Below are 57,113 nucleotides of genomic sequence, written 5' to 3'. Positions count from 1 at the left end.
GACGGTTGCCGGATCGGAGGCGGAACCGGGATGCGCCACCTATCGCGCCACGGTCGCGCTGGATGATCCGCTGAAATTCCACATCCTGGAATTGTGGGAGAGCGAAAGCGCCTATCTGGCACATTGCAAAGGCGCGCCCCTTGCCCGGTTCCTGGAGCAATTGCCGGGATGCGGGACAATCGTGTCGATCAACCGGAGAGTAGGTCCTTTCCAACTCTATGAGAAAAAGCCATGACGATGGACAGCGCGGTCAATCAATCGGTTCGACAAGCGTTGCACCGCGCCATTGCCGAAAAAGGCGAAATCGGCATTCAAGTGGCCGCCTATCTGGGCGAGGAACTGGTGATCGATTGCTGGGCCGGGGTAGCCGATCGGGAAAGCGGTCGTCCTGTCGATGCCGATACCTTGTTCAACGTGTTTTCCGTGTCCAAGGCCGTCGTGTCGACGGCGGTCCATGTGCAGGCAGAAAAGGGGCTGGTGGAATATGACCGGCCCATCGCGGACTATTGGCCGGAATTCGCACAGAACGGCAAGGAAACCATCACCGTCCGCGACGCTCTCAACCACCATACGGGCACGCCGCAGATGCCGCCCGGAACGACGCCGGAATCCATGTGCGACTGGGATTTCATGGCGCGCGGCATCGCCGGCCTGACTCCCATATTACCGCGCGACAAGCCGGCCTACCAGGCGATGTCCTTTGGCTGGGTATTGGGCGAGGTGGTGCGGCGAACCGATCCGCAATGCCGGGACTTCGGGCGCTTCGTCCAGGAAGAGATATGCGAACCCTATGGCATCACCGATCTGTGGATCGGCATGCCCGACGAGGCCGAACGGCGCGTCGCCACGCTGGTGGATGAAGGATCGTCGGCCAGCTTTCCCGACGACAGCTATTTTGCGATGGCGCTGCCCAATAATGTGCGCCTGATCCCCGACGTGTTCGAACGGCCTGCGGTGCGCCGCGCGGCGGTGGCGGCGGTCGGCGGCATCTTCAATGCGCGTAGCGAGGCGCGCTTCTGGGCAATCTGGGCCAATGGCGGCGCTCTGGACGGGAAGCGGCTATTGTCGAAGGAGAGGGTCGATGCGGCCTGCCTGCCGCGCGCCAACAGTGAGGCGCCGGATCCGGTTTACTTCAACGCGCCAATGCCACTCAGCCAGGGTGGCTTCTGGATGTATTCGCCCACCACGCCGCTGACTTGTCCTGCAAAGGGCGAGCGCACGATCTGCGTCCCCGGCGCGGGTGGCTCGCTGGGCTGGGCCGATCCTGATACGGGTCTTGCCGTTGCCTTCTGCCATAACCGGATGATGCGCCCGCGCAGTTGCGAGGACCATCCTCTGTACGAAATCGCCGACGTCATACGCTCCAGCCTGGGCGTCTGAATGCATGGAGGTTTTCGATCATGTGATCGTCGGCGGCGGGACGGCCGCGGGCATATTGGCGTGGCGGCTGACCGGGGCGGGGCGCAGCATATGCGTGCTGGAAGCGGGGCCGCCCGATAGTAAATTCTATCATCGCGTGCCCGCCGGGTTCATCAAGACGTTGTTCGATCCCGACGTCACCTGGCAGCTCGCGAGCACGCCCAATCCCCACAGCGGCGATCGGCCGATCCAATATACGCAGGGCAAGGTTCTGGGCGGATCGAGCAGCGTCAACGGCATGGTCTATAATCGCGGTCAGCGCGCCGACTTCGATCATTGGGCGCAGCTGGGCAATCGTGGCTGGGGTTATGATGACATATTGCCCTATTTCCGCCGGACCGAGCGACGGGAAGGGGAGGGCGACGATGCCTATCGCGGGCGCGAGGGGCGCTTGGGCGTGAGCACATCGCCTTGGCCGAGCGCGGTGGTCGATGCTTTCATCGATTCCGCAGCCGAGCGGGGGCATCCCTATAATCCCGATTATAATGGCGCCCGGCAGGAAGGCGTGGGCCGCTATCAAAGCGCAATCGCAGGGGGGCGGCGCGCCAGCACAGCTACCGCCTTTCTGCATCCTGCAAGGCGGATGGGCGCCGTGGTGCGAACTCATGCACTGGCAACGCGCATCCTGATGGAAGGAAAACGCGCGAGCGGCGTCGCTTATCGGCAGCATGGCGAGACGAAGGAGGTGACGGCGCGGCGGAGCGTTATTCTGGCCGCTGGAACGACCAATACGCCCAAGCTGCTCCAATTGTCAGGCATCGGTCCTGCGGCGTTGTTGCAGCGCCATGGTATTCCGGTGCTGCACGCCCTGCCCGGTGTGGGTGAGAATTTCCATGATCATTACAGTCCACGCCTTGTGGTCCGGCTGCGCGAGGGCGTGGACAGCCTGAACGCTCACGTGCGGGGTCTGCCTCTGGTCGGCCAGGTGCTGCGCTGGATGAGCGGTCGGCCGAGTATACTCGCGCTGTCGCCCGCGCTGGTGCATGTGTTTGGGCGCAGCGACCCGGCCTTCGACATGACCGACTACAGCCTGGTTTTCACGCCAGGCAGCTACAAACAGGGCTTTATCGGACGGCTTGACGATTTTCCCGGCATGACCTGCGGGGCGTGGCAGATGCGCCCCGAAAGCCGGGGCCATGTACGGATAGCATCGGCGGACCCGATGGATGTGCCGCTGCTCGATCCCGATTATCTGGGGGTGGAGAAGGATCGCGCTGTCCTGATCGCGGCGTTGCGGGAAGCGCGCGCGATCCTGTCTGCCGCGCCGCTGGCGCCGATGGTTGAAGGTGAACTTTTCCCCGGGCCGGATGTCCAGAGTGACGACGAATGGCTGGATTTCGCCCGCCAATATGGCAACAGCAGCTATCATCTGGTCGGAACCGCCAAAATGGGACCGGCTAGCGATCCGATGACGGTGGTGGATGATCGGTTGCGGGTTCATGGGTTGGACGGGCTGCGGGTGGTGGATGCCTCCATCATCCCGGTTATCCCGTCAGCCAACACCTATGCCGCTACGATGATGATCGCCGAAAAGGCATCGGACATGATTCTGTCCGACGCCTAAAAGGCTTGCGTCTATTCCCGCTTGGGCAGGGCGTAGGCGACCAGTTCGTCGCTTGCGCCCGACAGCATTGCGCCGTGTCCGCCTGCCGCGATCACCACGAACTGGCGGCCGCTGGCATCGGACCAGTAGGTGGAAGGGGAGGCGTTGCCGCCAGCAGGCAGTCGCGCCTTCCAGAGCAGGCGGCCCGTTGCCGTCTCATAGGCGCGGAACATATGTTCCTGTGTCGCGCCGATGAAGGTGAGGCCGCTCGCCGTTGCGACCGATCCACCAATATTGGGCACGCCCATGGGAATGGGCACGAAAGTCGGCAGGGCCAGCGGGCCGCTGTCGCGTGAGGTGCCGAATATCCTGCTCCAGACCAGTTTGCCGGTTTTGAGATCGACGGCGTTGATGCGCCCATAAGGTGGTTGTTGGCAGGGAATGGCCAGCGGCGAGAGGAAAGGTGCGATATGGGCGGCGTAGGGCACGCCCATCTGCGCGACCGGACCGCCGACATCGCTCATATGCTCGGCGTTCATCGGTTTGATGCCCTGCCGGTCGGCATCGGCCCTTGGTATCAGGCGATTATAGTTGGCGACCTGATTGTTGTTCACGATCATCAAGCCGCGCCGGGGGTCGACCGATACGCCGCCCCAGTCGATCCCGCCCAGATAACCGGGCCAGGTGACGGTCGGATGATCGGTCGACAGAGGCGTCATGTCGCCATCGAAGCGTGCCTGCCGAAAACGGATGCGGCACATCGCCTGATCGATGGGGGTGAGGCCCCACATGCCCCTTTCGGTAGGGCGAGGGCCGCCGAAGCTGGGGATGGCGACCGAATAGGGCTGGGTCTTCGACAGCCGTTCGCCGGGGACGGCGCCCTGAGGGACGGGGCGTTCCTCAACCGGCAATATGGGCTTGCCGGTTGCGCGGTCGAGGAAGAAGATTTCCCCGCGCTTGGTCGGCTGGAGCAGACCGCGCACGCCGCCGGGAAGATCGACCAGGGTGGGCTGGGCAGGAACATCATAGTCCCACAGGTCATGATGCGTTGTCTGGAACGACCAGCGTACCGCGCCGCTTTCCGCGTCCAGCGCCAGCACGGCACTGGAATAACGGTCATCATTGGCCGTGCGATGCCCCCCGAAATAATCCGGCGTGGCATTGCCTGTGGGTACATAGACAAGCCCCAGTGCTTCGTCCGAACTCATCGGTGCCCAGCTATTGGGCGTGCCAGGCGTAAAGATAGCGCCGGATGGCGGCAGGCCGTGCTCGTCGGGTCGACCAATGTCGAAAGCCCAGGAAAAATCGCCCGTGACGGCATCGAATGCCCGGACGACGCCTGAAGGTTCCTTGATTTTCTGGCCATCCATCACCCAACCGCCCAGCACGAGGCGGCCCCGCACCAGCGCGGGGGGCGAGGTAACGAAATAATAGCCCTTGTCGACGTTGCCCAATCCGACCTTCAGATCCACCTGGCCGCCCCGTCCGAAGCCGGGGCAGAGGCTGCCGGTCGCGGCGTCGAGTGCGATCAGCCGGGCGTCAAGCGTCGCGGTATAGATGCGCTCGGCGCAAACCCCCGTTGCCTGCGGGACGCGATAATAAGTGACGCCGCGGCAGACGAGACCATAGACGCCCGCAAGATCGGTATTCGGATGATGCCGCCACAATTGCCGACCCGTTTCCGGATCGAGCGCGATCACATCATTATTACCAGCGCAGAGGAACAGGCGATTGCCCACCTTGAGCGGGTTGGCCTGAAAGGCGGAGCCCTGCTTGCCGTCGCTCAGCTTTCCGGTGTGAAAGGTCCAGGCCTTTTCCAGATTGCCCACATTGGCAGGTGTGATCTGAGCCAGCGGCGAAAAGCGCGATCCGCCGCGATCGTTCCCATAGGCGATCCAATCGCCATCGGCCGGTTGCGAAGGCCCGGCTCCCCAGATGTCGCTGCCGGCCATCGGCGACCGATCGATCCAGAAGGCGGTGCCGACTGCGCCGACCAACAGCAGCAAAAGGCCGGGCCACATGATGCGCGCGCCGACGAATCGTCCGGCAAGCCCGACGTGCCGCCGATAGAAGGGGGTGAGCATATAAAGGCCCATGGCGACAGGCATGGCGAGCCGGGGGGCAAGCGCCCAGCCATCCAATCCGACCTCCCAAAGCGCCCAGCACAGATTGGCTGCCAGAAAGGCCCAATAGACGGTAACGGACAGAGCCGACCTGCGGCAGCCAAGATAGGCCGTAACGACCATGACAAGGCCAGAGAAAACATACCAGATCGATCCGCCGAGCAACGCCAGACGTCCTCCCAGCCATAATAGAGACAGGCCGACGAGGCACATCAACAGAAGGAAAAGAACATTCAGAAAGCGTTGCATCGGCCCCCCCGGAATCTGGCTAAACTATGGCAGGATCAGGCGGGCAATTGCGCCGCGAGCCAGTCCGGCACGTTCAGCCGATAGCATTTCTGTTCATAGAGTCGGCTGATCTTCCAGCCTTGCCCGGTGCGAACGAATTCATGATGATACCAGAGGCCAAAGACCAGCGTATCGGTCGTTTCGCCGTCACTGACGGTCATCGGATTGTAGCAGGCCGTCTTGGTCTTTGCCCGGTCGCCCTCAATCTGATACTGGGTGGTCGAAACCGCGTGTTGGAAGGCAGGAATCGGTGCCAGACTCTCCGCAAGGAACGTCTTGATTTCCGCCAGTCCGCCGACGATGCCCACCATTTCCGAATAGTCGATCACCGCATCTTCGGTGAAATAGCGGTCCAGCGCGTTCCAATCGCGTGTATCGACAGCGTAGCAATAGCCGACGATCAGGTCCTGAATTTCGAACCGATCAGACATTTCCTGCAGGGTCAGTGTCATAGCCTCTCCTTTATTCTATAGAATTGTTGCTGACACAGTGCGGGACGCACGCCGCCTTCCATTAGGTAGGTGTAGAGGGGGGTGGCTATGGGGATGAAACGGCACCCCCGGGGCGATCCCGCGGACCATTTTATCAAGGAGATTATTATGGGCCTTGCCCCGTTCACGGAAGCCGATTTCGTCCTGTCCAAGGATAAGCGGGCAGAAATCACCGCCGGGCTGACCGAGCGGCAGGCGTTCATGGTCAATCACTGGATGGACCTGCACGAGGTCATCAACCGCGGCGATTGGGACGGCATGGACCGGTTCTTCAACACCGACACCATGACCTATGACAATCCCAACCGGCCTGACCTGGGCACCTATCATGTCTGGAAGACCTCGCCGCAGGGCCTTTACAAGACTTTCCCGCCCAGCCTCTATCGCACGCTGAAGGCATGGGGCCGCGGCGAGGACGAGATCTGCGTCCTGTGCCACCACCATGGCAAGCACACCGGCGGTCCTTACATGGGCGTCCAGCCGACCGGGAATGACCTCAATGTCCTGTGGTTCTCCTGGCTGCGTTTCCGCGGCGACAAGATCGACCATATCTATTCGATCTCCGACGTGTTGACCATGCTGAAGGATCTGGAAGTCATCAACGTTCCGCAGCCGGTCGATCCTTACAAATAATCGACATGCCGGCCCGGCGCGCATCGATAGCGCGCCGGGCCAGCAAGCTTTTGGATAGGGATCGATCAACCGTCTACGCCTCTATTAAGGCTCTGCGCGATCTGAAAGCGTACTATTCGCCTGCTGGCGGGCGTATGCGCTAGGGAGATACCCAAAACGCTTCAGGCGGCAGCGCAACCATGTAGCGTAAGCTGGCCCGAACTGAATTCCCGAACTTGCGATAATGTCACGGCAATGCCGGCTTTTAGAGGCTGAAGCCTCCATCGACGATCAAGGTTTGACCGGTCACATATTTCGCCTTGTCGGAAGCCAGGAAAGCCACGGATTCAGCGATATCTTCACCACTACCGAAACATTGCAAGGCTATGCGCTTGCGCTGCGTTTCCCATATTTCAGGTGAATAAAGCGACTTGAGGAAATCGGCGCCCAAACCGGCATCGATGATCCCCGGCGCGACCATATTGGCCCGAATGCCATAGCGGCCTTCCTCCTTGGCGACCGCGCGGCCCAATGCTTCCATCCCTGCCTTGGGAACGGAGGAAAGGGCATCACCGGGCGGGAAACAGTAATTGGCGACCGAAACGACCGCGACGAAATTGCCGAAACCCTGGGTACGGAAATGGGGAAGGGTTGCAGACACGATGCGGGTAAAGCCGATCAGTTCGATCTCGATCACTTCGCGCCATTGCTCTTCGCTGATCTTGCTGACGAAAGGCTGGGGTATCTCGACCCCGCTGGCAAAGATCATGGTGCCGATGGTGCCGAACCGATCGACGGTCGCGCGAATGCCCGCTTCTATGGAGTCGCGGTTGGATAGATCGCAGGAAACGGGAAGCGCCTGACCGATGCCATTCTGCAAGGATGCCGCGACCGCCAGCGCTTTCTCGCGGCTGGAACGATAGCCGATGGCGATATTGTCCCATTCGGTTGACAGGCGGCGGCAGATGGCGCTGCCAAGGCCACCCGTCCCACCAACCACAAAGGCCGCGCCCTTGTTCATAGTGGCATGTGGATAGCAAGGTGGTGCAGCAGGCGCTCGGCAAAAGCGTCGTTGCGGTCCCCGGTGAACATGTGGCCCACGCCACGGGCGATCTCGACGTGCAATTGCGGGGTGAGCGCATGGAAGCGCTTGACGCTTTCGTCCGAAACGATGTCGCTCAGTTCCGCCTTCACGAGAATCAGCGGCGATTTGACGCGGCGAGCTGCCGCAATAAGCGTCTCTCCTTCCGAGGGAGGATGGAGAAATTCCGGCGCAGTCGTGCGCGGATCCCAGTGCCAGAACAGGCGACCATCTTCCTCGCGCATCGATTTGGCAAGGCCGGAGACGTTGGGAAGCCGGGGCTGGCCAAGATGGACGTGCAGCGCGTCGGCGGCATCCTCAAGCGATGCGAAGCCGGAATCGCTTGCGCGGAAGAAGCCGCGAATTTCGTCCACTCCCGTATCGACCATATAGGGCGCGACGTCGGCCAGCATGATGAGGCGAACCCGGTCGGGACGGTGCGAGCCACCCACCAGGGCCGATTGACCACCGCGTGATGCGCCCACCAGGGCAAGCGGTCCTTCGATGGCCTGGATGATGGCTTCGACATCGCGGCCATAGGCTTCCAGCAGATAGTCGCCATCGCTGGCCCAGCCGCTGTCGCCATGGCCGCGCAGATCGAATGTCAGGCCATAATAGCCCGCTTGTGCAACGTGCCGGGCCGAGCCTGCCCATGACCGGCGACTTTGCCCCCCCCCGTGGAAAAAGCAGACGGCCGGAGCGGCCGGGTCGCCATAGGCGTCCGCAACCATCTCCAGTCCGTCACCCGGCAGGCTTATCCGCTTTGGCGTTATCATGCCGGAACCGTGCACTTACTCAGCAGCGACTGGCGGCACCATTTCGGCGAACGAGGGATGTTCACCGGGGCCTTTATAGGCGAATTTCCCGGGTGCATGGTGCCATTTGCCGTCGTTGCGGCTTTCATAGGGCGAAGCAACCTCGATCAGGCAGCCATGAGTGCTCTTGTGGCCGACCCAGCTCCACTTCTGCCAGGTCATGTCCGGATCATTATAGGTCTGGCCACCGCCGGGCAGGTGCAATCCTTCCGCCTTCAGCTTTTCCATCGAGCCCGGCACATCGTCGGTCGCATAACAGAGGTGATGAACATGCTCACCGACCTTCTCCAGGCGGTCGCCCATGGGCGTGCCGGGGGCGGGCTGGATGAACTGGATTTCCGTGCCGCCATTGTTGACGAACGTAGCCCATTTCATGCCCGCGTCATCGCCGCTGGAGAACTCGTCATATTTCACGATGCGTTCTTCCAGCGATGCGGGATCAAGCACGCGCAGGATCTTGGTCCAGTCTTCAATCGCCTTATCCAGGTCTCGGACGACCATGCAAACATGGGCAAAAGGTCCGCTAGGCATTTACTTTCTCCTCGTATCTCTCAGATTTCCACGATCGCCGTGCCGGAATTGACCGTGCCCCGGCCATCGACATCCAACGTAAATTCGCAGGTCACGACATTGCCGTCGATGGCCGCGACCTTGCCTGTCACCACCGCGCGGTCGCCGCCATAGACATTGTCCAGAAAGCGCGAATCCATCGTTTTGATCCGGCCGCCGGGAAAGGCGCGCATCAGCATGTTCATCATATAGGCGACGTTGATCGGCCCTTGATTGATGACCCGGTCGCCCAGCCCCTTCGCCTTCACCACCTCGACATCGAGATGAATGGGGTTTGGATCGGCAAGGAACACGGCCCATTGCTTCATGGCCTCGGGGCTGACGCTTTCGATCGTGAAGGGCGGCAGTGCGTCTCCGATAGCGTAGCTCATGCGGCGAACTCCTTGCGGGGCAGGACCCACACATTGTCGGTTTCAAGCACTCTGGTCCCATCGAGCAAGTGCAGGCGCAGGCGATAGGTGAGCACGTCCATGACACCAAGCTTGCGGCTGCGCTTGCGGACGAGACTGAGGATTTCGCCTGTCACCTTATAGCTTTCCCCCACCTTAAGGGGAGCGTCGAAGCGCACGCCGCTGCTACCCATCATCGGGCCGTCCTCGACATCGAATTCGCACGCCTCGCACACGCCGGCAACCGTCTTGCCCATCGCGACCTGCGTTGCGATGTAATAATAAATCGGGTGCGCGGTTCCATCGGTGGCGGGCTCTATCCCGGTCGAACGGCACAAGGCGGCGTTTTCCTCGGCCGTGATGACAAAGACCTTTGTGCCATCCAGCGAAGTGCCAGCGGCGTCCGGGGCAGGAGGAAGATCGTCAAGATCGCTCATGGCAGTTCCTTAGAAGGAGCGCGGCAGGCCGAGGCTCTCGGCGATTGTATTGCGCACCATTTCGTTGCTGATCGGCGTCATTCGCAGAATTCGGTGATCGCGCCAGTAACGCTGCATGTCGGTTTCCGCCGAATAGCCCATGCCGCCCAGAATCTGAATGCCCAGATCCGCGGCCTTCACGGCATTTTCGGTAGCGACCATCTTGAGCATGTTCGCTTCGATGCCGCAGGGCATGCCGTTGCTCTGCATCCATGCAACATTGTAAAGCAGCAGTTCGGTGAGCTTCTGCCAGGTCGCGATGTCCGCCACATAATGTTGCAGAATCTGGAAGCGACCGATGATGCCGCCGAACGCCTTGCGTTGCAGCATATACTCCACCGCATCTTCCAGTACGCCGTCGATCGCGCCCAGGCACTGCGCCCCGACCATGATCCGTTCATTGTTGAGCGTAGGCAGCATCGCATACCAGGCCTGGCCGGGCTCGCCCAGAACATCTTCGTCGGGGACGAAGACATCCTCATAATGAACCTCGCACGAACCCATGGCTCGCATGCCCAGCTTGGGAAGAAGCGAGGCGGTGATGCCGGGCGCCTTCGCATCGACGAAGAACATGGTAAGGCCATGATGCTTCTTCTCGACATTTTTGTCGGTGCGCGCGAGGACGAGCAGGCGATCGGCGGCCTTGGCGCCTGTCGTCCACATCTTGGCGCCGTTGAGTTTCCAGCCGCCATCGACCTTTTCTGCGTGGGTCTTCATCGCGCCCAGAACGTCGGTGCCGCCATCGGGCTCGGTCATCGACAGCGCGACGCGGAGCTTGCCCTGCGCCATGGGGCGCAGCCAGCGATTTTTCTGCTCTTCCGTGCCGACCGCGCCGATCGTCTTCGCGCCGCCGAATGAGGTAAGGCCCCAGACCCACAGCAGACCGCCCGCCGTTCGCGCAAATTCGCGGGCGAAGATCATCTGCATCATGACGTCGCCACCCAGCCCGTCATATTCCTCAGGAATGCCTATGCCGAAAAATCCCTGCTCCGCGATCTTGTCCCACAGTGCATAGGGATAGTTTTCTTCGTCGGCTTCCAGCGTCCGCATCCAGTCCTTGGGCGCTTCCGCATCGACCCAGCGGCGAACGATGTCCCTGAATGCCTGCTGTTCTTCGGTGAGTGAAAAATCCATTGTCATTCCCGTTAATAGCGCTTCGACTAAGCCCCTGTCGGTCGCATTGCGAACCTATCGGACTATAGGGCAGGCCGTTGGTAGAAGCCAAGCATCCGGTCCATCATCATTCCCCACTGATCGGGAACCGGTACATGCATCGCGCCACTGATGCTACGCAATGAAGCTGTTTAATGTCAGATCGACAATCCACCCTCTACGGGGATGACCGATCCGGTGACATAGGCGCCTGCGCGCGACGCCAGATAGATGGCCGTGCCTGCCAGATCCTCCGGCGTACCAACGCGGCCGCGTGGGACCATGGATACCACCATCTTGCGCATTTCATCGGATGAGATGACCGTCATTTCGGATTCGAAGAAGCCAGGGGCGATCACATTGGCGGTGATGTTGTCGCGGCCAAGCCGCTTGGCGAGCGACTTCGCCATCCAGTGAATGGCGCTTTTCGAGGCCTGATAGGCGTAGTTTTCCTTCGGCCCCACCTTCAGGGCACCAACTGATCCGATATTGATGATCGATGCGGGCCGTTCCGCCGTTCCGCCCGCGCGAAGCAACGGCAGGAATTTCTGGAGCGTGAAGAAAGGCGCCTTGAGGTTCAGGTCGATGACCGGATCCCATTCGCTCTCGCCATATTCGTCGATGGATGCGTCCGCCATGGTCCCGGCATTGTTCACAAGGACGTGGACGGCGCTTTCCCGCGCGGAGACGGCCGTGATCAGTGCGTCGATCCCGGCAAGGGTCGACAAGTCGGCAACAAGGCCGGTGCAATTGCCGCCCGTAGTCGCAGAAATCTCTGCCGCTGCCGACATCACCTTGGCTTCCGTCCGGGCGCAGATATAGACTTTTGCACCTGCGGCAGCGAAGCCAGTGGCGATGTGCCGGCCGATTCCAGTCGAGCCGCCGGTGATGATGGCGACGCGATCCTTTACCGAGAACAGTTCCGCCGCGTTCATGCCTTGGCTCCCGCGCCGGCGATCTTCAGGATGAGGTCGACCGTGCCTTCGGGATCTCCAACCAGCAGGGCATGGTCGCCCGGATGGTCATGGACGGTCCAGCCAAGTTCCCGCGCCCGGTCGTGCATGGCGGTCATGACGGTGACGGCCGCCGCGATGTAATCGACAGGCTTCGCGATCGTTTCGGCGCCCACGGAGATGACGCAGGCCGTCGCCTTCATCGGCTGGTCCGACAGATTGTCGAGCAGCCATTTTTCGCGCGCCGGGTCCATGAGGTGCGGGTGATCCTTGGCGGCGGCGCGCTGCATTTCGTGCACGCCTGAACCGATTGGACCTTCGCCCGCTTCCAGCATCGCGTCCAGTGCGGCGAGTTGGTCTTCAGGAACGTAGCCCATGAGGGAGGCGATACGTTCGCCCGACCGGGGTATGATGGCGTCGAGATAAATGACCTTGGCGATGCGGTCGCCCACCTCGGCGATGACGCCGGGCGCGACGGTGCCGGCATAGCTGTGCGCTACCAGCACGACGTCGTGCAGATCCTCATATTTGAAGACATTCACGATGTCGCGCACATGAGTCGCATTGCCCACATCACGGCCGATAAGATGCTCACGCTCGCCAAAGCCGGTGAATGTCGGCGTATAGACCTTGTGCCCCTTGGCTTCCAGCAGTTCACGGACATATTTCCATGTCCAGCCGCCCATGCCGCCGCCGTGAAGAAGAACGAATGTGGTCATGAAAATCAGGCCTCCGCCGGTTCGGTGTTCTGGATGAATTCGGGAAACGGATCAGGCCCCCACAGGAACATGCTGTCTTCGGGCGCATGATTGGCTGACGGCCAGTCGACGTCAGACGGAATGAAGTCGATATCGGCCGAATATTCGCTGAAGCTGCCCCATGGGTCGCGCACATAGTAGAAATAATTGGCGCCCAGCACATGCTGGCCCAAGCCCCAATTAGGGCCATAGCCTGCCCGCGCCATGGTCGCGCCGCCCAAGCCCACTTCCATCACGGAGCCGACATCCCAACTGTTGTGATGCATACCTCGCCGGTCCGACAGGACGAGGGCAAGCAAATGGTGGTCGCTGCCATGCACACCATGCAGGAACGCGACGGCCGGCTCGCTTTTGTCGGAAAGGCGCAATCCCAGCGTCTTTTCATAATAATCGATTGCAGCGTTCACGTCAGTTGTGAAGATGGCGAAATGCGAAAGGCGGCGAGGGTGAACCTTCGGAGCCTTGCTGTTGGGAATGGCGCCGGATTCGCCGGGTGCCGAGCTGATGAAAGTGAAATGGCTTTTTTCCGATGGCGTCGCCTTGTCGGCAACGCGCACATTGATTGGCAGGCCATCGAAACCCGCGAACCAGATGCCGTTGGATTCAACTCCTTCGGGCGCATCGATTTTGCTGACCCCGCAGCTGTCGAGATGGGCTGAAAACGCTTCCATCTCATCCGCATAAATGCCGAAGCTCAAATAACGTAGTCGCTTGGCGCCGCCCTGACTCAGCACGCCCCAACGATGTGGATTGCCGACCGTATAAAGTTCGAGCGCGCCATTCTTGTCCCGCACGTCGAGACCGAAGAGCGTATAGAATTTCCGCGCTTCCTCCAGATCGGGCACTTCAAGCGCGAAATGGTCGATGGAATGGACGCCCAAAACATTGGCGCGGCGTCCTGAAGAGCTTTTCTGGTTCATCCTTCCCTCCTTCGTTGGCCGGGCGCCTATCGAATGGTGCCCGGCCTTTCGGTCATGCCGCCTTGATGGGGTTCACCAGCAGGCCGATCTTCTCGATTTCCACTTCACACACATCGCCGTCTTTCATGAACAGCGGAGGCTTGCGGGCAAGGCCGATGCCGGACGGGGTTCCCATCACCAGAACGTCGCCCGCCTCCAGGGTGAAGCAGGTGGACAGGAGAGCGACAGTGTCGGCCACATCGAAAACCATGTCCGACGTGTTGGCGCTTTGTACGACCTGCCCATTCAGGCGGGTTTCGATCTTGAGGCCTGCGCCACCCGCGGGCAGTTCGTCCGGGGTGACCAGCCACGGGCCGAAGGCGCCGGTATCGTCGAAATTCTTGCCGACGGTCCATTGCGGCGTCTTGAGCTGATAGTCGCGAACCGATCCGTCATTGAACACCGAATAGGCCGCGATGTGCGACAGCGCATCTTCCTTGCTGATATCTTTCCCGCCCTTGCCGACGACAGCGACCATTTCGCCTTCATAATCAAGCTGGTCGGAGGAGGCCGGTTTGATGATCGGAGCGCCATGCCCGATCAGGCTCGAATTGAAGCGGCCGAATACCGTAGGAAATTCCGGCACCTGGAAACCGCCCTCGGCCGCGTGATCCTTGTAGTTGAGGCCAAGGCAGATAATCTTGGGCGCCTTGACCAAGGGCGGCAGGAAGGTCAGGTCTTCCACCTTCACATCTTCACCCGTGGCGCTGACCTTGGCGCCGGCGTCCGTCAGGGCGTTGCCGCCGCTGGCGATCAGGGCGTCCAGATCATAAAGCGCAGCGTCACCGAACAGCGCCTTGACGCCCGCACCCGTGTCCACTGCCAGACCGACCGTCCCACCCTTTGTCACCTTTGCCAACCGCATGTTCTATCCTCCTGAAAATTTTCGAAACCGCTTGGTGAGCGGCATGTGATATCACCAAATATATTTCAAGTTATAAAATAGATCCAAGTGAATTGCCACGGTCTGCGAAGCTGATATAGCTGTTCCGATGACAAAAAAGCTGAGCCTGACCGAACGCGCCTATCGGCAGTTGCGGGACGATCTTTTGACTTGCCGGCTGGTGCCCGGAGCGAAGATCAATATCAAGGATATCACCGAAACTCAGGGCTTTAGCCTTGGTGCTGTTCGAGAAGCATTGTCTCGGCTCACGTCCGAAGGTTTTGTAATTCAGGACGAAGCGCGGGGATTTCGGGTAGCGCCCATTTCGATTGGTGACCTCACCGATCTGGTCGCCGTCCGCAGCGACATTGAAGGGCAATGTCTCAGGCGAGCCCTTGAGAAAGGGGGGCTGGACTGGGAGGCGTCCATCGTCAGCGCGGCGCATCGGCTGAGCAAGACCCCAACGCGCGATCCGCAGGAGGCGTCCCGCCTGAGCGAGGAGTATGCCGGTGCACATGCGGCCTTTCACCATGCTCTGGTGGCGGCGTGCGACAGTCCCTGGCTGCTTAGAATGCGTGATTGGCTTTATGCCCAGTCGGAGCGTTACCGTTATCTTACCGTGCCGATGGCTGATGGCGACCGGGATCTGGTTCACGAACATGCGGAGATTGTTGAGGCAGCGTTGGCGAGAGACGCGGATCGCGCCACTGCGCTCCTGGCGAACCATCTCATGGCCACGGCCAGGCTGCTGATCGACCGGCAGGAGGCCAAGGGCGGTCCCCCTCCCGAAATGGCTCTGGTTGCGGGTGGGGGCGTTTGACCGCATCTCAGCTTTGCTTGTTCTGACCAGTACCGCCGCCGCTCGCAGGCATCAGCATATTGCTCATGCCGCCATCGACCAACAGATCGACGCCGCTGATATGGCCGGCATGAGGGCTGATGAGGAACAGTATCGCATTGGCCACATCCTCCGCCAAACCCAGCTTACGCAGAGGAATGTTGGCCTCTCGCTGGTCGCGCCGCGACTGATCCTTATATCCCGCCGCGGTCATTGGCGTGTAGGTGGGGCCTGGCGATACGGTGTTGCAGCGGATGCCGTCCGGCCCCCATTCGATGCTGAGCTGGCGAATCATCATCAGCAGGGCAGCTTTACTGGAAGAATAAAAGCCGAGCGCGGGCGTGGGCTGGGTAGCCGACATGGACGCGGTGGCTACGAAAGCGCCCTTGCTCTTCTTGAGATGAGGATGGGCAGCCTTACCCAGCAGCCAGGACGAACGGGTGTTGATGGCGAAAATGCGGTCGAAATCGCTGATCGGCAGTTCGACCAGCGCGCCGCCCATGATGATGCCGGCATTGCTGATGACGGCGTCGATCCCGTCCATATGCGCGAGCGCCGCTTCGACCATCCTGTCGCCGCAGTCAGGCTCGGCGAGATCGACTACGCTTGTTGCCGCTGCGGGGCCTATTGCGTCGGCCACGACCTGAAGATTGGCCGCGTCGCGATCGGCGAGTAGCATCCGGTGTTCGCCCGGGATCACGGAGCCTGCCGCCAGCAATTCGGCGCATGCCCTACCGATGCCGCTTGCAGCACCCGTGATGATCACCCGCATTTCACTCTCCCTAAAATAAAGATGGCATCCATGCGCCGTGCCTCAGTCCTTCAGGCCCAGCTCTTCCATCAGCGCGCCGCGCAGTTTGAACTTCTGGATCTTGGACGCCGACATGGGCCATTCCTCTATGAATCGGATATGGCGCGGCACCTTGAAGGACGCCAGACGTTGTTTGGTATAGGCGATCAGTTCCTCCGCCTCGACTTCGACGCCGTCTTCCCGTTCGACATAAGCGGCGGGGATTTCCGCCAATCGTTCATCGGGGAGGCCGACCACCTGTGCAAGGCGGACTGCCGGATGGGTCGCCAGCACAGTTTCCACTTCCGCGGCGGCGACATTTTCACCGCCCACTTTCAGCATGTCCTTGAACCGGCCGTGGAACATGGCATGGCCATGCTCGTCGATGGAGCCGATATCGGCGCTATGATACCAGCCCTCTGCGTCCAGCGCCTGGGCGGTCTTTTCCGGGTCCTTGTAATAGCCGTCGAAGAGATTGTAGCCCCGGATGAGAATCTCTCCGCGCTCGTCGATGCCCTTTTCTTCGCCGGTTTCCGGATCGACGATCTTCAGCTCGATGCCGGGCAACGGGAAGCCAAGCTTCTTAAAGCCCATTTCCGGGTCCATCGCATAGCCGCCGGTTGTAGCGATGCCTGTCGCCTCGGTCATGCCCATGGTGCCGACTTGCAACATATTCGGGGCTTTATCGCGATAAGCCTGACCCACGCGTTCCGGCATAAAGGCGAAACAGCTGTTCTGGAGGCGCACCGAGGACATGTCGGCCTTCGTCCAGTCGGGGTGAGTAATCATCGCCTGATGGAAGGTGACGAAGGGAAGGAACATCATCGTCACCTTTTCCTCTTCGATCTGCTTCAGGCTTTCTCCGGCATCGAAGTGCGGCTGGCCGATGAACGTGCCGCCCACGTCGACCGCGCCGAGCATGCACAGCATCGCGGCGATATGGAACAGTGGCAGCGGCGACCACGCGCGTTCGTCGGGCTGGAAGGACCAGCGATAGCGAGCGAGATTCGATGCTTCGCGGGTGACGGCTTCGTGACTGAGCAGGCAGCCCTTGGGATTGGCCGATGTCCCTGACGTATAGAGAATCATGGCGGTATCACGAACCCTGACCGTCAGGCGGCAGGCATGGATATCGGCTTCGCTCACCGTCTCGACCGCCGCATCGAACGTCGCCTGATCAACGAATCCGGGAGCGGAGCGGCCTCCCAGCATGATAATTCGCTTGAGAAGGGGCGCGCCGGAGAGCGTCAGGGCGGTCGGATCAACCGTATCGGTCAGGTCGGGAAACGCTTCCGTCAGCCGGCAGCCGAAATCGATATGTTCGGTCACCATGTCGTTGGTGATGACCGCTGCCAGATCGGCATTCTCCGCGACATAGGCCATTTCCGGGGCCTTGTAGCGCGCGTTCATCAGGACAGAAACGGCGCCGCACATTGCGTTGGCGAACAGCGTTTCGACAAATTCGATGCTGGACGGCAGGAGGATGCCGACATGATCGCCGCGCTTGATGCCGAGGGCCTTCAGGCCTCGCGCCCGTTTCAGGACGCTCTGGACGACATCGTCATATGTCTTGCGTTCTCCCGGGAAAACGAGCGCTTCCTTGTTCGGGGCCTTGTCCCATCCTTTGAGGAGCAGATCGCCCAAAGTGGTTGCAGAGATACGAATTGGGGCGCAATCTTCGCCTTGTGTGACCACGGATGTCCGCTCCTAAAAATGCCGGTCAGCTGTTGATGGCGATCAGATTGCAGCCATCGCTCCTCTCTGCGCCTTTCGTTGGATAGGTGCGGCCTTGCCTTCCGGGTCCAAGAGCGAGCATAGAGATTTTTGCTTTACTGGTCGGGAATTCACTATGGAAGCCTATGTCTACGATCATGTTAGGACGCCCCGCGGCAAAGGCCGCCCCGATGGCGCGCTGCATGAAATCACCTCGGTCGAAATGGCGACGCAACTGCTTCGCGCGTTGCAGGAGCGCAACGATCTGGATACGGCTCTGCTGGATGATGTGATCATAGGCATGGCGCAGCCGGTTGGTGAGCAGGGCGGCGTGCTCGCCCGTGCGGCGGTATTGCAGGCGGGTTATGCTCAGACGGTTGCGGGGCAGCAGATCCATCGCTTCTGCGCGACCGGGCTGGACGCGGTCAGCCTGATTGCAGCGCAGGTGCATTCGGGCATGATCCAGGCTGGTATCGGCGGCGGGGTCGAGTCCATGAGCCGCACGGTGATGGGCTATGATTCGGGTGCATGGACGTCCGACCCTTCGGTGGCATACGGCAATTATTATGCCCCGCAGGGCATTGGCGCCGACATCATCGCTACCCTCGATGGTTTCACGCGCGAAGATGTCGACGGTTTCGCGGTCGAAAGCCAGCGCAAGGCGGCCCATGCCTGGGAAAATGGCTATTTCAAAAAGTCGATAGTACCCGTGAAGGATGTGCTTGGAGAGGTCATACTCGACCGTGACGAGCATATGCGTCCAGGCACGACGGTGGAGAGTCTGGCCAAGCTGAAGCCTGCCTTTGAAGGGTTCGGCAAGGCGGGCTTTGAGGCAGTCGCCAAGGCCAAATATCCTGAGATCGAAGAATTGAACTATGTCCATCATGGCGGCAACAGCTCCGGCATCGTTGACGGGTCGGGCCTGGTGCTCGTCGGCTCCAAGGAGTTTGGTGAGAAGGCGGGCCTGAAGCCGCGCGGCAAGATTCGGTCCTATGCCAATATCGGGTCGGAACCGACGATCATGCTGACCGCGCCGACAGCGGTATCGCGCAAGGCGCTCAAGGCAGGCGGAATGACCGAGAAAGACATTGATCTGTGGGAGCTGAATGAAGCCTTCGCCAGCGTCGTCATGCGCTTCCAGCGCGAACTGAATATCCCCGACGACAGGATCAACGTGAATGGCGGCGCGATCGCCATGGGCCATCCGCTCGGCGCGACCGGCGCAATGATCCTTGGCACCGTTCTTGACGAACTGGAGCGTCGCGACGCTGCCACCGGCCTTATCACGCTGTGTGCCGCGAACGGCCTCGGCACGGCCGCCATCATCGAGCGCGTCTGAGCGCGCACAAAGAACTTTAGAGCGGGAATTCCCATGAAGACTATGCGACTGGAAAAGGCCGACAACGGCATTGCTATCCTGACCCTTGATGCGGAAGGGGCCATGAATGTCGTCAACGATGCGTTCATTGCCGACATGGAGGAGGCGACGGCACAGATCGCCGGGGACGATGGCATCAAGGGCGTCATACTGACATCGGGCAAGAAGACGTTCATGGCTGGTGCCGACCTTAAGCAGCTAGTCAACGGATTTGGTACGCTGACTCCCGCACAGGCTTACGCCTTTTCCAAGCGGGCAACCGACATGCATCGCGCGATTGAGCAGTCGGGCAAGCCGTGGGTCGCGGCGATCAATGGCCTTGCTCTGGGCGGCGGTTTTGAACTGGCGCTGGCCTGTCATCACCGCATTTTGGTGGATGATCCCAAGGCACAGGTGGGCCTGCCGGAAGTCAATGTCGGCTTGCTGCCGGGGTCCGGAGGCACGGTGCGCCTCGGTATCATCGCTGGCATGAAGGTGGCGCTCGACCTGCTTCTTTCCGGCCGCTCGGTTGCTCCGGCCGAAGCGCTCAAGCTGAAGATCGTGGATGAGGTCGTTCCTGCGGACAAGCTGATCGACGCGGCCAAGGCATGGTTAGCCAACGGCCCCGATCCAGTGAAGGCATGGGACGTCAAGGGTTGGGTGCCGCCGCAGAAAAAGGGCATGACCGTGCCCGAGGATTCGGCCGCCTATATGATGGCCGCCGGTGGAATCGCGAAGGCTGGTTATAACAGCCCGGCGCCCCTCGCGATTCTCAACAGCGTTTTTCATGGGATGCAATTGCCCTTTGACAAGGCGCTCGCCGTGGAAGGCAAATATTTCGCCAAGCTGCTGACTGATCCGGTCGCGCGCAATATCATTCGTACCACCTTCATCTCGAAGCAGGCGGCCGAGAAGGGCGCTCGCCGTCCTGAAGGCTTCCCCAAATTCGAGGCGAAGAAGGTCGGCGTGCTCGGCGCAGGCATGATGGGCGCGGGCATCGCGTTCGTGTCGGCCAATGCAGGGATCGAGGTCGTGCTGATCGACCGAGATGTGCCCACGGCGGAGAAGGGCAAGGCTTATTCGACCAAGGTTCTAGGCAAGTTGGTCGAAAAGGGCAAAACTACGCAGGAAAAGGCTGATGCCATTCTGGCGCGTATTACGGCGACTGATGACTTCGCCCTCCTCGACGGCTGTGACCTGGTTGTGGAAGCGGTGTTCGAAGATACCGCGATCAAGGCCGAGACGACCAAGAAGGCGGAAGCTGTCCTGCCTGACAATGCGGTATTTGCGTCCAATACGTCGACCCTGCCAATCTCGCAATTGGCTCAGGCATCCCGCCACCCGGACCAGTTCATCGGCCTGCACTTCTTCTCGCCGGTCGATCGCATGGGTCTTGTCGAAGTGATCATGGGCAAGCAGACCAGCAAGGAAACGCTGGCCAAGGGGCTCGATTTCATCGCGCAGATCCGCAAGACGCCGATCGTCGTCAATGACAGCCGCGGCTTCTATACCAGTCGTGTGTTCCAAATGTTGATCCATGAAGGCGCGGCAATGCTGGCGGAAGGCGTCCCTCCTGCGGTGATCGAAAATGCCGCCAAGGCTGTCGGTATGCCGGTCGGGCCGTTGGCGCTGCTCGATGAGTTGACGATCGATCTGCCGCTCAAGATTGTGGATCAGGCGATTGCCGAGGAAGGCGATAAATATACGCCGCCGGCGGGTGTTCCCGTTATGCGCCGGATGAAGGACGAGATCGGCCGATCCGGCCGCAAGTCCGGCGGCGCTTTCTACGATTATCCTGAGGGCGGCAAGAAGCATCTGTGGACGGGGCTGGCGGAGCATTTCCCGGTCAAGGATGGCTGGGATGTCGAGGAACTCAAGAAGCGCTACCTTTACGCGCAGGCCATGGAAACGGCTCGCTGCCTTGAGGAAAATGTGCTGGAGACGCCGCAGGACGCCGACCTTGGCGCCATCTACGGCTGGGGTTTCCCGACATGGACCGGTGGCACGATCAGCTATATCGACACGATTGGGATCGAAAACTTCGTCAAGGAAGCCGACCGGCTTGCTCAGCTTTATGGCCCCCGTTTCCTGCCGTCGGCTTGGCTGCGGGACAAGGCTGCTAAGGGCGAATCCTTTTACGCATCCGCGCAGGACGCGACGGTGAAGGAGCCGATGCCAGCATGAGGCGCCTGATTTTCGAACCGGAGCACGAACAGTTCCGCGACAGCGTCATCAAGTTCATGACGGCGGAAGTCGGCGCCCATGCCGAGCGCTTTCGTGAGCAGGGCATGGTCGATCGCGAACTCTATCTGAAAGCCGGGGAGCAGGGCTTGCTCTGCACCTGGGCGGATGAGAAATATGGCGGGGCAGGAATCGATGATTTCCGCTTCGAACAGATCATCATTGAAGAGAATATGCGCCACGGCGACATAGGCTTTTATATCAATCTCCATAATGATCTGGTCGCGCCTTATATCGCCAAGCTGGGGACGGACGAGCAGAAGGATCGCTGGATGCCCGGCATCGTCAGCGGCGAGAAGATTCTGGCTGTCGCGATGACGGAGCCTTCGACTGGAAGCGATCTTGCCGGTATGCGTAGCAGCGCGGTCGACAAGGGTGACCATTGGCTGCTTAACGGCGCCAAGACCTATATCTCCAACGGCATCCTCAGCGATCTGGTGGTGGTAGCCGCGCGGACCGATCCGAACAGCCGCCACGGCCTTGGCCTCTTTGTCGTCGAGCGCGGCATGGAAGGATTTGAACGTGGCCGCAAGCTCGCAAAAATGGGCATGAAGGCGCAGGACACGGCCGAACTTTTCTTCAATGATGTGAAGGTGCCCAAGGAAAATGTGCTGGGCGATCCCACGCAGGGCTTCCGATATCTGGCGCGGTTCCTGGCCCAGGAACGACTGGTTGCGGCAATCGGTTTCATGGCGACAGCGCAGACGGCCTTCGACATCACGCTCGACTATGTGAAGGAGCGCAAGGCGTTCGGGAAACCGATCGGGGCCTTCCAGAACAACCGGTTCAAGATGGCATCGATGCGGGCCGAATTGGACGCGATCCAAACCTATGTCGACCAGAGTGTCCTGCTGCTCAATGCCGGTGAGCTGACTGCAGAGGATGCGTCCTCTGCCAAGCTGCTGGCGAGCGAGTTGGAAGGCCGGGTAATGGACGAATGCGTCCAGCTTCACGGTGGCGCAGGCTATATGGAAGAATATCGCATTTCTCGCATGTATACCGACGCGCGCATCAGTCGCATTTTCGCGGGCACATCGGAAATCATGCGCGAGATTATCGGTCGTGGATTGGGACTGGACGAGCGCAAGCTGTCCTGACGGCTTAGCCGGGGGTGCCGGATGCTGAATGTCGAACAAGTACGCAGCTTCCGGGTGCCGGAAGCACAGGATGCCTGCGATCCGCGCTCTGCAATCCTCTATGCGCTCGGTGTCGGTGCCGGGTTGGGTGGCATAGACGAGCAGCGCCTGGTCTTTGAGCGGGATCTGGCCGTGCTGCCGACGATGGCGCTGGTGTTGGGCACACCCGGTTTCTGGCCCATGGCGCCGGAACTAGGATGGGATTGGCCGCACATCCTGCATGGTGAACAGACGCTGAAACTGTTCCGCCCGCTTGAATTGGGGCAGTTGGTCAATGGCCGGATAGAGATTACGGATCTGGCCGACAAGGGCGTCGGGAAGCCAGCCCTTGTGCGGGCGAAGCGCATTCTCACGACACCCACCGACCGGCTGATTGCGGAGATGGAGGAAGTGTGGGTTTTGCGTGGTGCGGGCGGCTTTGGTGGTGCACGCAACCTGAGCGGATCGGGGGCTGCCGAGATGCCGGAACGGCTTGCGGATACCGTTCTGGACCTGCCGACGGCGGTCAATCAGGCGATGCTGTATCGCCTGACCGGCGATCGCAATCCGCTGCATATCGATGAGGGCACGGCGCAAGCGGCCGGTTTCGAACGGCCCATATTGCATGGCCTTGCCACCATGGGTCTCGTCGGCCGTGCGCTGACACATGCATGTTGCGACGGCGACCCGACTGGCTTGACCGAGATGCGGGTTCGGTTCACCGCGCCGGTATGGCCTGGCGAAACGGTTCGCACCGAAATCTGGCGTCATGGGGCTGAAATTTCCTTCCGGGCAAGCGTGCCCGACAGGAATATCATTGTGATCGATGGCGGATATGCGCGCATCGGTGGATTTACATAAAAGATCGGGACGCATTAAAGTGAAGATATTGGATGGCAAGGTCGCGTTGGTTTCCGGCTCTGGACGCGGCATCGGCAAAGCCATTGCGCTAAAGCTTGCCAATGCCGGCGCCCATGTGGTCGTGAACGACCTGGATGAGGATGTGGCGCGGGAAACGGCGGGTGAAATCGAGAGTCTGGGCGTGCGCGCTGTAGTGTGCGTGGGCGATGTGACGCAACCCGATTTCGGTGAGACGTTCGTCAAGACGGCGGTCGATCATTTCGGGACGATTGACATCATCATCAACAATGCGGGCTATGCCTGGGATGCGGTGCTTCAAAAGACCGGCGACGAACAGTGGATGGCTATGCTGGACGTGCATTTGAGCGCGCCGTTTCGCATTCTTCGCGCCGCACAGCCCGTGATCGCTGCTGCGGCGAAGGCCGAAATTGCGGAGCATGGCCGGGCCAAGCGCCGGACCGTCATCAATATTTCCTCCGTAGCGGGGCTTGGCGGTAATGCCGGACAGTCGGGTTATGCGGCAGGTAAGGCGGGAGTTGTCGGCCTGACCAAGACGGTGATGAAGGAATGGGGGCGGTATAATGTCACCGTCAACGCCGTTGCCTTCGGCGCCATCATGACCCGCATGACCGCTGGTGAAGCGGGCAGCTCAACGATCAGCATCAAAGGCCAGGACATCAAGGCCGGTGTGAGCGACGAGATATTGGAAGCTATGGAAAAGGGCATTCCGCTGGGTCGCGCTGGCACACCGGAGGAAGCGGCGGGCGCCGTTTACCTGCTGTGTTTGCCCGAAGCCGACTATATCACGGGCGAAGTGATCGTCGCGGGTGGCGGCTGGAAACTTTGAAAAACAGGTGGGCGTTGCGCCCACCTCCCTTTCAGGCGGGCCAACTCGGCGTTCGCCCCTTCATGCCTTCTAAGATAGGGCGCATCGGTTCAGGCACGGTTCCTGCACCAATGCCGGTGCCGAAATTCAGGCCTTTTCGTTCATAAATGCGCCAGCCATCGGTCGTGCGGCGAAGCCTGTCTTCATAACCCCCCACCACCAGAAGGTCTGTTGCACGGAGTGGATCGGCATCAGGAAGCGCGAACCAGTGCCAGGCAAGGACTCGGCTGGCGGCGCGGGCTTCGTCGCCGCTCACGTCAATCACCAGATTGGTGACATTATGCGAACAGCCCGTCAGCGCGCCCTGATAGCTCATGCATTGGGCGTGGATGGCTTCGCGGCCTACTGACTGTGCACCGCCGAAGTCGATTGAGCCGTCCTCCGTGAACACTTCCTTGGCGATGCGGTCATATTGCATCGAATCGACCAGATGGGCGTAGCGGTAGATGCATTCCTCGATCGCTATGCGATCCGCCAGTATTTGAAGGTCGATCGTCATGGCAAATGCACTCCTTTGCGGGTGGCAATGTCGGTTGTGATATCCCATAGACGCGCGGCCTCCTGTGGAGGCATGTCGAAAGGCGTGGGTTCGAACGCCTTGGGATTTTTGAAGATCGCGGCCTTCAATGCCGGCCGTTTGTCATCGAGCAGCAGGCGCGTCGCATTGACGGCTGACTTTTCCGGCGTCGTGCCGAACCAGCCCATCATCTGCATGATGAGTGGCATTGCCGGGTCCTGCATCGCCTTGGTCTTGGTCGAAGCTACGCCGGTGGCATAGAGACCGATGGGACGATCCGACCAGCGCCGCGATGCTTCGTCCAGGAATAGGAAACCTTCCACATGAGTGGTGAGGATGGCCTTGAAGAACCCCCACTTGCGCCGCTCAAACTGCAAATCGTCGAGATCGGGCGGCGCCATGCGATATGGCACCGCTCCGGCCAGATGGACGATCCGCCCGTCACCCGATGCCGCCAGCGTATCGGAGCACAGGCGGTTGATGATAGCCCGCGCCAGATATTGGAGGGCGAAGGCGAATTCCAGCCTGTCAGCGGTCACCGTCTTGCCCGAAAAGGCGCTCATCGCGCTGTGCATCAGACCATCTATGGCTGGACGCCATGCGGTTATAGCTGTGGCGGCTTCGGCAGCGCCGGCAATCGTCGAAAGGTCTGCCTTGAGAAAGGCTGCGTCTCGCGCCCCTGCGGTCAGCATGGCATCAACAGCAGCCGCGCCGCGATCTGCACTTCGCGCCACGAGAAGGATGGAAGCGCCCTGTTGCGCCACATTCAGCGCGGTAGCGCGCCCGATACCTTCAGTCCCGCCGACGAAAACGAAATTGCCATTTCTCGCCATGACGGGTTACTTCCTTCAGCCGCAGCCGACCACCCCGCCATCAACCGGGATTTGAGCGCCGGTGACATAGGCGCCCGCGCGCGCGCAGAGGAATACCACGATACCCGCGATATCTTCCGGGGTCCCAAGGCGCCTCAGCGGAATATGCGCCAGCAGCGTGGGATCGACATTATCCTCGTCGCGCATGTGGGCCGTCATCTTGGTCGGAAAAAAGCCGGGGATGACTGCATTCACGGTGATATTGCGTTCCGCGAGATCACCCGCCAGATCACGCGTCATCATATGAACGGCAGCTTTGCTCGCTGTATAGCTGTACGCTTGGAGCCGTTCCGTTTTCATGCCCGCGACCGAGCCGATGTTGATGACCCGTGCAGGATCGCCGGGCGTTCCTGCCGCGCCCAGTTCGGGCAGCAGCTCACGGATCATGGTAAAGGGTGTCTGGACGTTCACCGCCATTACGCCGGGCCAGGCCTTGTCAGGGAAGCTGTCGATGGAGCCGCCCCAGGTCTTGCCCGCATTATTGATCAATATGTGACATTCGCCCATCGCATCGCGATAGCGAGCGACGAGATCGACTGCTGCCTCCGGTGTCGACAGGTCTGCGGGCAGGGGGATGCATGGTCCCAGCGCCGCCATTTCCCTTGCGGCCTCTTCGCAGACGTCAGCTTTGCGCGATGTGATTGCGACGCTCGCCCCGGCACGCAATAGGCCTTCGGCAATCATGCGTCCAAGTCCCTGAGCGCCGCCGGTCACCAGCGCTTTCTTACCCGTCAGACTGAACAGGTCGCTCACATCGTCACCACGACTTTGCCGAACTTATGCTGGTCGCGCAGGTGAAGAAGCGCTTCCTTCGCCTGCGCGAGCGGATAGGTCGCCTCTATCACCGGCTTGATCTCATGCTGCGCGGCAAAGGCGAGCATATCCTTGAAATCCTGCGGATCGCCCACCTGACTGCCGACGATGCTGGCGCTTTTCAGGAAGATGTCGGTGGCGTTGAACTTGACCTCGTTACCTGCGGTCGAACCATAGATCACGATGCGCGCGCCCGGATTGATGGCGCGGACATAGTTGGCGAAGCTGGGCGAAGGGGCGCCATCCAGCACCACGTCGACGCCGCCGGTCAGCTTTCCAACCTGCTTGCGCCAATCGGGATCGGTGTAGAGCAGGCCACCCTTTGCTCCCATTGCAATGGCGCGGTCGATCACGTCCTGGCTTTCGCCGGTCACATAGACATTGGCACCCTTGGCGACAGCGAAGGCAAGACCGAATGTCGCAACGCCACCGCCAACACCGCTGATGAGCAGGGTTTCACCCGCCTCCAGTCGCCCCTTGAACATCAACGCGCGCCAGGATGTCAGCGCCGTCAAGGGCATGGCCCCGGCCTCTTCGAAGCTCATGAAAGCAGGCTTGGGTGCGAGATTGTCGACGGGGACACAGATATATTCCGCGATCGTGCCGGCGAAGGGCATTCCGAGCAGGCCGAAATCGGCGGCAGGAGCATGGCGATTGGGTCCCCAGTTCCGTGCGGGGTACAGGACGACTTCGTCGCCTTCGCTGACGCCGGTGACGCCTTCACCGATCATGTCCACCACGCCCGCGCCGTCGCAACCCAGAGAGGTCGGCACCACCATGCCCGGGTACTGACCGTGCGTGATGAACAATTCGCGGTGGTTGACCGATGCCGCTTTCACCGCGACCCGAACCTCTCCGGGACCCGGTACTGGCGTTTCGATTTCCGCTACCGCAACGGAATCAGGGCCGTCGGTCCGTTCGAGATAAAGGGCCTTCATGGTCCAACCTTTCCTAAAATGCTGTCTGGCGTTTCGTCGCTGCGCGGCCAACTTGCAAGCTTTGCGTGCAGGCCCGGCTTGTCAGTTTGGAAGCGTGGACAATCTTCCGGCTCGTTGGGAACCTATCTGTGGATAGGAAAAAGAGGTTGCGTTTATAGATTCCTCGCCCAAAATATATTTCATACGAGAAAACGAATCGTGTGAAGGCGCGTGCTTAGGAGAGAACAGCGTGACTGTTGTGCCGACAACCATCTTGCCGCCCCGTTCGACACATACGCCAATCCGGCGCGCTGCGCTTGTCGCGTTGACGGAAAAGGTGGCCCAGTCGCGGATGACGGCGGTGTCTGCGCCCGCGGGGAGCGGAAAAACGACGGCGATGCTGTTCTGGGCGGAAGAGCTTCGCGCTCAGGGGCGCCCTGTTCTCTGGCTGGCGGCTCGGGCGGGAATTGGAAGCAAGCAATCTTTCCTGCAAGCCCTGAAGGCCGCTGGCATTGCGGCCGGTCTGCCATGGGATGATCTGGAGAGCGGCGCGCCTGACGAGAAGTGGTTGACGACGCTTGCCATGATGGGAGACGTGCGACCGGTCATCATCGTCGATGACGCGCAATTGTTGGGTCAACCCATCCTTGACTTCGTCGCGCAGCTGTCATCAAGCGCGCGGGATGCCCTGACGATCATCATTGCCGCGCGCGGTACGGTAGGGTTGTCGCTAGCTCGCATGCGTGCGCTCGGCTTTCTGGTTGAAGTGGGGGTTGCCGACCTTTCCTTTTCCCTGGCGGAAGCGACCGAGCTCATCACCAGGACCATCGGAACGCCTGTCGATTCACGCAATCTCCAGGATATCATTGGCGATACGCAGGGGTGGGTTTCAGGCATCATCATCGCATGTGATCTTTACCGCCGAGCCAGCGAAATGCCGGGTGGTCTTCGTTTGACGGGGCTGCGTCCGGAATTTGCTGAATATTTTCATGATGAGGTGCTGAGTTTGCAGCCCGACGAGGTGCGTAATTTCCTGGTCGATACCTCGATACTGGACGAACTGACTCCCTCTTCCTGTGCTGCGGTTACAGGGGACGAAAATGCCCGTGTGATGCTCGATTATGTCTTTCGAGAAGGGCTGTTTCTGAATGCCATCGATCAGGAGCATAGCCGCTATTCCTATCATCGGCTATTTCGCGAAATGGTGCTTGGCCGGCTGATGGATCGCGCGCCCGGCCGTGCCGCGATCATGCATCGTCGCGCAAGCGAGCATTTTGCCGAAAACGGGCAGCTGGCTACTGCGATTGAGCATGCGCGGTTGAGCGATGACAAGGCGTTTCTGGCTGATCAACTGGATCGGCTGGCTGAGCAACTGACCTATTCTGGTTATCTGTACCGCATCGACGAACTGGGAAGCGAGCTTCCCTGGCCACTCCTTGCTGAGCGTCCGAATCTGTTACTCGCGCTTGCATGGAGGCGTATTCGCCAACTCGCCTTCTCCTCGGCGGACAGGCTGCTTTCCGCCGCGCGGCAAGTCTATGAAATCCGCCGCGAGGGCCGGTCCTTGCCAGTGCATGCAATCCAGCAACTCGATCTGCTGATCCGCCATCGCTTCGTCATGCTCGCGGCCGCTCGCGATGACATGGTTAAGGTCGAAGCGGAGTCCGAGCCGCTGCTCGCTGAGCTGGCCGACGGTGACGCCTATCTGAGCTGCACGCTTCTTGCACAGCTCATGTCGGCGAGGAGAGAGCTTTATCACTTCCAGGACATGCTCAAGCTTGAGGCTGAAACCAGCCGGGCTCTATCCCGTCCCGGATCGGATTTCGCGTCCATTGCCCTTAAATCATCGGTCGCGCCGACAATGATGGCTCAGGGTAAGACCCAGTTTGCCCAACGATTTCTGGAAGAGGCCTTCACGCTCGCGGTGGAAATTCATGGCCCCGGTTCCGGTCTGGCGGCACTGCCTGCGCTGCCGCTTGCGGAATTGCTCTATGATGCTGGCGACCTGGAACAGGCGGCGAAGCTGGTGGAGCATTATCTGCCGGTCGTGCGGCAATGGGGTTTTTCCGACCAGATGGCGTCAGGCTATCTGGTAAACGCCCGTCTGAGCGCGGCAAAGGGAGATCTGCCCGGTGCCCTCTCAACGCTCAACGAGGCCCATCTCGTTGCGATTGAGTGCGGCCTTGATCGCCTTCGCTCTTTCATCGTGGCTGAGGAAGTCCGGCTGCTGATCAAGGCGGGACAGATCGAGGAGGCGGAGAGGCATTTCCTGGCAGGCGATCCGCAGTTGGATGGCGAACCCATACCGACCTTGCGCCCGACGCGCCGCAACGAAAGCATCGCTATTGCCTGGCTGAGGATCGAGATGCAGCGCCACCGGCTCGGTCGGGCGCGCAAGGTTGCCCATCGCTGGCTGGAATTCGTGAAGCGCGCAGGCGCGGTGCGCTCGGCCGTGATTTTCGAATTGCTGCTGGCGGAAATAGCGGTTCTCCAAGGCAATCGATCCGAAGCGCGCAGGGCAGTGCGCGCAGCCGTCGAAATGGCGGAACCGGCCGGCTGGGTACGGGTGTTCATCGATGAGGGAGAGGTGATCGCATCGCTGATTATCGAAGCCTATTCGCAGGGGCCGGAACTGGACACGCCCACCGACCGCTTTGCCGTTCGTCTTGTATCCATGTTGCGGAGAGGGCCGCAGATTGAAGCGGACGAGGAAGAAGTGGATGATTTCGGCCTGACTGGTCGCCTTGCCAACCGCGAAGTCGACATTCTGACGATGGTCAGCGGTGGATTGCGTAACAGGGAAATCGGCGATCGCCTCGGTCTGACCGAAGGTACGGTCAAATGGTATATGCAGCAAATATATGACAAGCTCGGCGTGCGGCGACGGCCCCAAGCGGTTCTGCGCGCGCGCCAGCTGGGCATTTTGCCCTGACCGTCGTGCGGCTTCCTATCGAAGGATAGATTGCGCCGCTCATTCAAGCTGCGAACGGCGCGATCTGCGCGAAAGGAAATATCATGGCAAAACGCAAGGTCATCATCAGCTGCGCGATTACAGGCGCAATCCATACGCCATCCATGTCGCCCTATTTGCCCGTAACCGCGGAAGAAATCGCGGAATCGGCAGTTGGCGCGGCGGAGGCAGGCGCGGCCATCATCCATTTGCATGCGCGCAATCCCGTCGACGGGCGCCCGGACCAGAATCCCGATTTGTTCGAGCCTTTTCTCAAGGTCATCAAGCAGCGCACGGACGCCGTGCTGAACCTGACCACGGGGGGGCATCCCTCCATGACGGTGCAGGAGCGCATTCGTCCTGCCCAGACTTTCGCTCCGGAAGTGGCCAGCCTCAACATGGGCACCATGGGCTTTGGCCTGTTCCCGATGCTGGATCGCTACAAATCGTTCAAACATGATTGGGAACCCACCGCACTGGAAGCGTCGCGGGATCTCGTGTTCAAGAACACCTACGCCGATATCGAGCATCTGTTGGCAACTTTGTCGCCGCTGGGAACGCGCTTCGAGTTCGAATGCTACGACACCAGCCATCTTTACAATCTCAAATATTTTCTCGACCGCGGGCTAGTGAAAGCGCCGCTGTTTATTCAGACCTGCTTCGGCATATTGGGTGGCATTGGCAGCCATCCTGATGACATCATGCATATGAAGCGGACGGCCGATCGGCTGTTCGGCGATCAATATGAATGGTCCGTGCTGGGAGCTGGCGCACGCCAGATGAGCATCGTCGCCATGGCGGCTTCCATGGGCGGGAATGTTCGCATCGGTCTGGAGGATTCGCTGTGGGGTGGGCCGGGACGTCTAGCCGAAACCAATGCCGAGCAGGTCAAGACTGCGCGGCAGATTGTCGAGGGTATGGGTCTCGAAATCGCAACGCCTGACGAAGCGCGCGCCATGCTCGACCTTAAGGGTGCGGACCGGACAAACATCTGATGACAGGAAAAAGCGAGCCATTGGCCGGTATTCGTCTACTAGAGATCGACGCGATCGGCCCGGTACCGCTCGCAGCGATGTTATTGGCCGATATGGGCGCCGAGATCGTCCGCATAGCCAGGCCGCCATCGGCGGGAGCGGGGGACTGGGACGATGTGGGTGGCGACATCCTTCATCGCAGCCGGGCCGTGGTCTATCTCGATCTCAAGAAGGATGCCGACCGCGAACAATTGCTTGATCTGGTCGAGCGTGCGGATGGTCTGATCGAGGGTTATCGGCCCGGCGTCATGGAGCGTTTGGGAGTTGGCCCAGACGTCTGTCTTGCACGCAATCCGCGCTTCATATTCGGTCGAATGACCGGATGGGGACAATCGGGACCGTTGGCGCTGCGGGCCGGCCACGACATCAATTATCTGTCCATCACCGGCGCGCTTCATGCGATGGGGGAAAGGCATGGGCCGCCGCCGGTGCCGCTCAATCTGGTGGGTGACTATGGCGGTGGGGCCATGTTCCTCATCTTCGGGATGTTGAGTGCGCTGCTTGCTGCCCAACGCACAGGTCAGGGGCAGGTGGTCGACGCTTGCATTACTGATGGGGTCGCGTCCCTGATGAGCCTTTTCTATGCGTGGCAGCCCAAGGGGTTGTGGGTGGATGCTCCTGAATCCAATCTGCTGGACGGCGCCGCGCCCTTCTATCGCTGTTATGAATGCGCCGATGGACGGCATGTTGCAGTAGGGTGTCTGGAGCCCAAATTCTTTGCTCAAATGGTAGAAGGACTGGGTCTTTCAGATCGGCAATATGATCAGAATGATCGAAACGGCTGGCCCGCGATGCAGAGCGACTTCGCCGCAGTCTTTCTGACGAAGGCGCGGGACGAATGGGCTGCCTTGTTCGCGGCCAGCGACGCCTGTGTCACGCCTGTCCTGTCGATGGAGGAGGCGCCTCACCATGCACATAATGAGGCGCGTGGAACCTTCATTCGGCGCAACGGCATCGTTCAGTCGGCGCCCGCGCCGAGATTGTCGTTGAACGCCGGTGTCATTGGTGAACCATCGCCCATCTCGATAGCGGAGCTGATCGCCGACTGGTCTTGATTGCTTTGCAGGATCGGACGTGATTGTCGCCTTCCCTCTACAAGGACAGGTTTTATGATAGTGAACGGGCGGCTAGACGGCAGGACATAGGATGCTTTGGAGAGGGCGGTCATGAAACTTGGCATATGCAGCATGTGGGGGGACCGGCTGGAGGCATTTCGTGAAGAGGTGCGGCTTGCCTCCGATCTGGGTTTCGAGCTGATTACCGTGGGGGATTCGCCTGCGGGCTGGCATGAACTTTATGTGTCGCTCACGCTTGCCGCGCTTGAGGCTCCCGAGGCGACATTGGCGCCCCTGGTGACTTCGCCCTTCATGCGGCATCCGCTGGTTACCGCATCTGCGCTCAGCACGATTGACGATCTGTCGGGTGGACGGGTCGCACTGGGATTGGCGACGGGCGGGAGCACGGTTCTGGCCATCGGACGGCCGCCCGCCACGCAAAAGGAAATTCGGACGGAACTGAGTGCGCTTCGCGAACTGTTCGCCGGGCGCCCGGTGGAACTGAATGGGGCTGAGATCAAGCCGCTGCGTTTCGCTCGTCAGATTCCGATCTATTATTCCGCATTCGGTCCCAAGGCACTGGCTCTTGCGGGGGAACAGGCCGACGGCGTCATTCTGTTCGCGGGCGATCAGCACGTGGATACGCTGAAGGATCGGATCGGCGCGGTCCGGGCAGCGGCTCAGGCGGCAGGACGCGATCCCCAATCGATAGATATCTGGGTTGTCTCCTTCGCCTCGATCCGTCCCAGCCGGTCAGAAGCCATAGACGATCTCAAGGCGTTCATCGTCGTAAACGGCATGGCTTTTCGCACGCCGGAATTGCTGGCGCGGGTTCCAACGCAGTTTCGCGGCAAGATCAAGGAACTTCATGCGCGGTACGATCCGACCGAGCATGTGGTTGTCGGTGGCAAGAATGTGGCCTTGATGGAAGAATTGGGACTTACCGAATTTCTGGCGGACTTTGATACGCTGGCGGGACCGGTTGAAGCCGCCACGGACATGTTGCGGGAGTTGGAGGCGCTGGGGGTCTCCACCTTCATTGCGGCCTTGCCCGGACATGCAGCGCCGCTGGAAACAATTCGAGGACTCGCACAAGCTCGGAGCGCGATGTGACACTGGACCTGCTGCATTTGAGCGAAGACGAAGCGGCCGGGATCGCAGCGGTGCTGGGATCCCGATCGCTTGCGGATATGATGGACGCCGCGGAAGGGATGACCCTGGCTGCCCATGGGCATTGCGTGACCTATTCCCGCAAGGTTTTCATTCCTCTCACAAAATTGTGCCGTGACGTCTGCCATTATTGCACTTTTGCCACCACGCCGGCTCGCGCTGGCGACGCGTATCTCAGCAGAGATGAGGTGCTGGCTATCGCTCGGGCGGGTGCGGCGGCCGGATGCCGGGAAGCATTATTCACGCTCGGAGACCAGCCGGAAGTTCGGTACGCCGCTGCGCGTCAGGCACTTGAGCAGTTGGGGCACGACTCCACAATGTCCTATCTCGCTGAAATGGCGGAATTGGTGTTCCGTGAGACGGGCTTGCTCCCTCATCTCAATCCGGGATTGATGAATGGTGCCGACTATGCGCTGCTGCGACCGCATGCGGCCTCCATGGGCATCATGCTGGAAAGCGGTTCTAACCGGCTGTGCGAGCGCGGCGGCCCGCATTTCGGTTCGCCTGACAAGGAACCGGCCTTACGCCTCGCATCCATTGAAGAAGCCGGACGGGCGCGGGTGCCATTCACAACCGGCCTGCTGATCGGCATTGGCGAAACCCGCGACGAGCAGGTGGAGGCGCTGGTCGCAATTCGTGACCTTCATCGTCGTTACGGTCATATTCAGGAAGTCATCATCCAGAATTTCCGGGCAAAGCCGGGTACACGGATGGCGAACCATGCCGAACCGTCGCTTGACGATCATCTTTGGGCCATAGCAGCGGCGCGGATCATCCTTGGGCCTCAAATGACAATCCAGGCGCCACCCAATCTTCATGATCGTGTTGACCTGGCGCCGTTGATCCGTGCTGGCGTCAATGACTGGGGCGGTGTGTCGCCCGTAACGCCCGATCATGTGAACCCTGAAGCGCCCTGGCCGCATCTGGAAATATTGGAGGATGCCACCAAGGCGGCGGGACGCATGTTGCGGCAACGGCTCGCTATCGGTCCGCGCTACGCGCTCGCCGCGCGTGAATGGGCCGCACCGGCGGTCGCCACGCAGGTTTTACGCGCCATAGATGGACGGGGACTGCCCAAGGTCGATGACTGGTCCGCCGGACATGGCGATTCCGTTCCGGACATCGTGCCCGGAGACGCAGCCTATGCGTCCCGATCGGTTCTGTCGATCCTCGCTGCCGCAGAAGAGGGGAGGCGATTGAGCGAGCCGGACATCGTCAAGCTGTTCAATGCCGAGGAACATGATTTCGCCGCGATAGTCGGTTGGGCAGACCGGCTGCGTCAGCAGGCTGTTGGCGATACGCTGACCTATGCGATCAATCGCAATATCAACTACACCAATATCTGCCTCTATAAATGTGGTTTCTGTGCTTTCTCTAAAGGCAGCACCAAAGCCATGCGCGGGCCGGCCTACAAGCTCGATCTGGCCGAGGTTGGCCGCCGTGCGGCTGAAGCATGGGATCGGGGTGGGACTGAAGTATGCCTGCAAGGCGGAATTCACCCCGATTATGATGGCAATACCTATCTGGCCATCCTGAAGACGGTGCGTGAGGCGGCGCCGGGCATTCATATCCATGCTTTTTCGCCGTTGGAGGTGATGCACGGCGCCAGCACATTGGGCTTGCCGCTGGAGGATTATCTGGCGCGGTTGAAGGAGGCTGGTCTTTCCACGCTGCCGGGCACGGCGGCGGAGATCCTCGATCCAGAGGTTAGAGCCATCATCTGCCCTGACAAGGTGACGGCGGATGAATGGATCGAAGTGATGCGCGTGGCGCATGGGGTCGGGCTACGCAGCACGGCGACAATCATGTTCGGCCATGTCGAGGAATATCGGCACTGGGCGCGCCATCTGCTTCGCATTCGCGCCTTGCAGGAGGCGACCGGGGGCTTCACCGAATTCGTGCCGTTGCCTTTCGTGCATATGGAATCGCCGATCTGGCGCAAAGGTCTCGCGCGCTCGGGCCCAAGCTATCGCGAGGCGGTTTTGATGCATGCGGTCGCACGTATCGTGTTGCATCCGGTGATCCCGAATATACAGGTGTCCTGGGTGAAGATGGGACCCGAGGGCGCGTCGGCGATCCTGAACGCGGGCGCCAATGACATGGGTGGCACGTTGATGGACGAATCGATCACCCGCGCGGCAGGTGGCGTCAACGGGCAGGAGTTCGGTCCCAATGAAATGCGGGCCTTGGCGGCAATGGTAGGACGGCCCGTCCGCCAGCGCACCACGCTCTATCAACCGGTGCCTCCTCGGGCGGCAGTTCTTTCGGAGACACCATGACCGATCTGCAATATCCGTTGGACGGCAAAGTCGCGATGGTCACGGGTGGCGGGACCGGAATAGGACTGGCTACCGCTCTCATGTTGGCGAGCCGCGGGGCAAGAATTGCCGTGGCGGGGCGGGAGGCCGGAGCACTCGACGAAGCCGTCAGGCGAATTACGGAAAGGGGCGGCGAAGCGATTGCCGTCATCATGGATGTTGCCGTCGAAGAGACGGTAGAGAAGGGCATCGCGCAGGTCGTGGAACGTTTCGGCAGGCTGGATATCCTGCACAGCAACGCCGCCCAGACCGGTATGCTTGAGAGTGACGGCCTGATCGGGGATATGGATGCCGATTTCTGGGACCGGGCCTTCGCCGTCAACCTTCGGGGGGCGATGCTGACGGCAAAACATACTATCCCGCATATGCTTGTAGGCGGCGGTGGTTCGATCATCTTTACCGGATCGGGCAAGGGCCTGGCCGGGGATCTCGACTTCCCCGCCTATGGCACGACCAAGGCCGGTATGCTCAGCCTTTCGCGCTATATTGCCACGCAATATGGGAAGCGGGGTATACGTTCCAATGTCGTCGTGGTCGGACTGGTGATGACGGATGCCCTGGATCGCAATATGCCACCGCAGGCGCAGGCGCTGATGCGTGAGCATAATGTGGTCGACTATCTTGGCCGCCCGGAAGATATTGCAGAAGTTGTCGCTTTTCTGGCATCCGATCAATCCCGTTACGTCACTGGCACATCAATTGTGGCTGATGGTGGTTTCACCTCACATTCTGCGGTTTTTGCGGACATGATGCGCTTTGCCGCCAACCAATCAGAGGAAAAAATATGACAGTTCCTGCCATTGCCGTTGTCGGTGGCACCGGCAATCTCGGCGCTGCGATCGCGTGGCGACTCGCGCGTGCGGGCTATTCTGTGACGATCGGGTCGCGCAGCGCCGAAAGTGCGGAAAAGGCCGCGTCGGAATTGGGACATGGTCTGCGCGGCGGCGCCAATGCGGACGTCGCAGCCGGAGCCGACATCGTTATCGTGACGGTCCCCTTTGCCGCGCAGGAAGCGACCCTTCGCGACATTGCCCCTCATGTATCCGGTAAGCTGGTCGTGGATACTACCGTCCCGCTCGTTCCGCCTAAAGTGATGCGCGTCCAACTGCCGGATGAAGGTTCCGCCGCTCAAAAGGCGCGGAATGTGTTGGGCGATGATGTGACGCTTGTTTCCGCCTTCCATAATGTGGCCGCGCACAAACTGGCAAAGGATGTCGATGTCGGATGCGATGTGCTGGTTTTCGGTGATGACAAGGATGCCCGGTCGCGCATCGTCGCGCTGGCCGATGCCATGGGCCTGCGGGGGTTGCATGGGGGAGCACTCGTCAATTCGGCAGCGGCGGAGGCTTTGACGTCGATCCTTATTTTCATGAACAAGACATATAAGGTCGACGGGGCAGGCATTCGTATCACCGGGGAGTTGATTCCGCCGGAGGCGTGAAGGTTTTTGGCTGGAGAGGGCGATGACCCTCTCTTCGGACAGGGGCCAGCAGAAGTGGTCGATTGAGGGTAAGTGCTGGGCTACGGGAAACGTGGTCTGGCTTGGTTTTCAAGCTGTTTCCCCCCTTCCGGTGGGAAGGTGCTCCTGAAGCGACGCCGCCTATCCTTCCGGCTTAGAGAAACATGGGAGGACATAATGAAGCTTAACGTCGGCGTTCCAAACAGCATGCATGTTGCCGCTATGACGCAACCATGGGAATATGCTCTGACCGGAGACGATATCGGGCGTGCAATGGCGGTCGCCGATCAACTCGGCTTCAACAAATGCATGTTGGGTGAGCATTTCATCATCCCGGAAGAGCATATCGAACTTTCGGGCGACCATTATGTTCATGGCACAGTCGCGTTGTCTTTCCTGGCTGGCCGCACCAAGAACATGAAGCTGAGTTCTTCGGTTTCGATTCTGCCTTTGCAGAGCCCGATCGTGCAGGCGAAAGCCTGGTCGACGCTCGATTGGCTGAGCAGCGGGCGTGCGACGGCGCTGTTTGGCGTCGGCTGGCTGAAGGAGGAGTTCGACATGCTGGGCGTCGATTTCCGTCAGCGGGGGCGCATGGCCGACGAGTATGTCGCGGCGATCATCGAGCTGTGGACATCGGAAAAGCCCGAATTCGAAGGCGAGTTCGTCAGCTTCAAGAATGTCGGATTCGCGCCCAAGCCGGTGCAGAAGCCGCGTCTGCCGATCTGGTTCGGGGGCGACGCCGAACCGGTGCTGAAGCGCGTGGCAAAGTTTGGTGATGGTTGGTCGCCTTTCCGGACGCCGCCGGAAAAATTCCCCGAATGTCTCGATTTCATTCGGTCGCAGCCTGAATATGACGGGCGACCCATCGACATGTTCTTTGCACTGGAAATGCTCAATGTGGGCGCCCATCACGAAATTATGGATGACCCGCGCGCTCCTGGAACGCGCGACGCGCAGAAGGTCATCGACCAAGTGGGCTGGCTGAAGGAATTGGGGGTCAATGAAACCATCGTCCCGCTGCCGCCGGGCGTGTCCGGCTTGAACGAATATATCGAGCGGCTTCAGTGGGTCGCCGAAGAAATCATGCCGAAAATCTGAACCCTGCCGGGGGAAAGGGGCTGACAGGCGCTGCTTCCCCCATGTCGGTAAAAGAAGAATGGAACGGGAGGACTTGATGGCCCAATATGACGTGGTGGTAGTGGGGTCTGGTGCTGCGGGCTTGACGGCAGCGATCAGAGCCGCGTCCGCCGGGCTGTCGGTCCTCGTTCTTGAAAAGGCCGAACATTTCGGCGGCACGACATCGGTTTCGGGTGGCGGCATCTGGATTCCGGGCAGCCCGCAGGCAAAGGCCGCCGGTGTGGAGGACAACCGGACTGTCGTGCGCCAATATATATTGGACGTGATCGGGCCGACGGCCAATCCCGCGCTGATTGATACCTATCTGGATACAGGGCCGGAAATGGTGGAATGGCTGGATAAGCACAGCCAGGTACATTTCCTCCTCTCCCCGCCCAGCAGTGATTGGTATCCCGAAGTCGCCGGTGCTGCCGATCATGGCCGCCTGCTTGCGCCACAGGAATATGACGGCAAGAAGCTGGGCAATCATTTTGCCGAGCTGCGCCCGGCTCGCGAGGAATTCAACGCGCCCGGCGGTTTCATGATCGATCTGTTCGATCTTCCCTATCTGGCCGAGATGCCATCGCCCAAATCCCTGTTTCATTTTGGTAAGCTGGCGGCGAAGTTCGGCCTGGACAAGGCGCGCCGTTATCCCCGCGGAACGCGGCTCACCATGGGCAATGCGCTGGCTGCGCGGCTGATGCGATCGGCGATTGATGCCGGAGTGACTCTTCGCAAGGATGCCGCGGTCGACAAACTTCTAGTGAAGGACGGCCGCGTGACCGGCGTGCGCGCGAATGGCGAAAATATCGACGCAAAGGTCGGAGTATTGTTGGCGTCGGGGGGCTTTTCAGCCAGCGAGCAGCTGCGTAAAGCCTATATTCCCTTTGCCGAGGAGCATGTTTCCATCCTGCCGTATGAAAATACCGGCGATGGCATGAATATGGGGCTGGAGGCGGGAGCTTCGCTCGACGGTGATAATCTGGTCAATGCGGTCTGGGCCGTGGTTTCCAAGATGACGCGCCCGGACGGCTATGTCGCGCGCTATGCACATCTGATCGACATGTCGAAACCGGGCTGCATCGCGGTCAATGCGAAGGGCGAGCGTTTTGGCAACGAGGCGTCCGTTCATTTCGTGGAAGCCATGCACAAGAGCGGCACCGTGCCGGCACACATCATCGGTGATGCCGCCTTCATTAAGAAATATGGCATGGGCATGGTTTATCCTGGCGGCGGCGGCCTCAAGAAGCTGATTGCGGCAGGCTATGTTACAGAGGCGCCCAGCCTGCGGGAGCTGGCCGATAAGATCGGGGTGGATGCCGATGGGCTGATGGCGACGGTGGCGAAAATGAATCGCTATGCTGAAACCGGTAAGGATCCGGAATTTGGCAAGGGCGATACGCAAATCGACATCGAGATTGGCGATCCGACGAACAAGCCCAATCCGTGCCTGGGCCGGTTGGAAAAGGCGCCTTTTTATGCCATCAAGATTTATCCGGGCGATGGGTCCACGACGGTGGGTCTCAAGATCGACGAGCAGTGCCGTGTGATCGGCGCGGACGACGCGCCGGTGAAGGGCCTGTTCGCCGCAGGCCTCGACGCCAACTCCATCTGGCGCGGCAAATCGCCGGCCCATGGTTGTAATGTGGGCCCCGCCATGGTGACAGGCTATATTGCGGGCAAGGCGATGGCGGAGGAGCTGGTTGGGGCATGACCGGGAACGCCCGCGCGATCAGTAGCGTGCGGGCAGATGAAGGTTCGCGCAGGCTCACCTTGCAGCAGTGGAGGATGACGCGTGCGCTTTTACCGAGCGAGAGAGATTGAGCCTCAATCGCCCATAACTGCCGCACCGATCTCTATTTTGGGACTGCAATTACCCTGCATCGAAGCGCAATCCCTCTGGCAACACTGGTTGCGCGCATGAGTGATTTTGCGTTTCGACGAAGGCAGGGTTCAGTGCTTGTGCGGCGGCCTTCTCGCAGGGCCGGTGCAGCTCAACCTGTAGCTGTTCCGGCGCGCGCGCGGGCGGTCGCAACCAGCTTGTAAAGACCGGCATTATATTCGGTGAGCTGTTCCATGGTCAGATCCCGATAAGGCGTCATCGGACAGAGCGAATCCACGACATCCCAGAACGGCTCGATCTTTTCGAGCACTTCGTCAACCGAGCCGCAGGTTACAAAGGCTTCGACCATTTCGTCTGACACATTGCCGATGACCTTGGCGATGTCGCCATGTTCGCCCAAGCTTAGCTGGCAGGCGCGGGCCTGATCGCCAAAGCCGATCGCTTCGAAAAAGGGCTCATATTCCTTGTAGCCGGAATAAGCTGCGACGGTGGCGCGGCTGTCATCGATTGCCTTCTGCTTGTCATCATTGACCGCAATCCATGGCCAGGCGTTGATTTCGACATCCTCGCGCTTGCGACCGAATTTGGCCAGCGTCTCGTTTATGAAGGGCAGGCGGCTCTTCGTATAGGCTGCGGACCAGAGGGCATGGACCATGAGGCCGTCGCCGACTTCCAGCGCAAGAGCGGTCATCTTGTCCTGCAACGCCGCGATCCAGATCGGGATCTCCTCTCGCACTGGCGGCGCTGTGAGCATCATCTCCTCAAAATCGGCGGAGAAATATTCTCCCTTGATGGGGTCGAGCCCTTTATGCGCGTTGGCGACCACATAGCGGATAACCTTCACGCTCTCGCGTAAATGGCTGAGCAGCTTGCGTTCCGGCTCACCATACATGCCCGTGACGCAGCTTTTAATGCTGGAGCCCAGGCCCAATATGAAGCGTCCGCTGGAAATCCGGTCTACGTCCATTGCCGCGTAAGCAGTCTCCACCGGGCTGCGCGTACCCGCAATGGCGACACCGGTGCCGACTTTGAGGTTGCTCGTCAGCGCCGCAGTGGCAGCCATCGGCACAAAGGGCGGGCCGTAGATCTGAAGCGAGAAGCAGCCTTCGAAGCCAGCCTCTTCCATCTGCTGGCCGATACCGGCCATGACAGGAGCGGGAAGGGTAGGCATGACGGCCCACCAGCGGCGTTCGCCGCCGACAGCATTGACGAGTTTGGGCATGAGCCCTCCAAATAAAAAAAAGGCGGGCATCGCTGCCCGCCCATTGGGGAATTCAGATCAGAACTGGAACAGTTCCTTACGCAGGCCGATGATGTCGCTGCAATCAGCGCTGACATTGTCGCGATAGGCGAAATCGCCCTTCGCCTGCCGGTCAGCCAATTCCATCATGGCCATGCGATAGCGTTGCCCGGCCTGATCGAACTTGCTGTGCAAATCCTTGCGGTCGGTGTGACGCATGTAGCGCGGGCTTTGCGGCGAGGTCATATAGCTGTCCTGACGCGACACCTTGTAGCCCGCTTTGGGCATGACGTGACGGAACATGAGACCCGCATTGGATGTGTTCATGACCATTTCCATCCGCGTGCGATCACGCGTCTCGGGCGTGCAGGGGTGGAATAGGGGCACATCGTCGCCGGGTGTGAAACGGCCATAGGCGATCGCACAGTGCGAGCGCAGATAAATGCGGATCACCTGCCGCACATTCTGGGTCGGCTGCTTGATGCCGCTGAAGAATTTCATCACCGGCGCCACCGACTTGTTGACACAGGTGCGGATCATCGTGACCGTTTCGCTGTCGTAATAGGTTTCAACCGTCTCGCTATCCGAACGCTCATCGCCAACCACGTCGGCGTGAAGGAAGTCGGCGTGCGTGAGGTCGATCAGATTTTCCAGGCTGATAGGTGCTGAACATTCGAACCGGACGGTCGAAGTCATGTGCCGGGGCAGGCCGCCCTTGGGAGGCAGGAAGGGCAGGCTGGGGAGATGAACCGGATCGGCTGCCAGTGGATTGCCGAACCAGACCCACACTACGCCATAATGTTCCATGACCGGATAGCGACCGCGAACATCGGTATATTCGCTCTTGTCGCGGGCGATCCGTTCATTGGGATGAAATTCGCTCGCAACGACGACGCCATTGTCGCGCCACAGGAAGATGGGATTTGAATAAACGGCGCGGCGGACGGGTTTGCCTGTCACGGAATAATTATGCGCGACTGGAAACCAACTGTCCCGCATCACGATATCATGCGGCACCCAACGATTGATGGCGTTCATCGCAATTGGGCTGCCACCCGACGTAGTGGCTGAATTTTCGTCGTGGGAGACGGAACGATCGGCGACTTCGAGCATCTTCAAATCCTCCTTCAGGCCGCTACGGTCTGATCATTGGTCACTGGCGAGCCTTCCAGCATCGCGTTGCGTAAATCCTCGCCATGCAGTGAGACTGTGGGTTTCGTGACGCGGAGTTTCGTTCCATCGACCGAAGACAGCACCGACAGCGGATTGATCCCGCGCAGCACGGCGCCGCGCAGCCCCGGATGGCGAACGCCCAGTTCAGCGCGCCAGCGGACGGCCGTCACGCCGCGTGCCGAAGGCACGGGGGAGAGAACGGCGTGGAGCAATTCGTTGAACTGCTCATCGCGCAGCGTCAACTGCGTTTCGCCGGTCAGCGGATGGGTCCGCGTCAGCAGGGTAAGAGGGAATTCCGCGACGAAATGCGACGGCCAGTGCAACGGATGCCACTGGCAGTTGCGCTCCATTACCAGCAGTCCGCCTTCTTCGTGCAATTCCGACATCAGATAGGAGCTGAAGCGGACGCCCCGGATCGAGATGATGAGGTTCGGATCATCGTAGAGGGCGTTCAAATATTCCTGATGGCTGCAACTGACGTTCACCGTACCGCAATAGGTATATTTAGGGTCGGCGCGCAGCGGCGCTTCCGCCTTGGGATTGAGGCAGACCCGAACGAAGCCGCCCTGTTCGCTGACGCCAAAGGCATTGGCCTTGTAGATCGGCGGAAATTTCTGCTGATCCTTCATGTTCGGGATTTCCTTCAGGCGTCCCGATTCACCGTCATAGCTCCAGCCATGATAGCCGCACTGAATCCATCCATTGTCGCGAATGCAACCCAGCGACAGCGGTGCGCGGCGATGCGGGCAGCGGTCTTCCAGCGCGCGGGCAATGCCCTGATTGTCGCGCCACAGCACGACAGGCTGGTCGCCGATATCGACGGATAGCGGCTTTTCGGAGGTTACTTCCTCAGACCGTGCGACGGCCCACCACAAATCAGAATCGAGACTCATAAGGCAATCCAATCTCCTTTCGATTAAATTGACGGATGACAATTTATATGTCAACGTTTTTCACTATGGATCAATTGATGCTTGATCGACCTCAGCGTGCTCGCGGCCGTCCCGCGCTCAATGCCAAGCAGGCGGTGGATGAGGACAAGTTGCTGGGGCTGGCCTTTGCGACCTTTGCGGAACGGGGCTATGAGGGGACGACGTTACGCGACCTCTCGAAGCGGTTGGGGGTCAGCCATAATCTGCTGAATGTCCGGTTCGGCCGGAAAGAGGATCTGTGGATACGTGCGGTCGACTGGCGCATGGCGCAGGCATCGCCTTTCGTTGAAACCGCCTTCGATGAACGCGCCGATCCGGAAGTGCGGTTGCGCCACTTGATCCAGCGCTTTTGCCTGTGGGCCACGCGCAATGGCGACATCGTATCGCTCACCAATGTCGAAGGTTGTCGCTCCACCTGGCGACTCGACCATATTGTCGAACATTTCGTGCTGCCATTCCAGCGGCGGCTCGACAGTCTGTTGGACGCGGTGCGGTTGCAGCGACCGGTTGATGGCCTGTCGACGGCGGCGCTGATGGCGCTGTTGGTGCAGGGGGTTGGCTATTATTTCTGTGCCGTGCCGATGCAGCAACGGTTGGGAGCGGGGCATGAAGTGGATGATGCCCACGCAGTACGGCAGGCAGAGCGCCTGGCGGCTTTTCTGCTTGCCGCCCTCCTTCCGCCTGTCGTTTGACTGGCGGAAGGAGGGCGGCAATCCAGAGAGGCTTATTTATACGGATCGACCGGCTGCGGCACTTCAACGACACCGATGTCCTTGAGCATGGTCAACACGTCGGAAATGCTGAAGATGCTGACGATCTTGTCGTCCTTGAACTTGACGATCGAGAACCAGTTGACCTGAAACTCGTTGCCGGTGGGCTGCACGCCCATATAGGGACCACCGACATGCTTGCAGTAGTGGGTGGCGTAGATCCAGATTTCATCGTCGCCCTTGCCGACCGCGTCGATGGTCTTGTAGGCGGCGGGGAAGAAGGTTTTGTAGAGCGCGACCGGCGAGGTCTTCCACTGCTCATACGTGCCCAGATCCGGTCGATTTGGATTTCCATAGCGAAAATCGGGATGGAAGAAGCGATCCATCCCATCAAAATCGCCTGCGTTCAGGGTTTCCTGCAGATCGGTCCAGTGCTTGACCATCTTCTTCTGCTTGTCGGTGAGCACGGTCGATCCCGACACGTCAAGCTGATCACGAATAGGTTCTTTCCAGGCCACGATAATCCTCTCATTCACTAAAGGTTGGGGGCAAAAAACTCAGTCTTCGGGCGCTATGGTGACCGTAAGGCCTGATAGAGCGTCCGTCATCACGACCTGACAGGACAGGCGCGAATAGTCGTTGCGATGCGGCGATCCATCCAGCAAATCGCTTTCGTCGTCCGACACCGGGGGCAGGGATGCTGCGAAGGCCGGATCGACATAGACATGGCAGGTGGCGCAGGAACAGCAGCCGCCGCATAGTGCCAGCAACTCATCGAAGCCGGCATCGCGAATGGCTTCCATCACCGAGACATCGGCGGTTGCATTGATAATCTGCTGGGCGCCGTCGCGAGTGATGACGTTCAATTCAGGCATGACGTTCCTCTGCTGGAATCGAGATTGAGCCCTCCTAATCGTGCCGCCCCGACTTCCCTCCTGTCGAAAGGCAGGTCGCGGGATCGGCTATTTGACTTCGACCTGAACCGGGAAGCGATCGAAATAGAAGGCGAAGGGCTGGCGTAGCTCCTCTCCCGTCACGTGGAAATCGCGTTCCAGATCGTAGACGATCTTCCCCTTGGCCTGTTCGCCATGCTCGGCCAGATAGCTGTGCAGATCGGCCAGTGCCTGATCGGTCAGTGGAATGTCGGCGATGCGGTATATTTCTTTCAGGATAGGATCGGGATTCCTGATCCATTCGTGAAAATAGACGTCGATCGTCTGGTCTGGAGGGAGGATGTCGCGATCCCGAACACAGGCGCGGAGCAGCTTTTCATAGCGGTCGGGCCAGTAGCCGAGCGGTTCCTGAATATCGATCTTCTTGCGGAACATCCGTGCGGCATAGGTGTACATGGTGAGCTGAGACCGGATCGAGCCGACTGGATCGCGGTGGGTCAGGACGAAGGTGGCGTCCGGGAAAGTCTTATAGAGCGCAGGCAACTGCTCCATATGCTGCGGACATTTGATGACCCAGCGGTTCGGACCATTCAGGAATGTCAGCACCTGAAGGCATTTCTTCAGATAGGCATAGGTGCCCGACTGATCGTGGCTCAGATAATAGTCGCGCCAGCGCGGCACCAATGCCAGCCACTCGATCAGATAGGAGGAAAAGTCGGGTGCCTGAAGCTCGATGTCCTCGCTGATATGGTCGGGCGAAAATTCATGCATGATCGCCATATAAGGCAGGATGGATTCCATCATCCGCCAGCCATGTTCCGCCTTGGTCCAGCGGGGATTGTCGTCCTCTGCGGTGGGGATTTCATCGGGCGCGGGGACCGGCGCGATCGCTTCCCACCAGGGCAGCGAGCGAAAGCGGCGATCGGCCGACAACAGGCCGAGCAGATGAGTGGTGCCCGATCGTGGAAGGCCCGCTACGATGATCGGCCGGTCGATCTGGATATCCAATATTTCCGGATGGCGCTTCACGATGTCTTCGATCCGCAAGCGGGTCGCGGCATAGCGGATCATCATCTGGAACAGATTGGCGCGCGTGACGGCTGAGGCATTGCCGTCCTCGTCTATGGCCTGGCACCATATGGCCAGCCGCTCGCGAAAATCGTCCGCCCCGAAATCCGACAAGCTCGTCTGCGCCTGTGCCGCACCCAGGATGATTTCCGGTTGAAAGACGATCTGATCCGCCGCCGCTTCCGCCCCGGCCATCACCTGCTTCTGAACATCGGTCAGCACGGGATGATGAAGATCGGTAATATCGATGATATTCTGGCGCGCGGCCTTTTCCTGCGCGGGACTGCCCATATCGCTCTCCTTGCATTTGATACGCCAATTAAAAACGCCGACCCTCTCTTCGGCAAGGTGCGCCGCCATCGCGGCTGCGCCAAATACCGTGCCATAATGCCATCCTGCGCGTCGATCATGTTGCGGTAGGCAGAACCGTTCGGAGAGGATGGATGAACCCAGTTTCCCAGGTCTATGATCTGCCGGTCACTCCGGCCATGGAGTGCACGGTCAAGGGAAGGATCGCGCTGCCCGGCGTCGTAATGGAACTGCATCATTATCGTTTTCGCGGTCAGCAGGGCGCTATTTTTTCGTCACCGCGAAGCTTTCTGGATCTGGCGCTGTCCCCCCGCCCCGGCCAGCCCTGCGGTGGTTATGGCGGGATGATTGAAGGCGGAGCGAACGCTCTGGGCGATGTGCTTTTCGTGCCGGCTGGAAGCGAGCTTCATACCAAATGGGGAGAGGGCGAGCAGACGTCGATTTGCTGCGGTTTCGATGGGTCGGGATTCGATAATGATGAGCCGGACTTGTCCTGCGACGCGTTGCAGGCTTCGCTCGACGTTCGCAGTCCAGCCGTGCGTGACGCGTTGCGGCGCATTGCCAGCGAGATCGCGCAGCCGGGGTTTTGCAGCGAGATATTGGCTCAGGCGATATGGGTTCAGACCGCGATCGAATTGCAGCGCTATCTGCGTTTCTCCGGTGGAGAAGGTGAAATGCGGGTCAGTGGCCTGTCCCGCTCCAAGCTTCAATATATCAACGAACGGATCGAGCAGTCGGGCAAGCCACCTTCCGTTGCGGAACTGGCGGCGGAATGCGGCCTTTCCACGCGCCATTTCTTTCGCCAGTTCAAGACTGCCACAGGCCAGACACTTACGAGCTACGTCACCGACCGCAAGATCGGCCGGGCCAAGCAATTATTGCGTCAGCCCGGCCCTGCAATAAAGGTGATCGCCTGGGACTGCGGCTTCGACAGCGCGGCGGCCTTTTCCGCGGCTTTTCGCAAGGCTACCGGATTTACGCCACGGCAGTTCCGCGAAGCCATGCTCCATTAGCGGCAGGGCCGTTTCGCGATGGCATTGGCGCGATCACGAAAGTCGCCCGGCTTGTCGACAAGTGCGTCCGTCAGCAATGTTGCGTTAAAGTTCCGCCTCATTGGCGGTCATTGGGAGAGTGGATGTGCCGGAAAACCTGTTCGACCTTAGTGGCAAGGTGGCTTTGGTCACAGGCGCTAATTCTGGGCTGGGATTCGGCTTTGCCCGTGGTCTGGCCCGTGCCGGCAGTGATGTTGTTCTCTGGGGACGTCGCGCCGATAAGAATGAAGAGGCGGCGGAGGCCCTGCGCGCCTATGGCGTGCGCGTATTCGCCGATGTCGTCGATGTCTCCAGCGAACCGGATATTGTTGCGGGCTTTGCGCGCGCGCTCGAAGCCATGGGCCGGATCGACACGGTGGTTGCCAATGCCGGTATTGCCAGCCGGGTTGCATTTACGGACATGGACGTCGCCACCTATCGCAAGCTGATTGACGTAAATCTCGATGGGGCGGTCTTTACCTTGCGTGAGGGCGCAAGGCATATGAAGGCGCGTGCCGAAGCAGGCGATCCCGGCGGATCGCTTGTCATCTGCGGCAGCGGTTCCATCTTTCAGGGCGTGCCCTCCATGGCGCATTATGGCATTGCGAAAGGTGCGCTGAACTCACTGGCCAAAGCGCTGGCGGCTGAACTTGGGCCGATCGGCGTGCGCTGCAACGTGATTGCTCCGGGGTTCATCGAAACCGAGATGACTTTTGCGGACCCGGAACTCGGCAAGGCAATTGCCGACATAGTCGCTGCCAAGGCTCCGCTGGGCCGTGCCGGAAAGCCCGCCGATCTGGAGGGAGCGGTTGTTTATCTTGCGAGCGACATGTCCGCCTATCACACTGGTGATACGCTGGTGGTGGATGGCGGCAAGATGTCCGCCAACTGATCGTCCGGCAGGTGCCGCACCGAGATTTTAACAGCGATCTGCCGGTAATATCAGGAGAAATGCATGTTCGCTCGGCCCAACAGTCAGCATAGCCAGATTGCCTATGTCACCAACGATCTCGACGCGGCGATGGCCGTGTTCAGGGATGCCTATGATACGCCAGCTTTCTTCGAGATGTCGAACATCCAGCCCGGTGAAGATCCGGCTGGCAGAGAGGTGCTGAAGATCGCGCTGGCAGTGGTGGGCGGTGTCGAGATTGAACTGATCGAGCCTGTCGGAGACACGGCGCCGCTATTCAAGGACGTCCTGCCTGTTGGCGATGGCCTTGCGATCCGCTTTCATCATGTCGCAACCCGGATCGACGGGGCGCTCGCCAATTGGGACGCGCATATCGCCTCGCTCGACCTGAACAAGCATCCGGTGGTGTTTGAAGGGGCCATGGGCGACATGCTACGCTACATCTATACCGACGAGCGCGCTACGTTGGGCCATTATGTCGAGCATGTCTGGATGTCGCCCGACCTATTGTCGCAAATGCGCGCCGTGGTGCCGAGCTATCCGCCAGTAAAGGACTGACTGCATGACCATCGCCCTGTCCCGCCTCAACTTCCGCGATATTGGCGGCCTGCCGACCGGGCGGGGCGGTCAAATCCGGTCCGGCATATTGTTCCGATCCGAAGGTCCGGCCAGTTTCGTCGAAGATCATCATGCGGAGCTGTCTGACCTGGGTTTTCGCGCAGTGGCGGACCTTCGATCGGAGATCGAGCGGGACGCGGCCCCTCATGGTTGGTGCGGTCCGGATTGCCGGATGCTCGACCTCGACATGAATACCGATCTGCGCGCGCAGGGTGAGGATATGTGGACATCGCTCGGTCGCGAGCCGACCGCTGCCCGTGCCGCCGAGGTGATGGCGCATAATTATGGTCTGATGCCGCAGGCCTTTCTGCGTCATTTGCCTGTGATGGTCGATGCGCTGCTGGCCCATGATACGCCCATGCTGGTACATTGCACGGCGGGGAAGGATCGAACTGGCGTCGTCGTCGCTCTGTTCCTCGACCTGTTGGGCGTGCCGCGCCCCGTGATCGTCGAAGATTATCGCAAATCCGACATATTTGGCCAGAATTTGCGTATGTCAGGGCATTTGAAAAGCGACCTGCAAAAGACTTTCGGCTTTGTGCCGCCCGATGACATGGTGGCTGTGCTGATTGGCGTGCAGGATGATTTCCTTGCGAGCGCGCTGGATACGGTCGCGACTCAATGGGGCGGGATCGACGACTATTTCGAAGCGGCAGGCGTGAATGGCCAACAGCGTGGAGCGCTGCGACAGCTTCTTGCCACGGACTAGGCGGGAAATATGCGTGGGTGCGTCCGCGACGCTGGCCGGGCTTCTGCTGCCTGGCGGCGCGCTGGCGCGGTCTGTAGATCGAACCAGATTGGTGGAGAATGATATGAGCGACACTGGCATTTTCGAATGGGAAGAGTTGCTGGACCAGCTTCGCCCGTTGGGCCAATTGATGCGCGAGCGCATCCCCGAAAGGCTGCGTAGCGATCCGCATGTCATGCAAGAATCGATGCGTCTGCTGCTGTCGGGTGTGTTGCGAACCACGAACGATGCGATCATGCACGACCGTAGCCACCCGATCTTCGTGCCCGAACTCAACATTTGCCAGAATATCTTTCAGCCCAATGCCGACACGATCTACAAGGCGGCGCTGATCGAAAAGGGCGGCACATATCGTATCCGGGGCGATCGCGGCACGACGCGGATGATGATCCTCGCCCAGCTTGGGCCGGATACGCTACGCACCGGCCAGCATCATCCCGCGCAGGACGCCAATGATTTCGACGATCTTCAAATCGGTTCGGACGGTAGCTTCGATGTCATCCTGTCTCCACAACGCCCTGCCGGTCACAAGGGGGATTGGTGGGAACTCAAGCCTGCGACCGAAAAGCTGATGGTGCGGATTGTCGCCTGCGATTGGGGCATCGAACGCGAGCCGCGTTTCGGTATCGTGCGCCTGGACGCGGAGAAAGCCGCCAAAGGACGGCCGACGCTGGCGGAATTGGCGCATCGCTTTGCCGAAATTCCCGCTACGGCGACCGTTTGTGCGCTGGCCTTTCCTGACAAGGTGCAGAAATTGCGGGACGAGGGTCTCATCAACACGCTGAAAGTCGTAGACTTCTCGCAAATGACGGGCCTTGCCCGGCAATCCTATTATGAAGGGGCCTATGAACTGGCCGATGACGAGGCGCTGATCACTGAGGTTAAGATTCCCAAGGAGGTCGACTATTGGTCGCTGATCCTCACCAACGAACTTTATGAGACAACGGATTGGTATCATAATCAGTCCAGCCTCAATGCAGCGCAGGCCGTGATCGATAGTGATGGTTATTTCCGTGCTGTCATTTCGGCCGGTGATCCGGGCGTTCATAACTGGCTCGATACATCGGGCTATCCCAGCGGCGCGGTGCAGGGGCGCTGGTTCAACACCGATGAGCGGCCCACGCCGACGATGAAGAAGGTAAAACTCGCCGATGTGCAAAGTCATTTGCCTGTCGATACAGTGCTGGTGAAGCCGGACGCGCGCGCCGAGGCAATCCGCGAGCGTACGCTCCGCGCGCACACCCGCATCATCTGGTAAAGGAAGAGGACTGTGAGCGAAGAACTTTCGAGGCTACTCGACTATGAGGCGATCCGCAATGTGAAGGCGCGCTATTGCCGCCTGCTCGACACAAAGGATTGGGATGGTTTCATTACCCTGTTCACGCCCGATGCCGTGATGGACGTGGAAGAAGATACCGGCAATCCGCCAATAACCGGGCATGCCGCTATCCTCGACCAGGTGCGCTTCGCGGTCATTGACGCGCAATCGGCGCATCAGATCCACTCATCGGAAATCGACCTGCGCGGGGATGAGGCGGATGTCATTACGGCGATGCAGGATCGGGTGGTCTGGGCGCCAGGCAAATGCCCGATTCCGGGCGGCCAGTCGATAACCGGTTTCGGCCATTACACCGAACGTTATGTGCGTCGGGATGGGCAGTGGAAAATCGCCGCGCTCAAGCTCACGCGCCTCTATGTAGAGGTGCATCCCGAACCTGCCCTTTGACAGGTTGCCAATGGTCCTCCGGGCGGCAAGGCAATGGCATTTATCTGAGAGGACATGAGAATGACGGTAGCGGTGGAGCCGGGCGCACAGGCACTTTTCGATAAGTTCGGCACCTATATCCTTCCGGGGCGGGTCAATGATCCGCGCCGTGGCATCGATGAAGCGAAAGAGGCCGAAAGGATCGGTCTGGGTTGCGTCTGGATTTCGGAACGCTATGCACTGAAGGAACCGGCGGTGCTGGCCGGTGCGGTGGCCGAGGCGACGTCCAAGATCCGTATCACTGGCACCATGTACGCGACCATGCGTCATCCGCTGGTCACCGCCAGCGTAGCCGACATGATGCAGGCGATGAGCGGCGAGCGTTTCCGCTTGATGTTTGCCCGCGCAGTCCCTGCCTATATGAAGATGTTGGGATCGCCGCCGATCACCATGGAGCGGTTGGCTGACCTGATCTCCATTTGCCGCCGCCTCTGGGCGGGCGAAAAGGTCGATTATGATGGTGTGCTGGGCAAGTTTCCGGCGATCAACCTGACCGACCGTCATGGGGGCACGCCCCCGCCGATCATCTTCACCGCCATCGGTCCCAAGAGCCTGGAATTTGCCGGCGAGCATTGTGATGGTGTGCTGCTGCATCCCTTCGTGTCGGCTCAGGGGGTGAAGAATAGTGCGAAGATCGTCCGCGATGCGGCGGAAAAGGCCGGGCGCGATCCCATGTCCGTGCGTATCTACCATAATATCATCGTTGCGCCCGACCTGCCCAAGGACGAGGAGGAAGCCGTCGTTGGTGGCCGCGCCATCACCTATTTCGAACTGCCCGGCTTTGGCGATTTGATCGTCGACATCAACGGCTGGGACAAGAAGGTGCTGGAAGAGATCCGCGCACATCCCAAGATTGCGGGACTTAATGGCAAGCCGGCCGATCAGGCCTATACGCGGCAAGAACTGGTCGATGTCAGCCGCCTCATTCCGCAGCAATGGCTGGACGAGGGCGCTGCGGTCGGGACCGCCGCCCAATGCGCCGATCAGTTGATGGGGTTCCTTGATGCAGGCGCGGATGAGATCCTGCTTCACGGTTCTTCACCCAAGGACATGGGGCCGCTCACCGCTGAACTGAAGCGCGCGCTGGGGGCAAAGGGATTGTAATCATGGAACTATTGACCCCTGACCGTATCAAAACCCAGTTGCAGAACTGGCTGACGAGCGAAAAGCCTGATTGGCGCGATATTCAGGTCCATCCGCTCGACGTCACGCTGGGGGCGGGCTTTTCGGCGGACATCTTCTTTGTCGATGTCGACTATGTCGATCCGGCTGGAGCGCAGAGCCAGACGCTGGTGGTGCGCCGCCAGCCGATGGACCTGGAGGTCGTGTTCGGCAGCAGCCTCGCGCTTCAGGGCAAGATGATGGCGGCACTCGACGCGCGCGGCGACCTGCCCGTGCCGTCATGGATCGGCATGCATCTCGATCCCGATATTCTTGGCCTGCCCTTTCTCGTCATGGGAAAGGTCGAAGGGGAATGCGCCAAGCAGAAACCCAACTATAATCTCGAGGGCTGGCTGGTCGACATGACGCCGGAGCAGCGACGTCAGACATTCACGAATGCGATCAACGCGTTTGCTAGCCTGGCGAAGATTGACTGGCGCGACGGATTTGAATTTCTAGTCCAGCCGCAAAATGGGAAGCCCGGACTCGATCAATATGTCGGAGCTCTGGAGGCATGGCATAAGGCAGCCGGACGTGGCCGCACCATGCCAATCGTCGATGCCGCAATGGCGTATGTGCGGGCAAACATGCCCGCCGATGCGGATGTGAATGTGTTGTGGGGCGATCCCACGCCTTCGAACGTCATGTTCGCGGCCGACGGTAGCGTCAATGCGCTGATCGACTGGGAACTCGCGGCGCTGGGGCCGGCGGAACTGGATCTCGCATGGTGGCTCTATTTCGACGATCTGTTCGGCCGACGGTTCGGCGTAACTCGTCTGGAAGGCTTGCCGAGCAAGGACGAGACCATCGCCATCTGGGAAGCCGCGAGCGGACAGAAGGCCGAACATCTCGATTATTATGATATCGTTGCCGCCCTCCGCATGGCGCTCGTTGCGGTAGGAGCGTTTGATCGGCAGGTTGGCATCGGTAACATCCCGGCGACGAACAAATCGCTCAATGATAATTTCATGACGCTTTATCTGGCGGAAAAGATGGGCCTGCCTATCCCGGAACTGGGGCCGGATTTCGTAGCGTTCATGAAGAATCTGACGCCGGTCGAGGAAAAGGCGGCCTGAAACCGTCGGTATAAAATATGTTTGATCGCTTGACGCCTCGTTTGAATAAATACACGGTGTGGAATAATAATATGTAGGAGAAGGCGAGTCATGAAGCGGCGGCTGGTCGAGGTACGGCGATGAATGCGCGGGTCGAGGAGCGGAAGCCTCTGGAGGCCGATGCGCTGATCGCCGAAGCGCGTGCCGCGACAGGTTTGGCGGATTTTGGTCCTGACCTGTCGTTCATGACGGGCTTTCGGCGATTGGTCGATGCGGTCGAAGCGATGAAGCCGCCAGCCCAGTTGCGGGAAACCGCGCATCACAAGATCGTTGGTCTGCTTTCAACCCGCCTGCGCTATGTCGAGGATGAGAAGCGGCATCCCGATATCGTAACACAGGAGGTGGGCGATCCGTTGATCGTCTGCGGTCTGCCGCGCACGGGTACGACAATTACCTATGACCTGCTCTGCCTCGATCCCGCCGCGCGTGCGCCGCGCGAATGGGAATGGTATATTCCTTGGCCTGCTCCTGAAATAGCGACCTTCGACAGCGATCCGCGCATTGCACAGGTGCAGGCCATCTATGAAAACTGGCTGAAACATGCGCCGCAACTGGCGGATATTCAGCGGATGGATTGCACGCAGCCCGGTGAGTGCAACCATGGCATGATGCTGCATTTCGCCAGCACCAATTTCCCAGCAGAACTGGGCGTTCCGGATTTCGCCCGCTGGTTGCAGGAAACTGTGCCGGAAGGGCAATATCGCACCCATAAACGGATGCTACAGCAATATCAGTGGAAAGGGCCGAAGGGGCGCTGGACACTGAAATCGCCGCAGCATCTCATGGACCTTCCCGGCCTGGTGGAAGCCTATCCCGGCGCAATGCTGGTGTGGACGCACCGTGATCCGGTGAAGACCTTCTCCTCCCTCGCCAGCATGATATCGGGCTTCCTCGCGGCCGTCGGCGCCCCCCAGGATGACAAGGCGATAGGCCGTTCGGTGTTCGATACCTGGAGTGCGGCGCTGGCGCGTGCGACTGCCGCTCGCGCTACCCGTCCCGATATCGAGGCGCGGATCATCGATCTCGCCCATGCCGACATTGTTACTGATCCCATGGGTTCGGTCGAGCGCATCTACAAACGCTTCAACCTGCCTTTCAGCGACGAACATCGTACGCGCGTCAGCCAGTTCCTTACCGATAATCCGGCCGCCAGCCGCCTCGGCAAGCACAAGCATAGCCCCGAGCATTTCGGCATCGATGCTGACGAGGTTCATGCGCGCCTTTCCGACTATTATGATCGCTACGGCCATTTGCTGGGCCGCGCGTGACCGTTTTTCAGGAGTAGCATGATGAGCGTTCTCGATCGCTTCCGCCTTGATGGGCGTACCGCCATTCTGACCGGCGTTGGGCCGGGTGTAGGGGAACATGTTGCCAAGGCCTATGCCGAACTGGGTGCTAATGTCGTCATCTCTGCACGCTCACAAGACCGGCTTGACCGGATCGCGGAGGAGATCAACGCGGCGGGCGGTGGCAAGGCGATAGCCATTGCGGCCGATGCGGGCGAGAAGGCCGATCTGGAACGGCTGGTAACGGGTGCGCGCGACGCCTTCGGTCCCATCCATATCGTGTTCAATAATGCCGCGGCTGGTGTGGTCTATGCAGCCGATGGCGGGCTTTGGGCGAATACGGACGAGGTGTGGAAAACGGCGATGGACGTCAATGTAATGGCGACCTGGCGCCTGACCGAGCTGACCGAGGCTGACATGAAGGGGCATGGCAAGGGCAGCATCATTTCGGTTCAGAGCTGTGGTGGTTTCACTCCGATTCCGCCTGCGGTCGCCTATGGCGTGTCGAAAGCGGCTTTGTTGTTCCTGGTCCGCGAACTGGCAAAGTCACAGGCGCCGCATACCCGCATCAATTGCCTGTGCGTTGGGTCGATGAGCCCCGATGGTCAGGAAGCGGATATCCATAAGGGGCTGGGCCTTGCCGAACGCAACGCCATCAAGCGCTTCGGCGCGGCGGACGAGGCGGTGGGCGCAGCGATCCTGCTGGCGGGCGATGCCTCCAGCTATACGACCGGTAGCACCATCTTCACCGAGGGTGGTCGGGTAGGCACCATTTCATGATCGCCAATCCGCTCTGGACTGACGATCAGACAGCGGTCGAACGGTTAGCGCTGCGCCTGATTGAGCGCGCCGATATCCGCGCTGCGCGCGAACAGGCGCGTCTCATGCTTCTGGCCGATCCGCTTGGAGGAACGCTCGACGGACGGCTGGGCCTCGATCGAGCGCTTGACCAATGGGTGTTGGGCCTTGCCATGCGCGAAGCCAATGGCGATTCCGCTGATCCCAAAGTGGTCTGGAACATCAGCAATGCCCCCCGGAACTGGTTCGGACATATCTATTCCGGCGCGGCAGTGGCGATCGACAATCCCGATAATTTCAACCGCGAGATCCCGATTGACGGCGATGGACAATATGCAGTGGACATCCGCTTTTCCGTCGACCCGCCGCAATTCAGCATCGTTGCAGAGGTTGAACCGGAGCACCATGCAGGCCTTGGCCGCAATCTGGGGGCGTTGACGCTGCAGCAATTACGGCCCTTTTGCGACAGCGACGGACGGGTGACGGTGACGATAGGCCCCGACGAGGGTGGACCGACTCATTTACGGACCGAACCGGGCACGCGGATTCAGGTTTATACCCGTGACAGTCAGCGTGATTGGCGGCAAGTACCGGCGGAGGTGAGTGTCCGCCGTCTCGACCCGCCATCAGCCTGGAGTCAGCGCGATGAGGATGAGATCGCCCGATCCATCATCGACGATCTACCTGCGTGGGTCGCCTTCTGGTCGGGTTTCAAGAATGATTTTCTGGGGCACCCCGAACCCAATCGGCTGATTGGGCCCAATGGACGGGATGGCGGCTGGGGTTATCTTGCGGGTGGACGCTTTGCATTGGGCGAGGGGCAGGGATTACTTCTTACCATCGATCCTGCGGGGAGCTACTATACCGGCATCCAGATTGCGGACCCCTGGACGATCTCGCCTGATCCGATGTTTCGTATGGTGAGCCTCAATAGCGCTCAGGTCACGCCTGCCGCCGATGGCACGATCAGCTATGTCGT

Annotated in this window: 55 protein-coding genes (2 of these 55 cut by a window edge); 31 read left to right on the top strand and 24 right to left on the bottom strand. The window is 60.0% G+C overall.

What is annotated here, in order from left to right:
* The 3 genes in view from LDB26_RS12440 to LDB26_RS12430 are tightly spaced (at most 4 nt apart) and all read left to right on the top strand, a layout consistent with a single transcriptional unit that may run on beyond the window.
* Nucleotides 1-235 carry the 3' portion of a putative quinol monooxygenase gene (locus LDB26_RS12440; RefSeq protein ID WP_257538610.1) on the top strand. It extends 83 nt beyond the left edge of the window, so 235 of the gene's 318 nt are visible here — the last part of the coding sequence; its start codon lies beyond the left edge, outside the window; its stop codon occupies nt 233-235.
* Entirely contained in the window at nt 232-1,380 is a 1,149-nt protein-coding gene (locus tag LDB26_RS12435) for a serine hydrolase (RefSeq protein WP_257538608.1), read from the top strand. Before LDB26_RS12440 ends, LDB26_RS12435 begins: the two co-directional genes overlap by 4 nt.
* A gap of 4 nt (nt 1,381-1,384) precedes the next feature.
* Nucleotides 1,385-2,983 carry a GMC family oxidoreductase gene (locus tag LDB26_RS12430; protein ID WP_257538606.1) on the top strand — a complete coding sequence of 533 codons (1,599 nt, stop codon included), beginning with the start codon at nt 1,385-1,387 and terminating at the stop codon, nt 2,981-2,983.
* An 11-nt stretch (nt 2,984-2,994) separates the two neighbouring features.
* Here LDB26_RS12430 and LDB26_RS12425 read toward each other — a convergent pair whose 3' ends face one another.
* Together LDB26_RS12425 and LDB26_RS12420 are read right to left on the bottom strand one after the other, a co-directional pair.
* Nucleotides 2,995-5,334, bottom strand: coding sequence for a membrane-bound PQQ-dependent dehydrogenase, glucose/quinate/shikimate family (locus tag LDB26_RS12425; RefSeq protein ID WP_257538604.1), 2,340 nt, complete (start codon nt 5,332-5,334; stop codon nt 2,995-2,997).
* 35 nt (nt 5,335-5,369) lie between these two features.
* Entirely contained in the window at nt 5,370-5,825 is a 456-nt protein-coding gene (locus tag LDB26_RS12420) for a nuclear transport factor 2 family protein (protein WP_257538602.1), read from the bottom strand.
* Between the two features lie 147 nt (nt 5,826-5,972).
* Here LDB26_RS12420 and LDB26_RS12415 point away from each other — a divergent pair, with 147 nt between their 5' ends.
* Nucleotides 5,973-6,497 carry an ester cyclase gene (locus LDB26_RS12415; protein WP_062067083.1) on the top strand — a complete coding sequence of 175 codons (525 nt, stop codon included), beginning with the start codon at nt 5,973-5,975 and terminating at the stop codon, nt 6,495-6,497.
* Nucleotides 6,498-6,741: 244 nt separating this feature from the next.
* On the opposite strand, the gene LDB26_RS12410 is transcribed toward LDB26_RS12415, so the two are convergent.
* From LDB26_RS12410 to LDB26_RS12365, 10 genes are all read right to left on the bottom strand, one after another.
* A complete protein-coding gene (locus LDB26_RS12410) occupies nt 6,742-7,497 on the bottom strand; it encodes an SDR family NAD(P)-dependent oxidoreductase (protein WP_062067080.1) in 756 nt (251 codons plus the stop codon).
* Nucleotides 7,494-8,333 (bottom strand): alpha/beta fold hydrolase, encoded by an 840-nt coding sequence (locus LDB26_RS12405; RefSeq protein WP_257538600.1) that lies wholly within the window; start codon nt 8,331-8,333, stop codon nt 7,494-7,496. Before LDB26_RS12405 ends, LDB26_RS12410 begins: the two co-directional genes overlap by 4 nt.
* A 15-nt stretch (nt 8,334-8,348) precedes the next feature.
* On the bottom strand, nt 8,349-8,903 hold the full coding sequence (locus LDB26_RS12400; protein WP_231746323.1) for a VOC family protein: 555 nt from the start codon (nt 8,901-8,903) through the stop codon (nt 8,349-8,351).
* Nucleotides 8,904-8,923: 20 nt separating this feature from the next.
* Nucleotides 8,924-9,313, bottom strand: a complete 390-nt coding sequence (locus tag LDB26_RS12395) for a MaoC family dehydratase (protein ID WP_062067074.1) — start codon at nt 9,311-9,313, stop codon at nt 8,924-8,926.
* Nucleotides 9,310-9,768 carry a hypothetical protein gene (locus LDB26_RS12390; protein ID WP_062067070.1) on the bottom strand — a complete coding sequence of 153 codons (459 nt, stop codon included), beginning with the start codon at nt 9,766-9,768 and terminating at the stop codon, nt 9,310-9,312. Before LDB26_RS12390 ends, LDB26_RS12395 begins: the two co-directional genes overlap by 4 nt.
* A 9-nt stretch (nt 9,769-9,777) precedes the next feature.
* Nucleotides 9,778-10,941: an acyl-CoA dehydrogenase family protein gene (locus tag LDB26_RS12385; protein ID WP_062067067.1), complete on the bottom strand. Its 1,164-nt coding sequence runs from the start codon at nt 10,939-10,941 to the stop codon at nt 9,778-9,780.
* A 176-nt stretch (nt 10,942-11,117) separates the two neighbouring features.
* A complete protein-coding gene (locus LDB26_RS12380; RefSeq protein WP_257538598.1) occupies nt 11,118-11,894 on the bottom strand; it encodes an SDR family oxidoreductase in 777 nt (258 codons plus the stop codon).
* Nucleotides 11,891-12,631: an alpha/beta fold hydrolase gene (locus tag LDB26_RS12375; protein WP_082635241.1), complete on the bottom strand. Its 741-nt coding sequence runs from the start codon at nt 12,629-12,631 to the stop codon at nt 11,891-11,893. Before LDB26_RS12375 ends, LDB26_RS12380 begins: the two co-directional genes overlap by 4 nt.
* Nucleotides 12,632-12,636: 5 nt before the next feature.
* On the bottom strand, nt 12,637-13,590 hold the full coding sequence (locus LDB26_RS12370; protein WP_257538596.1) for a VOC family protein: 954 nt from the start codon (nt 13,588-13,590) through the stop codon (nt 12,637-12,639).
* Nucleotides 13,591-13,642: 52 nt separating this feature from the next.
* Complete coding sequence (locus LDB26_RS12365) at nt 13,643-14,494, bottom strand: fumarylacetoacetate hydrolase family protein (RefSeq protein WP_257538594.1); 852 nt, start codon at nt 14,492-14,494, stop codon at nt 13,643-13,645.
* A gap of 127 nt (nt 14,495-14,621) precedes the next feature.
* On the opposite strand from LDB26_RS12365, the gene LDB26_RS12360 reads away from it, so the two are divergent.
* Nucleotides 14,622-15,332, top strand: coding sequence for an FCD domain-containing protein (locus LDB26_RS12360; protein ID WP_062067055.1), 711 nt, complete (start codon nt 14,622-14,624; stop codon nt 15,330-15,332).
* A 7-nt stretch (nt 15,333-15,339) separates the two neighbouring features.
* Here the strand turns inward: LDB26_RS12360 and LDB26_RS12355 are convergent, their stop codons facing one another.
* Complete coding sequence (locus LDB26_RS12355; RefSeq protein ID WP_062067052.1) at nt 15,340-16,122, bottom strand: SDR family NAD(P)-dependent oxidoreductase; 783 nt, start codon at nt 16,120-16,122, stop codon at nt 15,340-15,342.
* Nucleotides 16,123-16,164: 42 nt separating this feature from the next.
* On the bottom strand, nt 16,165-17,784 hold the full coding sequence (locus LDB26_RS12350) for a class I adenylate-forming enzyme family protein (protein ID WP_257538593.1): 1,620 nt from the start codon (nt 17,782-17,784) through the stop codon (nt 16,165-16,167).
* A 205-nt stretch (nt 17,785-17,989) separates the two neighbouring features.
* Between LDB26_RS12350 and LDB26_RS12345 the strand changes: the two genes are divergently transcribed.
* Genes LDB26_RS12345 through LDB26_RS12325 form a run of 5 tightly spaced genes read left to right on the top strand, consistent with a single transcriptional unit; the run spans nt 17,990 to nt 24,274 of the window.
* Nucleotides 17,990-19,192, top strand: a complete 1,203-nt coding sequence (locus LDB26_RS12345) for an acetyl-CoA C-acetyltransferase (RefSeq protein WP_257538592.1) — start codon at nt 17,990-17,992, stop codon at nt 19,190-19,192.
* A 33-nt stretch (nt 19,193-19,225) separates the two neighbouring features.
* Nucleotides 19,226-21,394, top strand: a complete 2,169-nt coding sequence (locus LDB26_RS12340) for a 3-hydroxyacyl-CoA dehydrogenase NAD-binding domain-containing protein (protein WP_257538591.1) — start codon at nt 19,226-19,228, stop codon at nt 21,392-21,394.
* Complete coding sequence (locus LDB26_RS12335; RefSeq protein ID WP_257538590.1) at nt 21,391-22,548, top strand: acyl-CoA dehydrogenase family protein; 1,158 nt, start codon at nt 21,391-21,393, stop codon at nt 22,546-22,548. The genes LDB26_RS12340 and LDB26_RS12335 overlap by 4 nt, the downstream gene beginning before the upstream one ends.
* Before the next feature lie 21 nt (nt 22,549-22,569).
* Entirely contained in the window at nt 22,570-23,427 is an 858-nt protein-coding gene (locus tag LDB26_RS12330; RefSeq protein WP_062067037.1) for a MaoC family dehydratase, read from the top strand.
* A 19-nt stretch (nt 23,428-23,446) separates the two neighbouring features.
* Nucleotides 23,447-24,274 (top strand): SDR family NAD(P)-dependent oxidoreductase, encoded by an 828-nt coding sequence (locus LDB26_RS12325; RefSeq protein WP_257538589.1) that lies wholly within the window; start codon nt 23,447-23,449, stop codon nt 24,272-24,274.
* A gap of 31 nt (nt 24,275-24,305) precedes the next feature.
* Here LDB26_RS12325 and LDB26_RS12320 read toward each other — a convergent pair whose 3' ends face one another.
* The 4 genes from LDB26_RS12320 to LDB26_RS12305 are packed head-to-tail and all read right to left on the bottom strand — an operon-like array spanning nt 24,306 to nt 27,453.
* Nucleotides 24,306-24,812, bottom strand: a complete 507-nt coding sequence (locus tag LDB26_RS12320; protein WP_257538588.1) for a nuclear transport factor 2 family protein — start codon at nt 24,810-24,812, stop codon at nt 24,306-24,308.
* Nucleotides 24,809-25,663, bottom strand: a complete 855-nt coding sequence (locus tag LDB26_RS12315) for an SDR family NAD(P)-dependent oxidoreductase (RefSeq protein ID WP_257538587.1) — start codon at nt 25,661-25,663, stop codon at nt 24,809-24,811. The genes LDB26_RS12320 and LDB26_RS12315 overlap by 4 nt, the downstream gene beginning before the upstream one ends.
* Nucleotides 25,664-25,678: 15 nt before the next feature.
* Nucleotides 25,679-26,455: an SDR family oxidoreductase gene (locus tag LDB26_RS12310; protein ID WP_062067028.1), complete on the bottom strand. Its 777-nt coding sequence runs from the start codon at nt 26,453-26,455 to the stop codon at nt 25,679-25,681.
* A complete protein-coding gene (locus tag LDB26_RS12305; protein WP_257538586.1) occupies nt 26,452-27,453 on the bottom strand; it encodes a zinc-binding dehydrogenase in 1,002 nt (333 codons plus the stop codon). Before LDB26_RS12305 ends, LDB26_RS12310 begins: the two co-directional genes overlap by 4 nt.
* Nucleotides 27,454-27,682: 229 nt before the next feature.
* Between LDB26_RS12305 and LDB26_RS12300 the strand changes: the two genes are divergently transcribed.
* The 9 genes from LDB26_RS12300 to LDB26_RS12260 all read left to right on the top strand — a co-directional run bounded on the left by LDB26_RS12300 (nt 27,683) and on the right by LDB26_RS12260 (nt 40,248).
* Nucleotides 27,683-30,364, top strand: coding sequence for a LuxR C-terminal-related transcriptional regulator (locus tag LDB26_RS12300; protein ID WP_257538585.1), 2,682 nt, complete (start codon nt 27,683-27,685; stop codon nt 30,362-30,364).
* A gap of 83 nt (nt 30,365-30,447) precedes the next feature.
* Nucleotides 30,448-31,377 (top strand): 3-keto-5-aminohexanoate cleavage protein, encoded by a 930-nt coding sequence (locus tag LDB26_RS12295; RefSeq protein WP_257538583.1) that lies wholly within the window; start codon nt 30,448-30,450, stop codon nt 31,375-31,377.
* Nucleotides 31,377-32,471, top strand: a complete 1,095-nt coding sequence (locus LDB26_RS12290; protein ID WP_257538582.1) for a CaiB/BaiF CoA-transferase family protein — start codon at nt 31,377-31,379, stop codon at nt 32,469-32,471. Before LDB26_RS12295 ends, LDB26_RS12290 begins: the two co-directional genes overlap by 1 nt.
* Nucleotides 32,472-32,582: 111 nt before the next feature.
* Complete coding sequence (locus tag LDB26_RS12285) at nt 32,583-33,584, top strand: LLM class flavin-dependent oxidoreductase (protein WP_062067016.1); 1,002 nt, start codon at nt 32,583-32,585, stop codon at nt 33,582-33,584.
* Nucleotides 33,581-35,920 (top strand): 5-amino-6-(D-ribitylamino)uracil--L-tyrosine 4-hydroxyphenyl transferase CofH, encoded by a 2,340-nt coding sequence (cofH, locus tag LDB26_RS12280; RefSeq protein ID WP_062067013.1) that lies wholly within the window; start codon nt 33,581-33,583, stop codon nt 35,918-35,920. The genes LDB26_RS12285 and cofH overlap by 4 nt, the downstream gene beginning before the upstream one ends.
* Entirely contained in the window at nt 35,917-36,747 is an 831-nt protein-coding gene (locus LDB26_RS12275) for an SDR family NAD(P)-dependent oxidoreductase (RefSeq protein ID WP_062067010.1), read from the top strand. The genes cofH and LDB26_RS12275 overlap by 4 nt, the downstream gene beginning before the upstream one ends.
* Nucleotides 36,744-37,400 (top strand): NADPH-dependent F420 reductase, encoded by a 657-nt coding sequence (gene npdG, locus LDB26_RS12270; RefSeq protein ID WP_062067007.1) that lies wholly within the window; start codon nt 36,744-36,746, stop codon nt 37,398-37,400. The genes LDB26_RS12275 and npdG overlap by 4 nt, the downstream gene beginning before the upstream one ends.
* 195 nt (nt 37,401-37,595) lie before the next feature.
* Entirely contained in the window at nt 37,596-38,516 is a 921-nt protein-coding gene (locus tag LDB26_RS12265; protein WP_062067004.1) for a TIGR03619 family F420-dependent LLM class oxidoreductase, read from the top strand.
* A gap of 58 nt (nt 38,517-38,574) precedes the next feature.
* Nucleotides 38,575-40,248 carry an FAD-dependent oxidoreductase gene (locus LDB26_RS12260; protein ID WP_257538581.1) on the top strand — a complete coding sequence of 558 codons (1,674 nt, stop codon included), beginning with the start codon at nt 38,575-38,577 and terminating at the stop codon, nt 40,246-40,248.
* A 280-nt stretch (nt 40,249-40,528) separates the two neighbouring features.
* On the opposite strand, the gene LDB26_RS12255 is transcribed toward LDB26_RS12260, so the two are convergent.
* Genes LDB26_RS12255 through LDB26_RS12245 form a run of 3 tightly spaced genes read right to left on the bottom strand, consistent with a single transcriptional unit; the run spans nt 40,529 to nt 43,683 of the window.
* A complete protein-coding gene (locus LDB26_RS12255) occupies nt 40,529-41,599 on the bottom strand; it encodes an LLM class flavin-dependent oxidoreductase (RefSeq protein ID WP_062067001.1) in 1,071 nt (356 codons plus the stop codon).
* Between the two features lie 57 nt (nt 41,600-41,656).
* The gene (locus LDB26_RS12250) at nt 41,657-42,730 is read right to left on the bottom strand and encodes a hypothetical protein (RefSeq protein WP_062066998.1); all 1,074 of its coding nucleotides are present in this window, start codon (nt 42,728-42,730) and stop codon (nt 41,657-41,659) included.
* Nucleotides 42,731-42,744: 14 nt separating this feature from the next.
* The gene (locus LDB26_RS12245) at nt 42,745-43,683 is read right to left on the bottom strand and encodes a Rieske (2Fe-2S) protein (protein ID WP_257538580.1); all 939 of its coding nucleotides are present in this window, start codon (nt 43,681-43,683) and stop codon (nt 42,745-42,747) included.
* Nucleotides 43,684-43,760: 77 nt separating this feature from the next.
* On the opposite strand from LDB26_RS12245, the gene LDB26_RS12240 reads away from it, so the two are divergent.
* A complete protein-coding gene (locus LDB26_RS12240) occupies nt 43,761-44,414 on the top strand; it encodes a TetR/AcrR family transcriptional regulator (RefSeq protein WP_231746321.1) in 654 nt (217 codons plus the stop codon).
* 32 nt (nt 44,415-44,446) lie between these two features.
* Here the strand turns inward: LDB26_RS12240 and LDB26_RS12235 are convergent, their stop codons facing one another.
* From LDB26_RS12235 to LDB26_RS12225, 3 genes are all read right to left on the bottom strand, one after another.
* Entirely contained in the window at nt 44,447-44,950 is a 504-nt protein-coding gene (locus LDB26_RS12235) for an ester cyclase (RefSeq protein ID WP_062066990.1), read from the bottom strand.
* Nucleotides 44,951-44,989: 39 nt separating this feature from the next.
* On the bottom strand, nt 44,990-45,307 hold the full coding sequence (locus LDB26_RS12230; protein WP_062066988.1) for a 2Fe-2S iron-sulfur cluster-binding protein: 318 nt from the start codon (nt 45,305-45,307) through the stop codon (nt 44,990-44,992).
* A gap of 87 nt (nt 45,308-45,394) precedes the next feature.
* A complete protein-coding gene (locus LDB26_RS12225; RefSeq protein ID WP_062068951.1) occupies nt 45,395-46,684 on the bottom strand; it encodes a sulfotransferase in 1,290 nt (429 codons plus the stop codon).
* A gap of 152 nt (nt 46,685-46,836) precedes the next feature.
* On the opposite strand from LDB26_RS12225, the gene LDB26_RS12220 reads away from it, so the two are divergent.
* From LDB26_RS12220 to LDB26_RS12170, 11 genes are all read left to right on the top strand, one after another.
* Nucleotides 46,837-47,715: a helix-turn-helix transcriptional regulator gene (locus tag LDB26_RS12220; protein WP_257538579.1), complete on the top strand. Its 879-nt coding sequence runs from the start codon at nt 46,837-46,839 to the stop codon at nt 47,713-47,715.
* Nucleotides 47,716-47,839: 124 nt separating this feature from the next.
* Entirely contained in the window at nt 47,840-48,625 is a 786-nt protein-coding gene (locus LDB26_RS12215) for an SDR family NAD(P)-dependent oxidoreductase (RefSeq protein WP_231746320.1), read from the top strand.
* Nucleotides 48,626-48,688: 63 nt separating this feature from the next.
* On the top strand, nt 48,689-49,201 hold the full coding sequence (locus tag LDB26_RS12210) for a VOC family protein (RefSeq protein ID WP_062066978.1): 513 nt from the start codon (nt 48,689-48,691) through the stop codon (nt 49,199-49,201).
* Nucleotides 49,202-49,205: 4 nt separating this feature from the next.
* On the top strand, nt 49,206-49,970 hold the full coding sequence (locus tag LDB26_RS12205) for a tyrosine-protein phosphatase (RefSeq protein ID WP_062066975.1): 765 nt from the start codon (nt 49,206-49,208) through the stop codon (nt 49,968-49,970).
* Nucleotides 49,971-50,073: 103 nt separating this feature from the next.
* Nucleotides 50,074-51,267, top strand: coding sequence for a DUF1214 domain-containing protein (locus tag LDB26_RS12200; protein ID WP_062068950.1), 1,194 nt, complete (start codon nt 50,074-50,076; stop codon nt 51,265-51,267).
* 12 nt (nt 51,268-51,279) lie between these two features.
* Nucleotides 51,280-51,735 carry a nuclear transport factor 2 family protein gene (locus LDB26_RS12195; protein ID WP_257538578.1) on the top strand — a complete coding sequence of 152 codons (456 nt, stop codon included), beginning with the start codon at nt 51,280-51,282 and terminating at the stop codon, nt 51,733-51,735.
* Between the two features lie 60 nt (nt 51,736-51,795).
* The gene (locus tag LDB26_RS12190; RefSeq protein ID WP_257538577.1) at nt 51,796-52,878 is read left to right on the top strand and encodes a TIGR03857 family LLM class F420-dependent oxidoreductase; all 1,083 of its coding nucleotides are present in this window, start codon (nt 51,796-51,798) and stop codon (nt 52,876-52,878) included.
* Nucleotides 52,879-52,880: 2 nt separating this feature from the next.
* Complete coding sequence (locus LDB26_RS12185; RefSeq protein ID WP_257538576.1) at nt 52,881-54,011, top strand: phosphotransferase family protein; 1,131 nt, start codon at nt 52,881-52,883, stop codon at nt 54,009-54,011.
* A 119-nt stretch (nt 54,012-54,130) separates the two neighbouring features.
* Nucleotides 54,131-55,318, top strand: coding sequence for a sulfotransferase (locus LDB26_RS12180; protein WP_257538575.1), 1,188 nt, complete (start codon nt 54,131-54,133; stop codon nt 55,316-55,318).
* 18 nt (nt 55,319-55,336) lie between these two features.
* Entirely contained in the window at nt 55,337-56,116 is a 780-nt protein-coding gene (locus LDB26_RS12175; protein ID WP_257538574.1) for an SDR family NAD(P)-dependent oxidoreductase, read from the top strand.
* Nucleotides 56,113-57,113, top strand: the 5' portion of a protein-coding gene (locus LDB26_RS12170) for a hypothetical protein (protein ID WP_257538571.1). 268 nt of this gene lie beyond the right edge of the window; the window shows 1,001 of its 1,269 coding nt (coding positions 1-1,001); its start codon is at nt 56,113-56,115; its stop codon lies off the right edge, out of view. Before LDB26_RS12175 ends, LDB26_RS12170 begins: the two co-directional genes overlap by 4 nt.

The sequence above is a fragment of the Sphingobium sp. CFD-1 genome (assembly GCF_024611115.1).
Classification (GTDB): domain Bacteria; phylum Pseudomonadota; class Alphaproteobacteria; order Sphingomonadales; family Sphingomonadaceae; genus Sphingobium; species Sphingobium baderi_A.
Note: the sequence above shows the minus strand (reverse complement) of the source record. Positions and strands in the feature narration are given on the sequence as shown.

Excerpts from the sequence above, each read along its gene's own strand:
- LDB26_RS12435 (WP_257538608.1), top strand. The coding sequence starts at position 232 with ATGACGATGGACAGCGCGGTCAATCAATCGGTTCGACAAGCGTTGCAC.
- LDB26_RS12430 (WP_257538606.1), top strand. The coding sequence starts at position 1,385 with ATGGAGGTTTTCGATCATGTGATCGTCGGCGGCGGGACGGCCGCGGGC.
- LDB26_RS12425 (WP_257538604.1), bottom strand. The coding sequence starts at position 5,334 with ATGCAACGCTTTCTGAATGTTCTTTTCCTTCTGTTGATGTGCCTCGTC.
- LDB26_RS12420 (WP_257538602.1), bottom strand. The coding sequence starts at position 5,825 with ATGACACTGACCCTGCAGGAAATGTCTGATCGGTTCGAAATTCAGGAC.
- LDB26_RS12415 (WP_062067083.1), top strand. The coding sequence starts at position 5,973 with ATGGGCCTTGCCCCGTTCACGGAAGCCGATTTCGTCCTGTCCAAGGAT.
- LDB26_RS12410 (WP_062067080.1), bottom strand. The coding sequence starts at position 7,497 with ATGAACAAGGGCGCGGCCTTTGTGGTTGGTGGGACGGGTGGCCTTGGC.
- LDB26_RS12405 (WP_257538600.1), bottom strand. The coding sequence starts at position 8,333 with ATGATAACGCCAAAGCGGATAAGCCTGCCGGGTGACGGACTGGAGATG.
- LDB26_RS12400 (WP_231746323.1), bottom strand. The coding sequence starts at position 8,903 with ATGCCTAGCGGACCTTTTGCCCATGTTTGCATGGTCGTCCGAGACCTG.
- LDB26_RS12395 (WP_062067074.1), bottom strand. The coding sequence starts at position 9,313 with ATGAGCTACGCTATCGGAGACGCACTGCCGCCCTTCACGATCGAAAGC.
- LDB26_RS12390 (WP_062067070.1), bottom strand. The coding sequence starts at position 9,768 with ATGAGCGATCTTGACGATCTTCCTCCTGCCCCGGACGCCGCTGGCACT.
- LDB26_RS12385 (WP_062067067.1), bottom strand. The coding sequence starts at position 10,941 with ATGGATTTTTCACTCACCGAAGAACAGCAGGCATTCAGGGACATCGTT.
- LDB26_RS12380 (WP_257538598.1), bottom strand. The coding sequence starts at position 11,894 with ATGAACGCGGCGGAACTGTTCTCGGTAAAGGATCGCGTCGCCATCATC.
- LDB26_RS12375 (WP_082635241.1), bottom strand. The coding sequence starts at position 12,631 with ATGACCACATTCGTTCTTCTTCACGGCGGCGGCATGGGCGGCTGGACA.
- LDB26_RS12370 (WP_257538596.1), bottom strand. The coding sequence starts at position 13,590 with ATGAACCAGAAAAGCTCTTCAGGACGCCGCGCCAATGTTTTGGGCGTC.
- LDB26_RS12365 (WP_257538594.1), bottom strand. The coding sequence starts at position 14,494 with ATGCGGTTGGCAAAGGTGACAAAGGGTGGGACGGTCGGTCTGGCAGTG.
- LDB26_RS12360 (WP_062067055.1), top strand. The coding sequence starts at position 14,622 with ATGACAAAAAAGCTGAGCCTGACCGAACGCGCCTATCGGCAGTTGCGG.
- LDB26_RS12355 (WP_062067052.1), bottom strand. The coding sequence starts at position 16,122 with ATGCGGGTGATCATCACGGGTGCTGCAAGCGGCATCGGTAGGGCATGC.
- LDB26_RS12345 (WP_257538592.1), top strand. The coding sequence starts at position 17,990 with ATGGAAGCCTATGTCTACGATCATGTTAGGACGCCCCGCGGCAAAGGC.
- LDB26_RS12340 (WP_257538591.1), top strand. The coding sequence starts at position 19,226 with ATGAAGACTATGCGACTGGAAAAGGCCGACAACGGCATTGCTATCCTG.
- LDB26_RS12335 (WP_257538590.1), top strand. The coding sequence starts at position 21,391 with ATGAGGCGCCTGATTTTCGAACCGGAGCACGAACAGTTCCGCGACAGC.
- LDB26_RS12330 (WP_062067037.1), top strand. The coding sequence starts at position 22,570 with ATGCTGAATGTCGAACAAGTACGCAGCTTCCGGGTGCCGGAAGCACAG.
- LDB26_RS12320 (WP_257538588.1), bottom strand. The coding sequence starts at position 24,812 with ATGACGATCGACCTTCAAATACTGGCGGATCGCATAGCGATCGAGGAA.
- LDB26_RS12315 (WP_257538587.1), bottom strand. The coding sequence starts at position 25,663 with ATGGCGAGAAATGGCAATTTCGTTTTCGTCGGCGGGACTGAAGGTATC.
- LDB26_RS12305 (WP_257538586.1), bottom strand. The coding sequence starts at position 27,453 with ATGAAGGCCCTTTATCTCGAACGGACCGACGGCCCTGATTCCGTTGCG.
- LDB26_RS12295 (WP_257538583.1), top strand. The coding sequence starts at position 30,448 with ATGGCAAAACGCAAGGTCATCATCAGCTGCGCGATTACAGGCGCAATC.
- LDB26_RS12290 (WP_257538582.1), top strand. The coding sequence starts at position 31,377 with ATGACAGGAAAAAGCGAGCCATTGGCCGGTATTCGTCTACTAGAGATC.
- LDB26_RS12285 (WP_062067016.1), top strand. The coding sequence starts at position 32,583 with ATGAAACTTGGCATATGCAGCATGTGGGGGGACCGGCTGGAGGCATTT.
- LDB26_RS12275 (WP_062067010.1), top strand. The coding sequence starts at position 35,917 with ATGACCGATCTGCAATATCCGTTGGACGGCAAAGTCGCGATGGTCACG.
- npdG (WP_062067007.1), top strand. The coding sequence starts at position 36,744 with ATGACAGTTCCTGCCATTGCCGTTGTCGGTGGCACCGGCAATCTCGGC.
- LDB26_RS12265 (WP_062067004.1), top strand. The coding sequence starts at position 37,596 with ATGAAGCTTAACGTCGGCGTTCCAAACAGCATGCATGTTGCCGCTATG.
- LDB26_RS12260 (WP_257538581.1), top strand. The coding sequence starts at position 38,575 with ATGGAACGGGAGGACTTGATGGCCCAATATGACGTGGTGGTAGTGGGG.
- LDB26_RS12255 (WP_062067001.1), bottom strand. The coding sequence starts at position 41,599 with ATGCCCAAACTCGTCAATGCTGTCGGCGGCGAACGCCGCTGGTGGGCC.
- LDB26_RS12250 (WP_062066998.1), bottom strand. The coding sequence starts at position 42,730 with ATGCTCGAAGTCGCCGATCGTTCCGTCTCCCACGACGAAAATTCAGCC.
- LDB26_RS12245 (WP_257538580.1), bottom strand. The coding sequence starts at position 43,683 with ATGAGTCTCGATTCTGATTTGTGGTGGGCCGTCGCACGGTCTGAGGAA.
- LDB26_RS12240 (WP_231746321.1), top strand. The coding sequence starts at position 43,761 with ATGCTTGATCGACCTCAGCGTGCTCGCGGCCGTCCCGCGCTCAATGCC.
- LDB26_RS12230 (WP_062066988.1), bottom strand. The coding sequence starts at position 45,307 with ATGCCTGAATTGAACGTCATCACTCGCGACGGCGCCCAGCAGATTATC.
- LDB26_RS12225 (WP_062068951.1), bottom strand. The coding sequence starts at position 46,684 with ATGGGCAGTCCCGCGCAGGAAAAGGCCGCGCGCCAGAATATCATCGAT.
- LDB26_RS12220 (WP_257538579.1), top strand. The coding sequence starts at position 46,837 with ATGAACCCAGTTTCCCAGGTCTATGATCTGCCGGTCACTCCGGCCATG.
- LDB26_RS12210 (WP_062066978.1), top strand. The coding sequence starts at position 48,689 with ATGTTCGCTCGGCCCAACAGTCAGCATAGCCAGATTGCCTATGTCACC.
- LDB26_RS12205 (WP_062066975.1), top strand. The coding sequence starts at position 49,206 with ATGACCATCGCCCTGTCCCGCCTCAACTTCCGCGATATTGGCGGCCTG.
- LDB26_RS12200 (WP_062068950.1), top strand. The coding sequence starts at position 50,074 with ATGAGCGACACTGGCATTTTCGAATGGGAAGAGTTGCTGGACCAGCTT.
- LDB26_RS12190 (WP_257538577.1), top strand. The coding sequence starts at position 51,796 with ATGACGGTAGCGGTGGAGCCGGGCGCACAGGCACTTTTCGATAAGTTC.
- LDB26_RS12185 (WP_257538576.1), top strand. The coding sequence starts at position 52,881 with ATGGAACTATTGACCCCTGACCGTATCAAAACCCAGTTGCAGAACTGG.
- LDB26_RS12180 (WP_257538575.1), top strand. The coding sequence starts at position 54,131 with ATGAATGCGCGGGTCGAGGAGCGGAAGCCTCTGGAGGCCGATGCGCTG.
- LDB26_RS12175 (WP_257538574.1), top strand. The coding sequence starts at position 55,337 with ATGATGAGCGTTCTCGATCGCTTCCGCCTTGATGGGCGTACCGCCATT.